The 46659-nt window shown below is 63.4% G+C and carries 43 protein-coding genes and 15 pseudogenes; 29 read left to right on the top strand and 29 right to left on the bottom strand.

Annotated features, from left to right (window positions below; translation table 11 throughout):
* Both M8523_RS29420 and M8523_RS29415 read left to right on the top strand, forming a co-directional pair.
* Window positions 1-292 (top strand): hypothetical protein (locus M8523_RS29420; protein WP_282588423.1); only part of this gene is annotated, 292 nt, incomplete at its 5' end.
* Between the two features lie 17 nt (window positions 293-309).
* Window positions 310-1038: an Ig-like domain-containing protein gene (locus tag M8523_RS29415; RefSeq protein WP_282588422.1), complete on the top strand. Its 729-nt coding sequence runs from the start codon at window positions 310-312 to the stop codon at window positions 1036-1038.
* Window positions 1039-1413: 375 nt separating this feature from the next.
* On the opposite strand, the gene M8523_RS29410 is transcribed toward M8523_RS29415, so the two are convergent.
* Window positions 1414-1584 (bottom strand): hypothetical protein, encoded by a 171-nt coding sequence (locus M8523_RS29410; protein WP_282588421.1) that lies wholly within the window; start codon window positions 1582-1584, stop codon window positions 1414-1416.
* Between the two features lie 1660 nt (window positions 1585-3244).
* Here M8523_RS29410 and M8523_RS29400 point away from each other — a divergent pair.
* Window positions 3245-3595, top strand: a pseudogene (locus M8523_RS29400) (helix-turn-helix domain-containing protein); the annotation flags it as partial.
* On the top strand, window positions 3574-3708 hold the full coding sequence (locus tag M8523_RS29395) for a hypothetical protein (RefSeq protein ID WP_282588425.1): 135 nt from the start codon (window positions 3574-3576) through the stop codon (window positions 3706-3708). The pseudogene M8523_RS29400 and the gene M8523_RS29395, both read left to right, overlap by 22 nt.
* Before the next feature lie 675 nt (window positions 3709-4383).
* Here M8523_RS29395 and M8523_RS29390 read toward each other — a convergent pair.
* The 11 genes and pseudogenes from M8523_RS29390 to M8523_RS29340 all read right to left on the bottom strand — a co-directional run bounded on the left by M8523_RS29390 (window position 4384) and on the right by M8523_RS29340 (window position 12638).
* Window positions 4384-4560 carry a hypothetical protein gene (locus M8523_RS29390; protein ID WP_282588420.1) on the bottom strand — a complete coding sequence of 59 codons (177 nt, stop codon included), beginning with the start codon at window positions 4558-4560 and terminating at the stop codon, window positions 4384-4386.
* A 248-nt stretch (window positions 4561-4808) separates the two neighbouring features.
* On the bottom strand, window positions 4809-5291 hold the full coding sequence (locus tag M8523_RS29385) for a hypothetical protein (protein ID WP_282588419.1): 483 nt from the start codon (window positions 5289-5291) through the stop codon (window positions 4809-4811).
* Window positions 5288-5524, bottom strand: a complete 237-nt coding sequence (locus tag M8523_RS29380; protein WP_282588418.1) for a hypothetical protein — start codon at window positions 5522-5524, stop codon at window positions 5288-5290. Before M8523_RS29380 ends, M8523_RS29385 begins: the two co-directional genes overlap by 4 nt.
* 340 nt (window positions 5525-5864) lie before the next feature.
* Window positions 5865-6439: pseudogene (locus tag M8523_RS29375) on the bottom strand (alpha/beta hydrolase fold domain-containing protein).
* 22 nt (window positions 6440-6461) lie between these two features.
* Entirely contained in the window at window positions 6462-6656 is a 195-nt protein-coding gene (locus M8523_RS29370; RefSeq protein WP_282588417.1) for a hypothetical protein, read from the bottom strand.
* A 120-nt stretch (window positions 6657-6776) separates the two neighbouring features.
* Window positions 6777-7517 carry an IS21-like element helper ATPase IstB gene (gene istB / locus M8523_RS29365; RefSeq protein ID WP_282588416.1) on the bottom strand — a complete coding sequence of 247 codons (741 nt, stop codon included), beginning with the start codon at window positions 7515-7517 and terminating at the stop codon, window positions 6777-6779.
* Between the two features lie 11 nt (window positions 7518-7528).
* Window positions 7529-9055: pseudogene (gene istA, locus M8523_RS29360) on the bottom strand (IS21 family transposase).
* A gap of 151 nt (window positions 9056-9206) precedes the next feature.
* Window positions 9207-9542 carry a hypothetical protein gene (locus tag M8523_RS29355; RefSeq protein WP_282588415.1) on the bottom strand — a complete coding sequence of 112 codons (336 nt, stop codon included), beginning with the start codon at window positions 9540-9542 and terminating at the stop codon, window positions 9207-9209.
* Between the two features lie 42 nt (window positions 9543-9584).
* Window positions 9585-10391: an NAD(P)H-dependent oxidoreductase gene (locus M8523_RS29350; RefSeq protein WP_282588414.1), complete on the bottom strand. Its 807-nt coding sequence runs from the start codon at window positions 10389-10391 to the stop codon at window positions 9585-9587.
* Between the two features lie 28 nt (window positions 10392-10419).
* The gene (locus tag M8523_RS29345; RefSeq protein ID WP_282588413.1) at window positions 10420-11427 is read right to left on the bottom strand and encodes a zinc-dependent alcohol dehydrogenase family protein; all 1008 of its coding nucleotides are present in this window, start codon (window positions 11425-11427) and stop codon (window positions 10420-10422) included.
* Window positions 11424-12638 (bottom strand): MFS transporter, encoded by a 1215-nt coding sequence (locus tag M8523_RS29340; RefSeq protein ID WP_282588412.1) that lies wholly within the window; start codon window positions 12636-12638, stop codon window positions 11424-11426. Before M8523_RS29340 ends, M8523_RS29345 begins: the two co-directional genes overlap by 4 nt.
* 110 nt (window positions 12639-12748) lie before the next feature.
* Here M8523_RS29340 and M8523_RS29335 point away from each other — a divergent pair, with 110 nt between their 5' ends.
* From M8523_RS29335 to M8523_RS29320, 4 genes and pseudogenes are all read left to right on the top strand, one after another.
* The gene (locus M8523_RS29335; RefSeq protein WP_282588411.1) at window positions 12749-13651 is read left to right on the top strand and encodes a LysR family transcriptional regulator; all 903 of its coding nucleotides are present in this window, start codon (window positions 12749-12751) and stop codon (window positions 13649-13651) included.
* A 159-nt stretch (window positions 13652-13810) separates the two neighbouring features.
* On the top strand, window positions 13811-14005 hold the full coding sequence (locus M8523_RS29330) for a DUF4158 domain-containing protein (protein WP_282588410.1): 195 nt from the start codon (window positions 13811-13813) through the stop codon (window positions 14003-14005).
* Window positions 13974-14456 (top strand): DUF4158 domain-containing protein, encoded by a 483-nt coding sequence (locus M8523_RS29325; RefSeq protein ID WP_282588409.1) that lies wholly within the window; start codon window positions 13974-13976, stop codon window positions 14454-14456. The genes M8523_RS29330 and M8523_RS29325 overlap by 32 nt, the downstream gene beginning before the upstream one ends.
* A pseudogene (locus M8523_RS29320) lies at window positions 14401-15413 on the top strand (Tn3 family transposase); the annotation flags it as partial. The gene M8523_RS29325 and the pseudogene M8523_RS29320, both read left to right, overlap by 56 nt.
* On the opposite strand, the gene M8523_RS29315 reads toward M8523_RS29320, so the two are convergent.
* The 4 genes and pseudogenes from M8523_RS29315 to M8523_RS29300 all read right to left on the bottom strand — a co-directional run bounded on the left by M8523_RS29315 (window position 15373) and on the right by M8523_RS29300 (window position 18189).
* Window positions 15373-15963, bottom strand: coding sequence for an AAA family ATPase (locus tag M8523_RS29315; protein WP_282588408.1), 591 nt, complete (start codon window positions 15961-15963; stop codon window positions 15373-15375). The pseudogene M8523_RS29320 and the gene M8523_RS29315 sit on opposite strands and share 41 nt — an antisense overlap.
* A gap of 587 nt (window positions 15964-16550) precedes the next feature.
* Window positions 16551-16739 (bottom strand): hypothetical protein, encoded by a 189-nt coding sequence (locus M8523_RS29310; RefSeq protein ID WP_282588407.1) that lies wholly within the window; start codon window positions 16737-16739, stop codon window positions 16551-16553.
* 399 nt (window positions 16740-17138) lie between these two features.
* Window positions 17139-17645 (bottom strand): annotated as a pseudogene (locus tag M8523_RS29305) (IS630 family transposase); the annotation flags it as partial.
* 358 nt (window positions 17646-18003) lie between these two features.
* Window positions 18004-18189, bottom strand: coding sequence for a hypothetical protein (locus M8523_RS29300; protein WP_282588406.1), 186 nt, complete (start codon window positions 18187-18189; stop codon window positions 18004-18006).
* Window positions 18190-18800: 611 nt separating this feature from the next.
* On the opposite strand from M8523_RS29300, the gene M8523_RS29295 reads away from it, so the two are divergent.
* The 8 genes and pseudogenes from M8523_RS29295 (at window position 18801) to M8523_RS29260 (ending at window position 25232) form a co-directional block, all read left to right on the top strand.
* A complete protein-coding gene (locus M8523_RS29295; RefSeq protein ID WP_282588405.1) occupies window positions 18801-19946 on the top strand; it encodes a DUF2171 domain-containing protein in 1146 nt (381 codons plus the stop codon).
* Between the two features lie 34 nt (window positions 19947-19980).
* Window positions 19981-20481 (top strand): YsnF/AvaK domain-containing protein, encoded by a 501-nt coding sequence (locus tag M8523_RS29290; protein WP_282588404.1) that lies wholly within the window; start codon window positions 19981-19983, stop codon window positions 20479-20481.
* Between the two features lie 27 nt (window positions 20482-20508).
* Window positions 20509-20922 carry a YidB family protein gene (locus M8523_RS29285; RefSeq protein ID WP_282588403.1) on the top strand — a complete coding sequence of 138 codons (414 nt, stop codon included), beginning with the start codon at window positions 20509-20511 and terminating at the stop codon, window positions 20920-20922.
* Between the two features lie 68 nt (window positions 20923-20990).
* The gene (locus tag M8523_RS29280; protein ID WP_282588402.1) at window positions 20991-21599 is read left to right on the top strand and encodes a PDZ domain-containing protein; all 609 of its coding nucleotides are present in this window, start codon (window positions 20991-20993) and stop codon (window positions 21597-21599) included.
* A 792-nt stretch (window positions 21600-22391) separates the two neighbouring features.
* Window positions 22392-22727: pseudogene (locus tag M8523_RS29275) on the top strand (transposase); the annotation flags it as partial.
* A gap of 244 nt (window positions 22728-22971) precedes the next feature.
* Complete coding sequence (locus M8523_RS29270; protein WP_282588400.1) at window positions 22972-23370, top strand: response regulator transcription factor; 399 nt, start codon at window positions 22972-22974, stop codon at window positions 23368-23370.
* Window positions 23360-24154 (top strand): nuclear transport factor 2 family protein, encoded by a 795-nt coding sequence (locus tag M8523_RS29265; protein ID WP_282588399.1) that lies wholly within the window; start codon window positions 23360-23362, stop codon window positions 24152-24154. The genes M8523_RS29270 and M8523_RS29265 overlap by 11 nt, the downstream gene beginning before the upstream one ends.
* Window positions 24155-24299: 145 nt before the next feature.
* Window positions 24300-25232 (top strand): amidohydrolase family protein, encoded by a 933-nt coding sequence (locus tag M8523_RS29260; protein ID WP_282588398.1) that lies wholly within the window; start codon window positions 24300-24302, stop codon window positions 25230-25232.
* Window positions 25233-25473: 241 nt separating this feature from the next.
* Here the strand turns inward: M8523_RS29260 and M8523_RS29255 are convergent, their stop codons facing one another.
* Window positions 25474-26376, bottom strand: coding sequence for a PhzF family protein (locus tag M8523_RS29255; RefSeq protein WP_282588397.1), 903 nt, complete (start codon window positions 26374-26376; stop codon window positions 25474-25476).
* Between the two features lie 193 nt (window positions 26377-26569).
* On the opposite strand from M8523_RS29255, the pseudogene M8523_RS29250 reads away from it, so the two are divergent.
* Window positions 26570-26650: pseudogene (locus tag M8523_RS29250) on the top strand (recombinase family protein); the annotation flags it as partial.
* A gap of 14 nt (window positions 26651-26664) precedes the next feature.
* On the opposite strand, the pseudogene M8523_RS29245 reads toward M8523_RS29250, so the two are convergent.
* Window positions 26665-27312, bottom strand: a pseudogene (locus tag M8523_RS29245) (IS630 family transposase); the annotation flags it as partial.
* A 41-nt stretch (window positions 27313-27353) separates the two neighbouring features.
* Between M8523_RS29245 and M8523_RS29240 the strand changes: the two are divergent.
* Window positions 27354-28379 (top strand): IS110 family RNA-guided transposase, encoded by a 1026-nt coding sequence (locus M8523_RS29240; protein WP_282588396.1) that lies wholly within the window; start codon window positions 27354-27356, stop codon window positions 28377-28379.
* A 240-nt stretch (window positions 28380-28619) separates the two neighbouring features.
* Here M8523_RS29240 and M8523_RS29235 read toward each other — a convergent pair.
* Window positions 28620-28970: pseudogene (locus tag M8523_RS29235) on the bottom strand (helix-turn-helix domain-containing protein); the annotation flags it as partial.
* A gap of 101 nt (window positions 28971-29071) precedes the next feature.
* On the opposite strand from M8523_RS29235, the pseudogene M8523_RS29230 reads away from it, so the two are divergent.
* Window positions 29072-29488, top strand: a pseudogene (locus tag M8523_RS29230) (recombinase family protein); the annotation flags it as partial.
* A gap of 193 nt (window positions 29489-29681) precedes the next feature.
* Here the strand turns inward: M8523_RS29230 and M8523_RS29225 are convergent.
* On the bottom strand, window positions 29682-30560 hold the full coding sequence (locus M8523_RS29225) for an NAD(P)H-binding protein (RefSeq protein ID WP_282588395.1): 879 nt from the start codon (window positions 30558-30560) through the stop codon (window positions 29682-29684).
* A gap of 35 nt (window positions 30561-30595) precedes the next feature.
* Here M8523_RS29225 and M8523_RS29220 point away from each other — a divergent pair, with 35 nt between their 5' ends.
* The gene (locus tag M8523_RS29220; RefSeq protein ID WP_282588394.1) at window positions 30596-31570 is read left to right on the top strand and encodes an AraC family transcriptional regulator; all 975 of its coding nucleotides are present in this window, start codon (window positions 30596-30598) and stop codon (window positions 31568-31570) included.
* Here the strand turns inward: M8523_RS29220 and M8523_RS29215 are convergent.
* The 3 genes from M8523_RS29215 to M8523_RS29205 form a co-directional block, all read right to left on the bottom strand.
* Entirely contained in the window at window positions 31486-32421 is a 936-nt protein-coding gene (locus tag M8523_RS29215; RefSeq protein ID WP_282588393.1) for an NmrA family NAD(P)-binding protein, read from the bottom strand. The genes M8523_RS29220 and M8523_RS29215 overlap by 85 nt on opposite strands.
* 117 nt (window positions 32422-32538) lie before the next feature.
* The gene (locus M8523_RS29210) at window positions 32539-32934 is read right to left on the bottom strand and encodes a luciferase domain-containing protein (RefSeq protein WP_282588392.1); all 396 of its coding nucleotides are present in this window, start codon (window positions 32932-32934) and stop codon (window positions 32539-32541) included.
* Between the two features lie 64 nt (window positions 32935-32998).
* A complete protein-coding gene (locus M8523_RS29205) occupies window positions 32999-33745 on the bottom strand; it encodes an SDR family oxidoreductase (protein ID WP_282588424.1) in 747 nt (248 codons plus the stop codon).
* Window positions 33746-33961: 216 nt separating this feature from the next.
* Here M8523_RS29205 and M8523_RS29200 point away from each other — a divergent pair, with 216 nt between their 5' ends.
* Window positions 33962-34753, top strand: coding sequence for an AraC family transcriptional regulator (locus M8523_RS29200; protein WP_282588391.1), 792 nt, complete (start codon window positions 33962-33964; stop codon window positions 34751-34753).
* Between the two features lie 215 nt (window positions 34754-34968).
* Here M8523_RS29200 and M8523_RS36905 read toward each other — a convergent pair.
* Together M8523_RS36905 and M8523_RS36900 are read right to left on the bottom strand one after the other, a co-directional pair.
* Window positions 34969-36141, bottom strand: a pseudogene (locus M8523_RS36905) (Tn3 family transposase); the annotation flags it as partial.
* Between the two features lie 477 nt (window positions 36142-36618).
* Window positions 36619-37098: pseudogene (locus M8523_RS36900) on the bottom strand (DUF4158 domain-containing protein); the annotation flags it as partial.
* 221 nt (window positions 37099-37319) lie between these two features.
* Between M8523_RS36900 and M8523_RS29190 the strand changes: the two are divergent.
* A complete protein-coding gene (locus tag M8523_RS29190) occupies window positions 37320-37796 on the top strand; it encodes a recombinase family protein (RefSeq protein WP_282588390.1) in 477 nt (158 codons plus the stop codon).
* 125 nt (window positions 37797-37921) lie between these two features.
* Here M8523_RS29190 and M8523_RS29185 read toward each other — a convergent pair whose 3' ends face one another.
* Window positions 37922-38659 (bottom strand): SDR family NAD(P)-dependent oxidoreductase, encoded by a 738-nt coding sequence (locus tag M8523_RS29185; RefSeq protein WP_282588389.1) that lies wholly within the window; start codon window positions 38657-38659, stop codon window positions 37922-37924.
* A 97-nt stretch (window positions 38660-38756) separates the two neighbouring features.
* On the opposite strand from M8523_RS29185, the gene M8523_RS29180 reads away from it, so the two are divergent.
* Window positions 38757-39362, top strand: coding sequence for a TetR/AcrR family transcriptional regulator (locus tag M8523_RS29180; RefSeq protein ID WP_282588388.1), 606 nt, complete (start codon window positions 38757-38759; stop codon window positions 39360-39362).
* An 835-nt stretch (window positions 39363-40197) separates the two neighbouring features.
* Here the strand turns inward: M8523_RS29180 and M8523_RS29175 are convergent.
* Window positions 40198-41550 (bottom strand): IS701 family transposase, encoded by a 1353-nt coding sequence (locus M8523_RS29175; protein WP_282588387.1) that lies wholly within the window; start codon window positions 41548-41550, stop codon window positions 40198-40200.
* Window positions 41551-41562: 12 nt separating this feature from the next.
* On the opposite strand from M8523_RS29175, the gene M8523_RS29170 reads away from it, so the two are divergent.
* The 5 genes from M8523_RS29170 to M8523_RS29150 all read left to right on the top strand — a co-directional run bounded on the left by M8523_RS29170 (window position 41563) and on the right by M8523_RS29150 (window position 44239).
* Window positions 41563-41898 carry a hypothetical protein gene (locus M8523_RS29170; protein ID WP_282588386.1) on the top strand — a complete coding sequence of 112 codons (336 nt, stop codon included), beginning with the start codon at window positions 41563-41565 and terminating at the stop codon, window positions 41896-41898.
* A gap of 90 nt (window positions 41899-41988) precedes the next feature.
* Window positions 41989-42273 (top strand): toxin-antitoxin system TumE family protein, encoded by a 285-nt coding sequence (locus M8523_RS29165; RefSeq protein WP_282588385.1) that lies wholly within the window; start codon window positions 41989-41991, stop codon window positions 42271-42273.
* A gap of 131 nt (window positions 42274-42404) precedes the next feature.
* Window positions 42405-42782 carry an HVO_A0114 family putative DNA-binding protein gene (locus M8523_RS29160; protein WP_282588384.1) on the top strand — a complete coding sequence of 126 codons (378 nt, stop codon included), beginning with the start codon at window positions 42405-42407 and terminating at the stop codon, window positions 42780-42782.
* Entirely contained in the window at window positions 42779-43075 is a 297-nt protein-coding gene (locus tag M8523_RS29155) for an XRE family transcriptional regulator (protein ID WP_282588383.1), read from the top strand. Before M8523_RS29160 ends, M8523_RS29155 begins: the two co-directional genes overlap by 4 nt.
* A 12-nt stretch (window positions 43076-43087) precedes the next feature.
* Window positions 43088-44239 (top strand): IS110 family RNA-guided transposase, encoded by a 1152-nt coding sequence (locus tag M8523_RS29150; RefSeq protein WP_282588382.1) that lies wholly within the window; start codon window positions 43088-43090, stop codon window positions 44237-44239.
* 451 nt (window positions 44240-44690) lie between these two features.
* On the opposite strand, the pseudogene M8523_RS29145 reads toward M8523_RS29150, so the two are convergent.
* Both M8523_RS29145 and istA (M8523_RS29140) read right to left on the bottom strand, forming a co-directional pair.
* Window positions 44691-44981 (bottom strand): annotated as a pseudogene (locus M8523_RS29145) (ATP-binding protein); the annotation flags it as partial.
* A pseudogene (istA, locus tag M8523_RS29140) lies at window positions 44981-46018 on the bottom strand (IS21 family transposase); the annotation flags it as partial. The pseudogenes M8523_RS29145 and istA (M8523_RS29140), both read right to left, overlap by 1 nt.
* On the opposite strand from istA (M8523_RS29140), the pseudogene M8523_RS29135 reads away from it, so the two are divergent.
* Window positions 46009-46497: pseudogene (locus M8523_RS29135) on the top strand (IS630 family transposase); the annotation flags it as partial. The pseudogenes istA (M8523_RS29140) and M8523_RS29135 sit on opposite strands and share 10 nt — an antisense overlap.
* Window positions 46498-46659: the final 162 nt, after the last annotated feature.

Raw genomic sequence — 46659 nt, 5'->3', positions numbered from 1 at the left:
TGCTCAGTTCTTCCTCGATCATCTGCTCGATGAAACCACGCACCTTTGCGCGCACATCCGTCTCGATCGGATCGAACTAACTGTCGAAAAGCGTGCCGGCGCTCGCATCGACCGACGGTTTCGTCGTAGTCTGCTCCATGGCGTAATCTCCCCCGGCGTTGACGCGCCAAGTCAGGGGTTGGACAACCTGGAGATTACGCCGCCTTCAATTTCCAACCACTCCCGCGACGGCACCACGCAACATGCTCGCTCCCGCAAACAAAGGTTTAGCGATACAGCTGGGAAAGAATGAGACTGTAGATGTAAGCAGTGAATAGCACGCTTCAGTCAGTGCTAAGTGAGTCCGCCCAATCCGCCGACGTCAGCGGCGCCTGCCCGGTGGCCGCTCTGTCCGGCGCCGGCGATCCGAACGCCACCGTACAGTTCACAGTCGACGGCCGAACGATCACCGACACCACAAAGGCCGACAAGACCGGAGCCTGGGCCTATACGCCTCGAGGTCTCGCGAATGGATCACATACCATCGTTGCAAGAGAGACGAACCAGGCTGGGAAAGCGGGTGAGGCTTCCTTGTCCTTTACGCTCGAAACGAGCGCGCCGTCAGTCACGATGACGTTGGCCGCGCAGCCTGAACCTCCATCCGCCGAGGCTGCCATTAAGGCAGATCATCTGATCCGTCTCTTTCTGGACGAGATCAATGCAATCAATCGGAGGAAGGGTGATCCTCTCAGTATCTACCGTGAATACCGGCAGCAATACGGGAAGAAAGTGTCGCTGAACATGTTCCTCACCAAGGACGGCCGGCGTCTGGGAGAGGAGCTCATGATCGTTCCTCTTCAGAAACAATGGATCCTATGCCGCTCGTCAGAAGAAAAAGTGGGTTCTGGCGAGGACATCGATCTGTCCAATTTTTTCTCCGATCCGAACAGCGCCGATGCCGATGCAAAGAAGGTCCACGAGATCGTCGGTACACTGATGAACCAAGCGAAACCGGAAATCCCGAGTATGAGGTCTAAATTCGAAGCCTTCTTCGAATGAAGGCTTTGACTTGGTGAATAATGCGTTCCCAGCCTCAGACCGAACGGCAGGGCCTTGAACCCTCAGCTGTGGACGGTCTTCAACGACAGTCTTTGTGTCGGCGGGATTTGCGATGGCCTGCTCGGCTGCGATCGCAATCGAATTGAGAATCCCCCGGATCCGGGTAGATCCCGTATTGGGGATCGTCGTCATATCCGTATTCACCGACGTAGCCGGATCCGTCGTTGCCATAGACGCCAAAGTTACCATAGCCGCGACGCCGGTTGGCGCGTTCCAAGTCCAAACCGTTACCGGACCGGACAGCACGGTCTCCGCCGAACGAGCCACTCTGCGACGGACGGCTTATGATCGAATCAGCGCCGCGGGAGGCGCCATTCACGAAGCCACCTCCTCGAAGACCTCCTTCTCTCGGTCCCGCGCCCACACCGCTTCGACCGAAGCTGGCGCCGCCATTTCCGGGAATAAAGAGTGCGCCGCCAGTTCCGCCATGGCCGCCTCCTCCAGAACCACCGCCTCCACCTCCTGCAAAGCCTCCGCCTCCTCCATGGCCACCCCCGCCAAACGCAGTTGCTGGCGAGGAAAAGTTCATCGCCGTAAAGGCCAGCGCAGCAGCAGCCGCCAAAAACCGAATGTATCCGCTGGCATTGGGAGAGTTCGACACTGAGATTTCCTTTGTCTTTTGAGGCAATCCAAAAATACGAATACGAAGGCAACTCTCGTGTTCTGGTCATGACGCCAGCTCGAATTCAGGAACTATCGCGGCGCTACATTGAATATTGGACGCGGCGAGCGGAATGTAAGCCTCAGGATCGATTTAATGGCGTAACGCGGGAGAAGTGGTACTTGGCTGGGTAGAGGAAAAGCTGGTCGACCAATTCGATGACTGCGACAGAACTGACCGGTTGTGCGCTGAGGCGAACACCATGGGATCTCGACCGATCGAGCAACTGAGTGCTTAGTGAGCTTCCCAGACAATTTTCGCCCTATCGTCCCTCACATTCCGTCTCAGGTTCTCGGCAGATATAGGTAAGGAGATCGGATCATCGGCGCCGCTTATATCGCCGGCACAACGAACCTCCGGCTGATCGCAATCTGACACTGTGTCTCATCGTGAATTCTCCGCCCGAAACCTTCAGGCAATTGCGACGGTGACGCAACTCCTCCCGACATGATCAGGCATCCAACGTGCACCCACGAAGCTACGACGCATCATGAGCAGGTAAAACGTAGACAGTGGCTATGCGAAAACGCTTGGAGCCGCGCCGGGCATCGTCACGCACAACTCGCAACAGGCCGCTCGTCTGGCGGACGTTACCGCCTTTATGCACCTGGGCGACCTCATCGAGGTCGGCAAGACTGAGCAAATCTTCGGCAGCCCGAAGGATCCACGCACCAACGCCTGCGTGAGCGCTCGCTTTGGTTGCCCGAGCTGAACCGCTCGGTGAAGACCTTGCGCGCACAGGCCGTTCGGCACCGGAATCGGCGGCCCGACAGCCAGATCGTGAGCCGTCGCTTATAGGCCGGCAGGTCGAGCAGGCGGCGGTCCATACCGACAGTGGACTGCAGACGAAGCTATCCCGTACACCGGGCAGACGCTGAATGGATCGCCACCGTGAGCATGCACGATCAAGCCGGCTGAGCGAAGCGAGCCAGGGGCTACGGCCTGCGCAGCAGGCTGGGGTGGCGAGCGGAGGGCGATCTCCTGTCGATCGATCATTGGTCCGATGGGCGCCACTTTGGCGACGATGCGTTTCGAGTTCCTGCGATGGAGCCCTCCATCGGCCACATCGCCTACACCGCTGGAGTCTATCTGGATTCATCATAATCTGCACCAAAAATGAGGCAGAACCGAACAACGACCCTACAAGATGCGAGGCTATTCATCTGTAGAAGCGGCGTTTTTCAACATGCGAGGGTGGCACACGCCGCGCGAAGAATAACCCCTCACTGATCGCAAGGTTCGCTGACATGACAATTGTTTAGCGGTGATTAGAGCCATTTCTGTCGATCAGCCCGAGCTCCTGCCGCCGATAGGCGCAGTAACTACATGAATTATCGAAATCCGGCAGGGTCCCTTGCCAACGCTGTTTCACACCCACACTCTCACAGTCTCGTTCAACCCTGGGGCGCAGGACTAGTGGATTGACGTCGACGGACGAGTCCCGTCTGGGATGCCGTTCGTTGTCGTGGCGTGCGAGTCTGGGCGATGCGCCCAGGAATTATCATTGACGTGACTGCCGCAGATCGCGCCCGACTTGAGGCTGTGGTCGCGGACCGCAACAGCCCGCAGAAGCATGTCTGGCGCGCCGCGATCGTGTTGGCAACGGCAGACGGGCACGGCACGAACGCCGTCATGCACCGGACCGGCAAGAGCAAGACCGCTGTCTGGCGCTGGCAAGAGCGTTTCGCCAGAGAGGGCGTGGATGGGCTCTTGCGTGACAAGACCCGCCCCCCGCGCGTCGCGCCGTTCGGACCCGACGTGGGTGAGCGGATCGTCGCCCTAACGCTTGCCGAGCCACCCGGCGAGACGACCCAGTGGACCGGACGGGCCATGGCGGCTATCTCGCCGAGCACAACGTCGACCCGAAACCGTTTCGCTGGAAAGCCAATCCCGACGCCATCATCGCGGCCGCTGCACGTGGGCACCAGACGTTGGATTCAATCCACTAGCAGCTACGAAAGAGAGAGGCCGCGCCTTGCGGAGCGGCCTAATTCTAGTGAGAGAACGCCCGAGAAGGGTATGCAGCGCAGTTATGCAGAGGCTCGACGAGCCTCGTGCGTTCTAACTTGAGCAATCTGCAACAGTCTTTCTTCGGATGCTTGTGGGACGGTTTCCAGGCAATAAGGGATGGGGCACCATACATGCGACGGTATATCGGGTTTGGGTGTGTGAGCGCCTTTGCCCTAGCTTTGATCCTCCAATCTGGCTGGCGGGTTGAAAAACCTGAAGATGACCAAATCCCCGTCGCTGCCTTCGGCACTCAGAAGCAGACATGCGACTCTTTCCGGGCGGATTTCTCTAAGGCGAGTGCTGAGCGTTCTAATCTACACGCTGGTCATGTAGATTCGAGTGAGTTGAAAATGCTTCGGGATCGTCGGTACGAGGGCGATAAGGTAAATCTGGCACGGTACGGCTGCCACATCTGATGGTCGTGTCGCAAATCCTAGTGAAGGTTGTAAATCGGCCGGTGATGGCCCCCAATTGCGTGGACAGCGGTTAGGCCATCGGCCGGATCAATTCTGCTAGGAGCGTGTCCCGGAGTGGCGGCACTGGATGAGGTGAGACAACCAGCATGCCGTCCATGCGCTACGATCCAGGCTTGAGGACCGCTCGACCCGCGGCCGTTATGCAGGCAACCTTGCGCGGGCATCGCGCGGGCTTACCGGGCGCGCAAGTTCCACGAAGCCAGCGGCGAGGAGCAGACAAGGCAACACGTCGTCGAAGATCGTGAGCGGGTCCTCAAACAACGACCACAGCCGTTCACCGAGCAGCGAACGCGTCGGCGAACCGCCGTCGGCCATGCGCTCAGGATCGCCGATTGGGCCTCGGTCACGATGTGTGGCTTGCCGTCCCGCTTGGTCATCTCCGATCGACCTGAGCTTGCCCGGTCTTCGCATGGCGTAGGTCGGATCGGAGCCACGGCAACGTCATCGCCAACAAGGTTAAAACGATCGCTAGCACGATGCCGAACCGCGATTGCCCGGGCTCCTCCGGTAACTCCGGGCGGGGCGGGCCAGCGGGGGGCGGCACGAAGCAAAGCATCGGAGAGTCAGCTCACGCCAGCCGGGCATCTGTCGCGCACGGGCTTGAGGGCGGCAGCGGTATGTATAGCGAGAAAGCTTGCCTCCGTGCTCGACTGTCCGTCCGTGAAGCTGAAGTCAATCCGCAGACCGGTTTCCAGGCTCGGCAGCAGGGAGCCGACGTCGAGGACGAGGTACCCGCCCGCTGACCATGTCTGCGCCAGAAGGTGCCCGACGGGCTTGCGATCGACCTGCAACGTGGCCTGGTAGCGGCGGATCTCCGACACCGATCCGGCACTCTCGTCGACGCGCCGCACCACGAAGTCGACGTGCCCCTCAGTGCAGCGGACCATCAAGGTCCAGGTCCGAACCGCGTCGTCGAGCACCGCCACGGCGTGATCCCGCTCCGCGAGCACATACCAAGGCCCGATGCCATACTCTTCCGCAGAAACGACACGCGGTGGAGCGGCCACGATCGCCAACGCCGTCATAATGGCGGCCCAGGGCTTCACGTCCTGGGTCGTGCCGTCAGATCGATGTCGAGCGCCTCGATTGCGGCGAGCACGATGCTGAGCGCCGGGTCATCGCCGAAGCTGTAACTCTGTCCCTGTGCAGCTGCGATTTCTCGCAACGCGCGGCTAACGATCAGGGCGTCGGCTGTCGCCAACGCGTCCGTCAGCAATGAGGCTTGAGCACTCGGCTCAAGAAGGCTGGATCTAGACCGATCCGGCACGTCAGTGGGCATCGACCCTGCTCGTCCCGAGTGAACTTGTACTCAATGCTGCCAGGAAAACGACGCAGTGCGCAAGTCGTTGGTGACCACTCGGACCGGGCGAAATGGCGATCGTACCCACATGAAATAAACCGTACATTACGTGGCTTCGCCTGTTTTGCCTTTGACCGAGCCGGCTGGACGCCTCATCGGGGCTCGTCCGGGCTCAGACGAGCAGAAGGCGCCCATGGTTCCGATCCTCGGAGGGCGCCTTCACGTTGTATGTCGTCACTTTATCAAATGCGCCGCTGTTCGGATGACGTCGCGAGCGGCCGATAGGTCTTGTTCGGACTATGGATAAAGCTGATCTCGTTCAGTGGCCAAGATGCTTGCCAAAGAACGTTGCGATCTCTCCAAACGCTTCCTTTGCCTCGGGAATACGATCGTCGAATTGATACTGGGCGTGGGACTCGCCCTCGAACACCTGCAACTCGGCCTCGACGCCGGCTTGCCGGAGCTTGCGGTGCACCCGGACCGTGTTGCTCAGCAGCAGGTCGCGCGTGCCGGTCGTCAGGATGGCCGGCGGGAAGTCATGCATATCGCCATAGACGGGAGAGAGAAGCGGATCCTTGAGGTCGTGGCCTTTGGCGTAAATCACCGTCGCGGCGTCGCAGAATCCGTCACGCGAGACGAGGACATTGTCCACCTTTTCGTTCGTGTAGAAGCTGTCGCCCGTCTTGGTCACGTCCGACATGGGGGTCCCGGGTGCGATCGCTCCAGGCACCGGCAAGCCGAGCTGCTTGGCCCGCAGTACCATTTCGAGCGTGAGCGCGCCGCCCGCCGAGGTCCCGAAAATGCAATATTCTTCGGCGCCGTTGTCTTCAGGACAGCCTTGTAGACCGTGATCGCGTCATCGAGAGCCGCTGGAAAGTAAGCCTCCGGCGCCATCCTGTAATCAACCGAAATCACCTTAATGGCCGAACCCGGCCATCATCAGAGCTTCGGTGATGCCCGACTCGCCAGGGAAAAGAACGTAGCATCCCCCATGGACGTGAATCAGAACCTTGTCGCTGTTTTCAGCCGGGATCGTCGTGGGCGTGATCGTGGAGACGTTGACCCCATCGATCTTCGATGGCTCGACTGACACCTGCATCCGGTCGCGCATCGCGGGAATACCTTTGAGTGCCGATTCCGACGAAGTCGCCCCTTGTTTCCGAGATGATGGCGCCCCCTGTCGGCAGGGTCCTGCTGGCCTTTCTGGTGTGAGGTCGTTTGGGGTTGAGCGTCAAGCCTGAGGTTGGGATTTTCCGCGCCGTAGGCTGTGCCCTTCGAGATCGAGCCGGTGGGCGTTGTGAAGCAAACGGTCCAAGATCGCGTCGGCGTATGTCGGATCCGCAATGACGTCGTGCCAGGCGGTTACGGGGAGTTGGCTGGTGACGATGGTGGATCGTCGTCCGTATCGCTCTTCGAGGATCTCCAGCAGATCGTGCCGGGCCTTTGCATCGAGCGGTTCGAGCCCCCAGTCGTCGAGGATCAGCAACTGAACACTGCCGAGCTTAGCCAGGACCCGTGCATGGCGTCCATCGCCGCGCGCCAGCGCCAGGCTCGAGAACAGCTTGGGCAGGCGCTGGTAGAGGACCGACCGGTCGTCCCGACAGGCTTTGTGGCCGAGCGCGCAGGCGAGCCAGCTCTTGCCCACCCCGGTTGGGCCGCAGATCACCAGGTTGTCGTGGTCCGCGATCCATTGGCCGGCGAGAAGCTTGAGGAACAGCGCGCGGTCGAGCTTGCGGTCGCTGCGGTAGTCGACGTCTTCCGGGGTTGCCTGATGGCGCAGCTTGGCAAAGCGGAGCCGGGCCCCGAGCTTGCGGGCGTGCCGCAGGCTCCATTCGCGGTCGAGCAGCAAAGCGAGCCATTCCGCGTGGCTCAAGCGCTCGGCCTCGGCATTGGCGGCGAGTTCGCCAAAGGCCTTGGCCATGCCGGCCAGCCCGAGGCTGTCGAGACGGTCGAGGGTCGGATGAGAAAGCATCGTGATCTCCTTCAGTGGTAGTAGCGGGCGCCACGGATGTTGGTGTGGTGGATCGGCTGATCCGGCGCGGCGGCGGACACGGGCGTCTGGTCGAGCCCGGTGTCGAGGATGGAGCGGACGGAGCCATAGGTTCGGGCCCCGATATCGAGGGCACGGCTGCAGGCCGCCTCGACGCGGTCGCGGCCGAAGCCTTTGACGAGGCGGAGAATGCCGAGACAGGCGCGGAAGCCCTGTTCAGGATGGGGCCGCTCGGCCAGCACCGTGTCGCAGAACACGGCTGTGCAGTTCCCGACCGCGGTTGCCTCGCGCCGGATCCGCTCGATGGTCCAGTCGGCGAAACGGCGGTGCGCCGAGGGCATGTGGTCGGCGATCGTCGTGTGGCGACCGTTGCCGCTGCCGCGCATGTGCGCCGCGATCCGCTCGCCCTTGTGGAAGAGTTCGACCGTGCGCGCCGTGATCCGCGCCTCGACCTCGTCCCGGGCGAAGCGATACGGCACCGAGTAGTAATGCCGCTCGATCTCGACATGATAATCGAGGCCGGCCCGCCGGACCCGCCACTCGGCAAAGACGTAGGGCTCGGCCGGCAGAGGTCGCAGGGCGGCTCGCTCGATCGCCTCGAAAAGCTGCCGCCGGGTCTGCCCGACATGACGAAGAACGCGCCGGTCGTTCAGATCGGCAAGCATGTCGCCGATGGCGGCATTCAGCTCGGCCAAGCTGTGGAAGGTCCGATGCCGCAACCGGCCGAGCAGCCAGCGCTCGACGATCAGCACGCAGACCTCGACCTTGGCCTTGTCGCGGGGCCGGCGCGGTCGGGTCGGCAGGACGGCGCTGTCGTAATGCGCCGCCATGGCGGCGTAGCTGTGGTTGACCTGGGGGTCGTACAGGCACGATCGGATCACCGCGACCTTGGCATTGTCCGGCACGAACAACGCCGGCGCCCCGCCGAACGTCTCGACCGCACGGACATGCGCGGCAATCCAGTCGGGCAGCGTCTCGCTCCAGCTCGCCTCGGCATAGGTCAGGCTCGAAGCGCCGAGCACGGCCGCAAACAGGTGAGCCTGTCGGATCTCGCCTGTCAGCCGGTCGACCACCACCGCCACCGTGTCCCCGGCATAGTCGACGAACAGCTTGTCGCCGGCCGCGTGGCTCTGGCGCATGGTCACCGGCAGCTTCGCGGCCCAGCCACGGTAGAGGTCGCAGAACCGACTGTAGCGGTACCCGTCTGGATGGCGAGTGATGTACTCGTCCCACAGGATCTGCAGCGTGACGTGCTTGCGCTTCAGCTCGCGATGGAGCGCCGGCCAATCGGGTTCCGGGGACCGGCGATGTCCCGTCTTCGTGCCGGCCGGGTGGTACAGCGCGGCTTCCAGGACCGCATCGCCGGCCGTCTCGTCGAGTGGCCACGTCAATCCGGCTGCCGTCGCCCGGCGCAACGTCTCGCGCACCGTCGAGGGCGCGGCGCCCACCCGCACCGCAATCGCCTTATGACCGAGCCCATGCTCGTGGTGTTAGCGCAAGATCTCGCGCACACGCCGCATCGTCACCCTCTCCGCTGGCATCCATCGCTCCTTCGGACACGCCAAAGAGAGCAAGCTAAGCCAGCGAAGACCCCACCCGGACATCACCCGATAGGGGGCGACATCATCTCGGAACGAGGGGGCGGATTAATCTCGGAACAGGGGGGCGACATCAAATCGGAATGAGGGGGCGGCATCCCTCGGAATCAGCACCTTTGAGCACGCCGGCCGCCTGTTTGTCCGCGAAGGCCCGTGCTTCCTCGCCGGTCTTCCAGAGCTTGTCCCAATCAGGATTGAGGGGCGCGGCAATGAAGGCCTGCATGCCTGGGCTGAGATCGGCTGTCGGCGCCGTCAGGCTCTTTGCAGGCACTTGCAGAGGCGGCGGCATGGCGTCGTCGGCCAAGGCGCCCGCCGCGGACGAGGCGAGAAACATAAACGAGAGGACCGTAAGGCCGGGAGGCGCCGCCTTTCCCGCTCCACGTTCTTTTGCGGGAAGATGAAGAAGCATCGTTGATGCTTCGTCGATCGACCATGCAGTCAGATTGACAAGCTATAGCTGTATCAAACCCACCCGCATCCGATCCACGTGCAAGGCGAAGCCGGATGCACCGGGATCGCCCAGCTCGGGGCGCAACTCCAGGCTGGGAACCTGGTAGTCGCCGCCGTTCTGCATCCTGTATGGAATGGGCTCGGTGGTCTCGATGCTGCGCATCCGCTCCCTGAGTTGGTCCGCCACCTGCCGGAACCCGCCTTCGTCCATCCGGTCCACGCGGTAGGCCACGAAGGGCGGCAGGACGGTGTAGCCGGGATAGTAGAGGACGCCGTGGTTGATCGGGAACAGGATGTCCTCGATCGGGCCGTTCACGCCGCGCGGGGCGTAGTGCGTCGCCCACCCGCCGACCGTGACGATCAGCATGGCGCGCTTGCCGGCCAGCGTACCTTCGCCGAAGCGGTCGCCCCAATGCGTGTCGCTCCGCTCGCCGACCCCGTAGGCGAAGCCGAAGGCGTAAACGCGATCCACCCAGCCCTTGAGGATGGCCGGCATCGAGTACCACCACAGCGGAAACTGGAGGATCAGCGTGTCGGCCCAGAGCAGCTTCTCCTGCTCGGCCTTTACGTCCTCCGTCAGCGCCCCGGCGGTGAACGCCCGACCTGACGCTCCGGCCACCCGTAGCCGCTCGTCTTCCGCCATCTCGGGGAAGTCCGCGCGGTCAACGCTCGCCTTCCATCCCTCGGCATAGAGGTCGCTGACGCGGACCTCATGCCCCCGCGCTTCCAACTCGGCCACGGCGACGTCGCGCAGCGCGCCGTTCAGGGAGTGGCGTTCCGGGTGAGCGAAGACGAGAAGAACCTTCATGGTCCGATGCTCCTGCTGGATACGTTGGTCAGAACTCGACGACGATCTCGCCGAAGTGGCCGCCGGCCTCCTGGAGCCGAAAGGCACCGGCGAGTTCGGCGAGCGGGAAGGAGTGGTCGATCACCGGATGGCCGTGGACGGCGTCGATGCCGCGGATCAGGTCCATCTGATGACGGCGGCTGCCGACGATCAGCCCCTGGAGCCGCTGCTGCCGGGCCATGAGCATGGCCGTCGGCACGGCTCCTGCCCTCCCGGTCAGGACGCGGATCAGCGCGATGTGGCCTCCTACGCGCGCGGCCTTGATCGACTGCGCCAGCGTGCCCGGGCCGCCCACCTCCACGACGTGATCCACGCCGGTCCCATCCGTGAGCTCCCGCACTCGATCGCCCCAGTCCTCGTGCCGGCGGTAGTTGATGCCGTGCGCAGCACCCATCGCGCGAAGCCGCTCCAGCTTCTCGTCGGAGGAGGAGGTCGCGATCACCGTGGCTCCCATGGCCCGGGCGATCTGCAGCGCGATGATCGACACGCCACCCGTTCCGAGCACCAGCACGCTGTCGCCGACCTTGAGGCCGCCGTTGACCACCAGGGCTCGCCAGGCGGTCACCCCGGCCGTGGTCAGGGTCGCGGCCGCGGCGTGGGTCCAGCCGGTGGGCGCGTGCGTGAACGACGTGGCCGGTGCCACCACCACCTCCCGGGCAAAGCCGTCGATCCCGTCGCCCGGCGTGGTGGCGAAGTCGGCGAGGGTGGCCTCGCCGTCCAGCCAAGTCGGGAAGAAGGTGGATACGACATGGTCGCCGGGCTTGAACGCCGCGACCTCGGAGCCGACCGCCTCGACCACCCCGGCGCCATCGGCCATGGGAATGCGGCCATCGGCGGCCGGCAGCCGTCCCGTCACCACGCCCAGGTCGTGGAAGTTCAGGGAGGTGGCATGCACCCGCACGCGGATCGCGTTCGGTCCGGGATGGCGGGGGTCGGGAAGGTCCACCAACGTCAGGCCGTTCAGCCCTTGCTGCGGATGAGCCTGGATAGCCTTCATGCGGGCGCTCCTCGGCTGCGCGTGGGCAGCCATTGCAGGACGGTCGCGATCGCCGAGACGACCAGGACGGCGCCGAGATAAGCCTGGGTCGTGCCCAGGAAGCCGGTGAGCGGAACGGCGAAGCCGGCGGCGATGGGCGGGACGCTCAGGGACAGGTAGGTGACCAGGAAGATCGCCGCGAAGAGTTCCGCACGCTCGTGCACTGGGGTGAGCGGCACGAGCGACTGGACGAGGCCGCTGAACGATGCGCCGAGCCCGGCGCCGGCGACCGCGCCCCCGACGAAGAACAGCGCCAGTGCCCCGGTGCCGATTGACGCGAGCAGGAGGCCGACCCCGGCCGTCACCGCCGCCATGCCCACGACCGCCATGCGCCCGGGCGGCAGCCCGCGCAGCATCAGCGGGGACACGGCGCCGGCGCCGCACAGTACGGCGACGGTGGCGCCGTTCAGCAATCCGCTGCTGACGCCGAAGACGGTGCGCAGCAGCAACGGCCCGAGCGCGATGACGAAGCCGCACAGCGCCCAGATGGACAGGAGCAACGGCAGCCCACGCCTGAAGGCGCCGCGCGCCGAACGGGCGACATGCACGCTCGGCACCATGGACCGCATCAGGCCGGGCACCGGGCCTGCCGTCTCGGGGATGAGCACCACGGTCGCCGCACCCAGGCAGAACAGCCCCCCGAGCAAGCCGAACGCCCAGATCTCCGCCTTGTTCGTCACCCCAAGCAGCGCTCCGGTGACGAACGCGCCCGTTGCCAAACCCGCGAGCGGCGAGATGCTGGTCAGCAAGCTGCCGAGCGCCTTGCGTGACGGCGGTGCCGCCTCGATCACCGCGGCCGACAGCGCGCCGTTGACCATGCCCATGGACAGGCCCTGAACGATGCGGGCGGCGAGCAGTCCGCCGATGCCGTCCGCCGTCAGGAACAGCGCCATGGACGCGACCTGGATCGCCAGCGCCGCGACGATCACCGGCTTGCGTCCCAGATGGTCCGACAACGATCCGGCCACGAGCAACGTCACGAGAAGCACCAGGGAGTAGATGCTGAACGCGACCGTCAGCATGCCCGGGGAGAAGCCCCAGCGCCCTTGGAACACCACGAACAAGGGCGAGGGCACGCTGGCCGACACGAAGAACAGGAACAGGATGGCCGCGAGCAGCGGGAAGGGGATCGACGAAGGGCGATGCGGTTCGAGGGATAGGGCCTCTGGCACTCTGCTATCCGCGTTGTTGATAGAGGCTCCGGGAACTCGAGCCTGTTCGGCATATTGCCTGGCACGTTGCGGGGTTGAAATCGAACCTTCTGCCTGTTGTTATCGAAGTCATGGATACCAAGAACCTCGATTTGGGCCTGCTGGCTACGCTCGAAGCCCTCCTGACGGAAGGGAACGTCACGCGTGCCGCCCAGCGCCTGAACCTGAGCCAGCCTGCCTTGTCGGCCCGGTTGGCGCGGCTTCGCGACGCATTCGGTGATCCCCTCCTCATTCCGGCACAGCGCGGGATGGTCCTAACCCAGCGCGCAGTCGAGCTTCAGCAGCCGTTGCATGAGGCGCTGGAGGGTGTGCGCAGGGTTGTTGCAGATGGAACGCCGTTCGACCCGGCAACCATGCAGGCCACCCTGGTGATCGCCGCGAGCGACTACGTGCAATATGCACTGCTCACCCGCTTCTCGGTCGCACTCAGGACCGAGGCGCCCATGGTCCGCACCGCCTGGCGGGCCCTCGACGTGCTGGCGCTTGCCACGCAGTTGGAGCGCGGCGAGGTTGACCTGGCCTTGGCATCTCCGGACCATGCACCGGCGGCCATGCGCCAGCGTCAGCTCTATCGTGAGGGTTACGCAGTGATCGCTCGGCAGGAACACCCGGCCGTGCAGGGCCGTCTCAGCCTAGACGTGTTCTGCGCTTTGGAGCACGTTGTCGTGTCTCCCCAGGGCGGCGGGTTCTCAGGGCCTGCCGATGCGGCACTGGAGGCCGTCGGCCGCCGCCGCACCGTCGCCCTGTCCACGTCGGGCTTCCTGATCCTGCCGGAGGTCGTATCGCGGTCCGACATGATTGCTCTGATTCCACGGCGGATCGCCGATGGTTGGTCGGATCGGGTGCAGGTGCTGGACCCGCCACTCACCATCCCTGGCTTTACCATCGCGAGTGTCTGGCATGACCGGACCACCAGCCATTCGGCACAACGCTGGCTGCGTGACCGGCTGACGACATTGGCCGCTGAAGGGTAGTTACTGACTGGGCTGCAGGGCTGCGCACGGCGTTTCCCGAAACACCATCGTTTGCAGGAAACCCTGATAAACAGCCTGGCTCCGACATTCCATTGACGGTTCTGTTCGGCTGACGGACAGGCATCGTAGCGTCCCGCCCTTTGTTGAAGGGGAGCTGGGATGGCGCGACGCAGGCTGCTGGGCGACGAGCAATGGACGGCGCTGTTCGCCCTGCCCGCGGGCGAGCGCGACGTGGTGCGCCACTGCACGCTGACTCCCGACGACCTGACGCTGGTCGCGGCCCAGCGCAGCGCGTCCAACCGCTCGGCTATACCCTGCTCCTTTGCGCCCTGCGCCATCCGGGCCGCGCCCTAGAACCCGGCGAGAGGCCGCTCGCCCCATGGTCGCCTTCGTCGCGCACCAACTCGGCATCGACACGGCCGTGCTCGGCACCGGCTCCGACCGTCCCCAGACCCAGCGCGAGCAGCTGGCCGAGCTGATGCGTCACGGCGCCTTCCGGGGCTTCGGCCGCGCTGAGGCCCGCGACCTCGTTGCCTGGCTCACGCCCGTGACGCAGGCCAACCGAAAGCCAGGCCAGCTCGCCATTCGGCTGGTCGAGGAACTACGCCGCCGGCGCATCCTGCTGCCCACGCCCAGGGTGCTGGAGCTGGTGATCCACCACGCTCGCATCCGGGTCGAGCGGGCCCTGCACCGGGCCATGATCGACGGCATCGACCCGATACAGCTGGCCGCACTGGACGCCTTGCTTGCTGTTCCGGCTGATCGAGGCCCACCGGGCGCTGCCGCTGGCCAGGGTTTGGGGTGATGGCACCACGTCCAGCTCGGACGGCCAGTTCTTCCGCGCGGGCGGCCGCGGCGAGGCGCTGGGCGACGTCAACGCCCGGCACGGCAACGAGCCCGGAGTCGCGTTCTACACCCACGTTTCCGACCAGTTCGGGCCCTTCCACACCAAGGTCATCGCGGCGACCGCCTCCGAGGCGCCGCACGTGCTGGACGGGCTGCTCCAGCACGGCACCGGGCTGCGCATCATCGAGCACTACACCGACACCGGGGGTGCCACCGACCAGGTGTTCGGCCTGCTGGCCCTGCTCGGCTTCCGCTTTGCGCCCAGACTGCGCGACCTCAAGGACCGCAGGCTCTACACCTTCCGCGTCCAAGCCGTGCCGGACGTGCTGGCCAGCATGGTCGGCGGCAACGTCGATGCCGACCACGTGCGGGCGCACTGGGACGAGGCACTGCGTCTGGCGGTGTCGGTTGGCGCCGGCCACGCGTCCGCGTCGGGCATGCTGCGCCGGCTGGCCGCCTACCCGCGGCAGAATGGGCTGGCCGTGGCCCTGCGGGAGATCGGCCGCGTGGAACGGAGCCTGTTCACGCTCGACTGGTTGCGCAGCGGCGAGCTGCGCCGGCGGGCCAACGCCGGGCTGAACAAGGGCGAGGCCCACAACGCGCTGGCGCGGGCGGTGTTCTTCCACCGCCTGGGCGAGCTGCGCGACCGCTCGTTCGAGAACCAAGCCTTCCGCGCCTCGGGGCTGAACCTGCTGGTCGCGGCTATCATCCTGTGGAACACGCGCTACCTGCAGGCCGCCTTCGATGCGCTCGCCGCCGGGGCGTCGCGGTCCCGCCCGACTTGATGCGCCACGTTGCCCCGCTCGGATGGGAGCACATCAGTCTCACCGGCGACTACGTTTGGGCCGCTGACGCCCAGCCCGGGCCCGGCCTGCTCAGCCCGTTGCGCGAGCGGCCGTCGCAGCTGGCGGCGTGAGTTCTACATCCGTTCGCACGAACCGGACGCCCAGAGCACTTTCGTGTCCTGACCCCTTGTTGGTGAGCAGGTTCTGGCCCTGGTCCCATTGGAACAGGCGGCTGTGGATGGTCTTGCTGTCGATCCCGGCTCCTTCCTTCAGGCCGTCGGCGGCGATGCCGGACAGGGCCGCGCCTTTGATCGTATAGCCGGCCTTTTCCCAAGACTCGCGGGCGGCATCGAGCATGGTGCTCTTGTCGGTGCCGGCATAACCGATGACGGCCGCCAAGCGCGGTGCCGCCAGGACGTGCCGCGAGGCCTCATCCTGATCCAGCGACAGCTTCTTACCGGCCCATTGCGGGGCGACATCGCGATGCTTGCCCTTCTGGCCGTGCAGAAGGCGGGCATGGCGTTCCATGCGCTGCTCGAGCGTTTGGTGCTGCCGGCTGGTGAACCGCTCCTGCCCCTTCTTGTCCTTGCCGAGCCGCACCAGGTCGGGCGACTGTTCGGCCTTCTCCAGAACGGCCCTGAACGTCGCGTCATCCTTCGTATGCGCCCCGATCAGCCGCACCAGCTGGTTGCGGGTGAACGTCGATCCGCTTCTGCATCTACGTTCTGGCGTGCTTCGGGGTCGCCTATCTCGGCCGCGACCAGCTGGCTGATTGGTCGGAAGCCGTAGGGCTGCCGGTTGATCCATTCTATACGCCCTTTCTGCCTGGGCTTGCCGTCTTGCTCGTGATCTGCAGCGCCGAAGGACGTCGGTTTCGTCGACAGCAGGGATTGCCGCCGAACCGAACCCTCTGGCAGAGTCGTTCGGCCGCTGGCTTGACCGGCCGCGCCCCGGCCATCTGGCGTTCGTCCTTGCCGCGGTCATTTTTCTGGCGGCCGGCTATGGCGTTCTGAGGATCACGGCCGGGTGGTTGTGGACGCCGCCCCTCAACATCTCGGACAAAAACACGAAGATGATTGTCGTTGTCTCGTGCGTGCTGACGGTCGGGGTGATCGAAGTGGGGCTGAAGCGGCTATGGGCGGCTTGGAGGCGCCGGGCGGACGCACGGTGACAGCAAGCGTGCCGGCGAAAGCCGGTACGCTCACGGTTGTGAAAGATTCGGACGGCCGATCCTCCTGACGGCCGTCCGGTCGGCAAGAGGGGGGCGCTTACGCGCCCGCCTCCTCGGCCGGTACGGCCTCTTCCTTCGGCTTCCGCTTCCGGAGCTGGATGTTGCCCGGGGTGTTCGGCAGTAGATCGAGCCTGAGGCTGAACCCTTCGCCGTCGCTGTGTGCCCCTGCGGCCCCGATGGGGGTCCAGTAGGGGTTTTCCCGGTCCGGCACGAAATACACGGTCATGTCGGGGCGCTTTTTCGATGCAGTGTCAGTCGTTGGTCGTTTCCTTTTGTTGTTGGGCCGGCTTGATCGCCTGCCATGACATCGACTCGGGACCGGGCGGCCGGGACGGGTTCAAGTTCAATGCGGGGGAGGGGTAGCTCCCGGGGTTTCCGGCTTCGGAAATTTTTGGGGACAGCCCCATAGGCATCGGCCCGCAGGGGGTTGGCTTGAACCGGCACGGTTGTCCGGCCAAAATGTCAAATGGCCGGTGATGTCTAAGCTGGCCCGGCACCACCCTTTGAAACGGCCTCTGACTGTGAAGCTACCCAAAGACTTTCCGCTGGAAGCCACCATTTTTCCGCAAATAACCTCATCACAGGACCGCGGTCTCAAAAATACCAGATGTAATACCAACGGGCATCACGTTTGACCGATCTGAGCCCATTCTCGCATGCCGATTGAGGTGATTGTGTTTGGCTGCTCGATGAGCTTGTTCCAGGCATCGCAGGCGGCGTCGATAATGGCGTCGTAGGTTTCGAACACACGGTTTGAGAGCCAGTTGGCTCGCAGGTACTGCCAGATGTTTTCGACGGGGTTGAGCTCGGGCGAGCGTGACGGCAGGAAGATGAGCGTCAGGTTCTTTGGCATGACGAGGTCGTCTGTCGTGTGCCACCCGGCCCGGTCGAGGAGCAGGACCGCATGCGCGCCCCTGGCCACGGTGCGGGCAATCTCGTCGAGGTGGAGTTGCATCGCTTCGGTGTTGGCGTGCGGCATGGCGAGCGCCGCCCCGGTGCCGCGCGCGGGGCAGATGGCTCCGAACAGATAGGCGCTCTCGTAGCGCTGATCGGCTGGCTGGCGCGGTCGCGACCCTGTCTTCGCCCACTGTCGCACGATTCCGTTCTTCTGACCGATGCGAGCCTCGTCCTTACATGAGGCTTGGGTTGTCAACGACGATTTTGCATGCGGACCTCTGTTGGCGGTGATGGGATCGGCGACGCTGTTGGGCAAGTTAGGTCCGGGGCGGTCCTGCATCGCAACAACGGCTGCGTCACCTTACATGCGGTCGGGCCATCGGCTTGGTCCCGAACCATAATGCCTCATGCACGAGGCGTTACCCCAGCGAGACGCGACCAACCTGAAACGCGGCAACGCGCCCGCAAGGAGTTCTTCACGTCGCGGGCTCGGGATGCGGCTGTCGCAGGGGCGGCAGGGTTGTTTGGCTTGTTGGCGCTGACGGTTGCGCCATTGCGAAAAGGATCACGACGCGTGTAGACGCGCCGAGCGATCAGGCTTCAGCGCGTAGACTTTTCAGGAAGACCCGCGCGACATCCCGCACCGCCTCGTCGTCGCGCGGCACATCGTCGGCTTTGTCCCAAAGATGGGCCAGACTGGCTTCAAGCTCATCCAGCAATTCAGGGTGCCGATGTGCCAGGAACCGCAGGGTTCCAATCAGAAGATGTTCGATTGCCATTTCGCGCCGGCGCGCATCCGCAATCTGATCGACAGGAGACGGTTCGTGTTGTGTGATACGGCGTTCAACACGTCAGCGTCGGCGAAGTTCAGCTCCGACGAGCCCGTGGGTGGAAAAATCGGGCCAATGCAGCGTCACGCTCGCAGTGCCATGCCTTACCTTCCTAGAGCAAATTCATAGAGGTCGTTGCTGGCGAGATGTGAGAACGCTTCGGTTCTGGTTCCGACGCTCCATTTCCAAAGCTCGGCGCTCATATATCGATGATCGAAAACATGGGAACCGAAACGCCTCAATCTCGTTTTAGAGCTGCAAAGACCTCCTGGGAGGACTTGCTTGGAGTTTACTCGCCCAAGCAGGAAGCAGTCCGGCTCCGACATGGAGTGATCGTGGTGTTGCAAGGTTTCTCGCTCGTCTGGTTACCAGCGACGAGGAGCTGCAACCTATAGCTGCTGCTCGATATGTCCACCGTTCGATCGAAAGAACATATCTAGTTTTGTCGTCATTCAGGAATTAACCCGGCAGAGCCGAACTGCAAACGTCGGCTGGTGGTCAGCGCACAATTTACGCAATCAAATTCCTCTCCCAGATCTTCAAGTAACCCGGACATGATCATGGCAAAGCAAACACTTACGGCCTTCTACGACTCTCGCGAGTACGCCAACAACGCGGCCCTCCAGCTCAAACAGGCGGGCGTCTCGGACACTGATGTGAAGATCTCACCCGCAACATCCGGGACTGGCGATTACGTCGATCCGGCCGGAACCGAAGGCAAGGGCTTTTGGGCCTCAGTGGAAGAGATGTTCGGCGGTTCCGATGATCACTCGACCTATATGGAAGGCCTTCGCCGCGGCGGCATTATGCTTGTCGCCCACGTCGATGACACCAAGGTGGATGAGGCAATTCAAATCCTGGAACAGCACGGATCGGTCGATCTGAGCGAGCGCGAGACCACGTGGCGCAGCGAGGGTTGGACGGGTGGAACCACGGTTACGGGGGGCGGTGTTGCCGATACTGGCGCAGGACCGTTGAGATCTGTGACCACCGCCACGGAGACTAAGTCTGTGCCCGTCGCCGCCATGTCGAGCGCGACCACTCTTGCATCAACCGCGGCTCCCGGCTCTACGGCGCGTACCGGGACCGACGACGTTCTGCAGGTCGTCGAGGAATCCCTGAACGTCGGCAAGCGCGCCGTGAACCGGGGTAAGGTCCGCGTCCACAGCTACGTTGTCGAGACGCCGGTCAGCGAGAGCGTCAGCTTGCGTGACGAAACCGTCAGCATCGACCGTCGCCCTGTCGACCGTGCCGTCGGTGTTGCCGACCTCGGTGTCGACGCCTTCAAGGAGCGCACGATCGAAATGGAGGAGATCGACGAGGAGGCCGTCGTGGCCAAGACAACCCGGGTCGTCGAGGAAATCGGCATCCGTAAGGACGCCTCGGACCGGACACAGGTCGTCACCGATACCGTCCGCAGCACCAAGGTCGACATCGAGGATGGCCGCAAGGTTGGCACCCGGACCGGCCTGATCAGTGGTTTCACGACCGAGATCGTCGATGACATGGAAGTGGTTGGTTCCGATGGTCAGCACGTCGGCGTTGTCGACCACCTCGATGGTGCGAACATCAAGCTGAAGAAGATGGATCCGGCCTCAGGCGGCAGCCACCACCTGATCCCGTCCAGCTGGGTCGCGTCGATCGACAGCAAGGTGACACTGAAGACCTCGGCGGCTGATGCCAAAAGCCGCTGGACGGCCGCCTGACCATATAGGTCTCCTGCAAGAGGACATCGAACTCATGTCGACCCTCAAACAGCCCCCTGACGAGGAGCTCGACACGAGTCTCGCCACCTCATCGTTCGAGGCTGCTGTCACGACGGAGCCGTCGGCGACCTTGCAGCTTCTGGAAGAGACGCTTGAGGTCTCAAAGAAGGCCACCGTGGTCGGCACCGTTAGGGTGTCGACCACGACTGAGACCTTCGACGACATGGCCGAGGTCTCGCTCGACCGCAACGTCATCGACGTGAGCCGAGTACCTGTCGGACAGATCGTCGATGTTGCACCCACGGTCCGAACCGAGGGCGACACGACGATCGTGCCCGTGATCGAGGAGCGCTTCATCGTCGTGAAGCAGCTCTACCTAAAGGAAGAGCTGCACATTCGGCAGCGCGTCGAGACCGAGGTTACTCGTACGCCGGTCTCGCTCAGACGGCAGACTGCTGTCGTGGAGCGTGTCGACGCGGAGGGCCGCCCGATCATCGACGATCTGTCGCGCAAACCAGAAGCTAGCAAAGCCTGACGTCAGGCACTTCGAGAGGAGAACACCATGGGTATTCTTGAATCCGTCATCGGCAGCGTTCTTGGCGGGAATGCGGGGAGCACCTCCTCGCCAATGGGCAGCATCTTGTCGAGCATCCTGGGCGGCAGCCAACAGGGAAGCGTGAGCAACACAGGCACCGGCGGCATGGGTGGCGGCGGGCTGGGTGGTCTGCTTCAACAGTTTCAGAGCGCCGGATTGGGCCACGTGGCCCAATCATGGGTCGGGAATGGTGCGAACCAGTCGGTCACCCCGGATCAGCTCCAGAACGTCTTCGGCCAGGATCGTGTGAACGACATGGCCGGTCAAGCTGGAATGCCTCCGGGAGACTTCCTGTCTCAGTTGAGCCAACATCTGCCGAATGCCGTGAATGGCATGACGCCGAACGGCCAAGTGCCGGACGAAGGCTCAATGTCGGTATGACGTCGCTACGCCCAGAGTAGTCGAGGCGAGAGGCTTCCTCCCACGTCCCACGAACCTTAGGTGACACCATGGTCAACCGCACGATCGCGGCGTTTGTCGCGCTGTCGTTTCTCAGTCTGCAGTGCTTGCCTGGTCCGGCACTCGCCGACAATCAGATGGGCTATCAGATGTTGACAGCCGATCAGGCCAACGCCCTTCCGCGCAACGGCGGCAAGCTCGGCTTGGACGTCGGCCGCGCCCAGCAGATCACCAGCGGTGGTATGACCTTCGATCTGCTCCGGGTGAAGGGCGTGACCGCCAGTTCGCCCGGTGCCAAGGCAGGCTTCAACGTGGGCGATCAGATCATCGCTGTCGACGGGCGGGTGTTCCCGAGCGTCGCGGCCTTTGCGGCCTACATCGGGTCGATGCAGCCGGAGCGACAGATCTCCGTCGATTACATGCCGTCGAACGGCGGGCCTCAGGAGGCCCAGCGTGTGAACGTGACCCTTGGCGGCGTCCGCCCATCGACGCCACCGCAGCAGCAGCAAGAGGAGCCTGCGTCCAAGGGCTTATCCACGGGGACCAAGATTGCCATCGGCGTCGGGGCAGCCGCCCTGTTCGGATGCTATAAAATGGGATGCTTTTCGCATCGAACTAAGACGGGCGTCGTTCCGCAGGCTGACGGCACGCGGCAGTAGCGGTTCGGGAAGAGATGCACTTCTGATCCAGCGGCCTTAGCTGCCGGGTATCTTCGTCGTGCCCAAAGAGATGCCATTTCAGTGCTTTCCGCCTGTGATCATGCGTCCCTCCAAACATGAGAAACAGTGGCAATGAGACTCCAATCCAGAGCCTTCGTGGCTCCGGGAAGCTCTTGAGACCTGCGTGAGGGTTGCCATGAGGACGCAGAGGCCACCGGATCAAAGTCAAAAGCGGCATGAGTATAACCGGAATATCAGCCACTTCGATCACCGATGGCATTGTGGACCCCGCGCCCATCCACACCAATCAACTCGGGCAGGAGTCCTCGTCAAGGGAGTGATCGCCGACCGCAACACGTGACATCGAACGCGCTCACCGCGCTGCTCCATCGTCAAACGAACGCCGAAGGCATCGACCTCACCGGGATCGTCGATGTGGATAAGCGGCATAGGGGTCGCTCCGGATTGCCTCGCAGGATAGCATTGGCGACGCGGTCCCATCCCAAGTATCTTTCGGAGCTGCGAACGGGTTTCTAAGACTAGCACGGCATGGAACCTACTCTCGACCCGGGCATTTGCGGGGCATGGCGAACGATCCAACCGACAGCGTTTCGATGCTGATTACCGAGCCCCGAACCGTTCCGTGGCTCAGCGTCGTGTTCGGCTTCGGACCAATGCTGCCCTTTGTCATGGAACCTATATATGAGCTGACCCAACTCTGACGATGGGCTAGGTTTTCTCCACCAGGGGAGAGCAGCCGTGATCAAGAATTTCGACAGCCTGTTCGACCTGATGAACGCCTTCCCTGACGATCAGGCCTGTGTCGATCACCTCCGGGCGATCCGCTGGAAAGATGGCGAGTTCTGCCCCTACTGCAACGGCTCCAAGATCTACACCTTCTCTGATCGGAAGACCTTTAAATGCGGCGACTGCCGCCAGCGCTTCTCGATCAAGGTCGGAACGATCTTCGAGGATACAAAGCTTCCGCTCCGCAAGTGGTTCATGGCCATTTGGCTGATCACCAATCACCCGAAGGGCATCGCCTCCACCACGCTCGCCAAGGATCTTAAAATCACGCAAAAGAGCGCGTGGTTTGTCCTTCACCGTCTCCGTCACGCCGCTGCTACCCCAGCGCAAGATGTTATGTAGCCGTAGCTGGGCAGGATCTCATCTGACCTGGGAGACTTTCAATCAGATCAAGGCCCGAACACCGTTACTGCGACCCAAACTGCTCCTGCCCTATCGGGCGCTGCAGAGCCTCGTGGTGCTGTGAACCAACTGCCGAAGAGCGTGGTGCGGTAAATCCGCATGCCACGTTCTGTGGGAACCGGAGGTGGGCGACCGCCTCCGGTGACCCGGTGGGCGCTCAGCAATGAGCGTCCCTACCGCGATCGTTTTGACCGTATCCATCCTCGTTTTCGTCGTCGAAGACCAAGAACACATTCAGCACCTCTTGCAAGAAGGTCTCACGGATGGTGGCTTTTCCGTCAGCATGGCCAGCACCGGTGAAGAGGCGATCGCCATGCTCGATGCAGAAGGTGCGAGCTTTAGCGCGTTGATCACGGACATCAACCTACCAGGTCAGTTGACAGGGTGGGACGTGGCCAAGCACGCCCGCGAACTCAGTGAAACGCTCCCCGTGATCTACATGACGGGTGCAAGTGCTCACGAGTGGGCCTCGAAGGGTGTACCCAATAGTCAGCTGATGCCCAAGCCCTTTGCCGTAGCACCGGCGTTCCACTCAAATACGAGGAGTATTAGTGTTTCTTAAGGTCAAACCATCAAACCTAGGCCTTGACTATTTTGATTCGTCCCGTCGCCGCTTGTTGACTTGGGTGTCGCTGCTCGGTTCGGGACTGATGTCCAACTTGGCATTAGCGGCTCCGATCAACACCTCACCCGGCACCGGCGATGACGGAACCAAGCCAACAGGCGGCGCCCGTGACGACATCCGGACAAAGCAGCAAGACGCAACCGACTCAATCGCTGTCACCGACGTCATCATGCGCGAGCGCTTGGCCCGGGAGACCCACAACTGGGCCGACGACGCAGCCTGCTTTCATCCGGATGCAGTCGTCGAAGTCTCTTGGTTCAAGGGAAGTGGCGCTGAATTCGTCGAAGCGGGGAAAAACAACCCTGATACGGAAACCGTGCACTTCGATTCGATGAGCCCCGCCGTTGTTTGGCTCAAGGACGACCGCGCAATCGCCGACACAGCCTGTGCAGTCCACACCTTCTCGCTACTGGAAGGGATCGAAGTCAGCACGACGAGCTACACGCGCCTGTTGTGGCGAGTTCAGCGATCACAGGGGCAGTGGCTCATCCGTGGCCTTCGCGGCATCTACATTCGCGATACGCTGATCCCGCGCGATCCGAACAAGGTCCCAAAATTGGACGAAGAGAAGCTTCGGGGGTTTCGCCCCTCCTACCGATATCTCAGCTACATCCTTACAGCTGGAGGAAGCCCCGCTCACAACGACCTTCCAGGCGTGGACCGGCCCGAAATAGTCGCCGCGTTGAGAGCCGGGGAGCGCGCATGGCTGCAACAGGGCTGACCGCTCACCATCAGCGCGCAACAACAGCATCCCCTTCTGGAGCCGACGGATGAAGATTATCACTGTCGAGGAACATATTATCGATCCCGTCATCGAGAGAGCGGCACACGCGGCTCTGGCGGCGGAAGCTTGATACCTGGCCGAATTGGGCGCCAGCATCGATGACAAGCCGCCGGCTTCGGCAGACCGCCCCTACGTGATACCCGTTCGCGAAATCATGCCGAAGGCCACTGACGTAGGCGCCGGGCGGATCGCCGACATGGACGAGCACGGGATCGACATGCAGGTCCTGTCGTGCAGTAACCCACTCCAGCTCGCTCCTGCCAACCAAGCCGTAGACCTGGCGCGGGCCGCAAACGACAGGCTGGCAGAGGCGGCGCGTGCCCATCCCACCCGGTTCGCCGGCTTCGCGGCGCTTCCCTGGCAGGACCCGCAGGAAGCGGCCAAGGAGTTGGAGCGGGCCGTCAAGGACCTGTACCTCAAGGGCACGCTGCTCATCGGGCGGCCAGGCAAGACCTTCCTGGATGATCCGCGCTACGAGCCGGTGCTGGCCAAGCTGAACGAGTTGCGGGTGCCGCTCTACGTCCATCCAGGCGTTCCCTTGCCGCAAGTGCAACAGCCCTATTATGGCGGATTCGGCGGCGAGGTGACGGTGCGCCTGTCCGGAGCCGGCTGGGGCTGGCATTCCGAGGCAGGAATCCAGGTCATCCGCCTGATCCTTTCCGGGACGTTCGACAGGTTCCCCGACTTGCGGGTCATCAGCGGCCACTGGGGGGAAATGGTCCCCTTGTATCTCCAGCGCTTGGACGACATCATGTCGCGCAACGTTACCGGCCTCTCCCGGACCATCACGGACACTTACACGTCACAGATTTACGTCACACCGAGCGGCATGTTGTATATGCCTCAGTTCGAGTTCATTCATAAAGTGATGGGTGCAGACCGCATCCTTTATTCGGTCGATTACCCCTACCTGACCAACACCGGAGCAAGGGGCTTCCTGGAGCGATTGCCTATTAGCCAGACGGACAAGGAAAAAATCGCTCATGGCAACGCCGAAACTTTGTTAGATCTGTGAAACTCGTTTAGGTAGACTCCAAAGATTGTTGTTCGCGGCAGCCATATTCAGGTCGGGGCAATGCTCGTCCGATTGCACTAGGCGGTCAAGGCGAGCCAAAAGCAAGCGCGGTGACAGATTGCTCACACGCGAGCGATAGCGGCAAACGAAGGCTACGTAACAAAGACAGTTGAAGCTGTCTGGTACAGCATATGTATAGCCATGATGGACTTAACCGACCGAGCCGGGGTGGTGAGCGGACTTAGCCCAGGTCGAATACACCGCTGAACATGGCCGCGCATCGCCCGCCGACATGCGCTCGTATCGCATTGTTCTCTGCGGCGCTGCGCGTCAACAGCGTGCTCGGTCGTCCCATATCTTCTCCCTGGCGCACGTGGAGCCGCACCTCCGCGCCAAGTAGGTCCGCGAGGAGCGCCGTGACTGCCGCGGTCGCACTGCCTGTCGCGGGGTCCTCCACCAGGCGCCAGGTGAACATGCGCGAGTGCAGATCGCAGCCGTGTTCCACCCCTTCGTCCACGGCATCGCGCACATAGGCGTAGACCGCGCGGGCGCCGTCGAGCGGGAACATGGCGTCATAGGCGCCTCGGTCGGGCCGCGCCCGCCGCAGCACCTCGCGGGAGCCAAGCTCAAGAACCAGAAAGGGGAGGCCAACCGAGACCACCTGGGGTACGTGCGCGTCCGTTCGCACATCGGCCTCTGCCAGGCTCAGGCATGCGGCAGCCAGCTCCGAACTGACCTCCGCGTGCCGCACCAGGGGCTGCGGCGAAAGAAGCTCGGCGCCGGCTATACTGCTGTTCTCGTACATAAGATCGACCGTCACGAGCCCCGCCCCTTCCTCGAAAGCGAAGCGTTCCGGCGGCGCACAGCCCGTCATGACCCGCTCCCGCGCGAGCAGGAATGCCGTGCCGATATTGGGGTGTCCGGCGAAGGGCACCTCGCGATCGGGGGTGAAAATCCGCACATGCGCGGTGTGCCTAGGGTCGGCGGGAGGGAGAACAAAAGTGCTCTCGACATAGTTGAACTCGGCAGCGATCGCCTGCATCTGCGCCGTCGTCAGCCCCTCGGCATCGAGCACGACAGCGACGGGGTTGCCGCCCAGCGGTTCAGCTGTGAACACGTCCGCGGTCGCGTAGCGGCGCTGCATCAGATCCTCAGTCCACAGGTGACGAACGAGTTTGTGCCTTACGTGATCCGGTTCCGCAATGGGTCGCAAGGCAGCGCGCCCAGTTCTCCTGGGGTATGCGTTAACTGGCGTAGCAAAGAGGCCACTCCACTATCGTCGTTTGACCATCTAAAATGGATCATTGATAGTGAAGTACCCTAATTGTATTTTGATCATGTTCGTTCGCGCCTACCTCCGAGCCTCAACCGAAGACCAGGACGCCTCACGCGCCCGGGCGCAGCTGGTCGCCTTCGCTAGAGCCATTTCCGCTCAGTTTGGATCATAGGCATCATAGCCTGCTGCGGCGAGGTAGTTGCGGCATTCGGTTGCCGTGAAGCGGGTGAAGGCCTGCCGGATGGCGTCCCATAGGTCGGGAACGGTACGAGCGGCGGCCGTGCGCAGCAGCGCTTTCAGCTTCGCGAACAGTTGCTCGATCGGATTGAAATCCGGACTATAGACGGGAAGGTAGAGGAGGCGCGCACCTGCCGCCTCGATGGCCTGCCGCACGCCCGAGACCTTGTGGACGCTGAGGTTGTCGAGGATCACGGTGTCGCCGTGCTTCAGGATCGGCACGAGCGTGCCGGTGACGTAGGCCAGGAAGCGTGGGCCGTTGGTAGCGCCGTCCACAAGATCGACCGCACAGGGGCCACTCGTGCGCAACGCGGCCGTGACGGTGGTGGTCTTGTAATGGCCGTGCGGCACGGCAATGTGGCAGCGCTTACCCTTTGGCGCCCTTCCATAGCGCCGTTCCATGTTGGTGGCGGCTGCCGTCTCATCGATGAAGACAAGCCGGTCGGGATCGAAGTCGAGTTGGTCCTCGAACCAGGCCTCCCGCGCTTCCATTACGTCGGGACGGCTCTGCTCGCTGTTTGAACAGCCCCTTTTATGGATGGCCCGCCCCTCCCGCTGCAGCAGCTGATAGCATGCTGAAGCAACCTGGGTGAGGACGGAGCAGAACCATGCAGCTTTCCATCATCGGCATCGATCTCGGCAAGACGTCGTGCAGCCTCGTCGGCGTGGACGCGGCCGGCAAGGTCCTGGTGCGCCGACGTATGCGCCGCGATACCATCGTCGCCTTCTGCTCCAAGTATCCAGGCAGCATCGTCGCCATGGAGGCCTGCTGTGGCGCCCACCACATCGGCCGGGCTCTGGCCGCCAAGGGACACGTGATCCGCCTCATGTCGCCCGAATACGTGCGGCCCTACGTCAAGGCACAGAAGAACGACGACCGGGATGCCGAAGCCATCGCGGAAGCCGCGAGCCGGCCCACCATGCGCTTTGTCACCGTGAAATCGGAGGAGCAGCTCGACATGCAGACGCTGCACCGCGTGCGTGACAGGCTGGTCGGCGACCGGACGTCGCTGATGAACCAAATACGCAGCCTGCTGCTCGAGCGAGGCCACATCGTAGCGCAGGGGCGCGCCAGGCTGGCCGTCGCCCTAGCCGGGCTGCTCGACGGGAAGGAACGTATCCTGGCCACTCGGATCCACGAGCTGATCGTCGACATGCGCCGCCAATGGGTCGCGCTCGACGAGCGCATCAAGACCTTCGACGCGGAGTTCGCCGACGCCGCCAAGGCGCAGGACGGGGCGAAGCGCCTCCTGTCCATCCCCGGCATCGGCGCGTTAAACGCCACAGCCCTGGTGGCAGCCGTTAGCGACGCGAGCACCTTCGCCCGAGGACGGGACCTCGCGGCCTGGCTCGGCCTCGTGCCGCGACAGGTGACGACGGGAGGACGGCCGAAGCTGCTCGGCATCACCAAGCGCGGAAGCAAGTACCTCCGCAAGATGCTGATCCAGGGCGCGCGGTCCGCGCTGCCGACGTTGAAGGCGGGGGACACGCCGGTGGGGGCGTGGCTACGCGGGCTGCTCTCGCGGGCGCATCTCAACACGGCCGTGGTGGCCCTGGCCGCCAAGATGGCCCGTACCGTGTGGGCAGTGCTGCGCCACGGGGATGTTTACAAGGCTGCGCCCGTGGCGGCCTGAACCGGATCGGCTGACGCGAGGCGAGCGTCGGCCCTCGATGTCTGTGGGTGGCGACAAGGAGATGGCCTGACTGTCAACCGGCGTCCTGGAAACCTCCGCGGAAAATGGCACTCGATGCCGTCCCTTTTATCGGGACCAGGACGCGCGGCTCTCCATCTTGGCCAACGGCTCGCCGGAAGGCCGGATACGTTTGTGCAGACAGATCAAGCTGGACCCGAGAAACCACTTGCCGACGGGGCGGGCCATACGTTTCCGGGTGATGCCATGGCGCGCGAAGAAACGGTGCAGCCCGCTCGTGCTGATCACCACCCCACGCTCCCGCAAGCTGTCGCGCAACTCACGCAGGTAGGCCTGCGGACGCGCTTCGGAGGCCGCGATGATCAGGGCCGCGTGCACCTCGATATGATGTGAATTCCGGTCGCCTCCCATCGGCTTGGCCGTCACATCACCCTGCTGCCGAAAGCGGGCATACCAGCCGATCGCCGTTGCCTCGCCGACCCCGAAGCGCTGCGCCGCCTGACGGCACGAACTGCCCGCCTCAATGGCGACGATGACGCGCTTGCGCAGATCAGGCGACAAAGCTGCGGGCATAGTGGCGTTCCCTCTTCAAACACCACCGGCTTGAATCAGAAACATTCGCGAGCCGCTACCTCGTTGCACCACGAGTCAACGTGTCAGGAAACGGCTCTAAAGAGCGGGGCCTGTTGATCGCCGCCTTCTATGCTGAGAATGAGAGCGGCGCGAAGCTGGCCCAGCCCGAGCTGTTCCGCCTCCTCTCTGACAGCCATGCCGGCGATCTCCGGCTGATCGAGCAAGTTGACCGGCTGTCCCGCTTGACTGCCGAGGACTGGCAGAAGCCGCGTACCATGATTGATCAGCCCCAGGTGCGCGTCGTGGCGCTCGACCTGCCGACATCCTGGATGCTGGCCACGCCGAGCGACGAATTCACCGGCCGCGTGTTCCGGGCCATCAACGGCATGATGCTCGACGTACTGGCTGCCGTGGCGCGCAAGGACTACGATGATGGCCGTCGCCGTCAGGCGCAAGGGACGGCACGAGCAAAGGCAGCGGGCCTTTACAAAGGCCGGAAAGAGGACGCCGCCCGCAACATTCGCTGCGCAGATCGGGATGGCGACGTTGAGCTATGCCACACACGCATGGCTGGCCGATCCGACGTTGACCTTGGCCGCAAACCTTGCGAACGCGTAGGCAGCTCTACGACGGCTATTGGACCAGTATTCGGGTCGCCTTTCCCGATATTCGATCCCAATCTGGAAGGCTCGGTCGGGTTTTTTATGGATGTCAGCCGGCGAGAGCCGGCTGCAACACCTCCTCGACCCACTGACGGAAGCTGGTCGCGCCGATGATTGGGGTGGCTCGCGATGCCACGTTGTCCATGCCTTCCTCTTTGGCCCGGAGCATATCGACAAAGCCCTGTGCGAACGCATCCGTCAGCCCACGCGCCATTGCGGTTTCCTTGTACGCCTCGTAGGTCTGATGCTTGTAGCGGACCTCGCGGCCGGTCACTTCCGACACGATAGCCGCCAGATCCGCATAGGAAAGCTCCTCAGGGCCGAGAACCGGCACGTCCTCCTGCCCCGACCAGCTACGATCAATCAGCAGCCCGGCAGCGGCAGCACCACTATCGCGGGCGGCGGTATGCGGTAGCTTTTTGTCGGGCGCGATTGGGCCAGGGATCCTACCCTCCCGAATGGCGCCGACCATCCGCAGGGCATTGTCCATAAAGGCCGGCAGCGCGATCCCGCGCACCGCAGCACCGGTGGTCCGCAGCAGATCGACCATGTGGATCGAGCCGGTCGCGTTGCCGGCGCGCTCCTGCCAAGGGGTATCCCGGCCGAGAGTGGTGACGGCGACGATGTAGGGCACGCCGTGTCGACGCATCGCCTCAGTGCCCGGTCGCGCGAAGTCCACGGTCGCAGCGGCAGGCGTCGGCGCCGGCGAAGGCGGGCATACCCAGAAAACGGCGTCCGCTCCCCGGAAAGCCTGATCGACTACGGCGGCATCGCCGTGCGAGCCTTCCACCACCTCGACCCGACCGCGTACGTCTTGCGGCAGCTTAGACGGATCGCGCACGATCAGGCGCAGCGCCTCGCCGGCGTCGAGGAGATGGCGGACGACATGGCGGCCTATATTGCCGGTTGGGGTGGTGACGACGATCATGGACAAGGCTCCGGTTATTGATCCCGGAGATAGTCGTGCGCAGTCATACGCTCTATCTCAGATCGTCCTTCATTCCTTCGCAATCGTCCGGAACCGCCATGGACCCGCTGTCCGAAATCCTCGCCGTCCTGAAGCCCAAAAGTTACCTCACTGCCGGCGTCGATGCCGGGGGCGATTGGGCTATCCGGTTCGGTAGTCGGCCCGGCACAATCAAATGCCATGCGGTGACGGCTGGCGGCTGCTGGCTAGCGGTGGACGGCATGGAGACGCCGGTCCGCCTAACGGCTGGGGATTGCATCATCCTGCCGAGCGGCCGATCCTTTACGCTTGCCAGCGACCTAGCTATGACCCCGGCTCAGGCGCAGGACGTGCTCGCCTATGCCCGGCCGGGTGGCATGATCCTCCACAATGGCGGCGGCGACTTCGCATTTCTCGGCACCCGGTTCGAAGTGGACAGCGGCAAAGCGGGAGCCTTGTTGGGAACGCTTCCGCCCCTGATCCACCTCCACGAGGCCGAAGATCGCAATGCGCTGCGCTGGTGCATCACGCAGATGATGACGGAAATGCAGGCCGGCAGGCCGGGCGGTACGCTCGCCGCCCGCCATCTGGCGCACCTGATGCTGCTCCAAGCCTTTAGGCTTCATCTGTCGCGGCAGGCAGGCGACCGTGTGGGCCTGCTCTACGCCTTGGCGGACCCGCAGCTCGGCAGGGCGATCGAGGCGCTGCACTCCGACCCGGCGCACCGCTGGACGCTGGCTGAATTGGCAAGCCGGGCAGGGTTATCGCGGTCTATCTTCGCGCAGCGGTTTCGGGAGCGTGTCGGCGAAACCCCAATTGGCTACCTTGCGCAATGGCGCATGATGCTGGCGCGGGACAGGCTTATGGCTGGCCGGGAACCGCTTGGCACGATCGCCACCGCACTCGGCTATGTGTCAGAGACTGCCTTCAATACGGCCTTCCGCCGCAAGACTGGCTGTTCGCCACGGCGATACGCCCGCCAGGGGCGTTGAGTGCTGCCAAAGGCTACCTTGCACGCCGTGCTTGTCGATTTCAGGACCGCGAGTTCACTACGGGCTTCAGTCCGGCCTCCGCCCACTGGCGAAACGTGGTCGGCGCGGTGTTTGCGGACGTTCGTTCCGCCGCATTGTCCATGCCTTCGTTCTTTGCTCGCATCATGTCGACGTAGCCGCTTGCGAACTCGTCGCTCATGCCTTGCTGCATCAATTGCGCCTTGAAGCCGTCGAAACGGGACTTGGTGGTAGCGCACCTCGCGGCTAAGGACGTCTGAGAGGATGGCGGCGATGTCGTTGAACGAAAGATCCTGCGGTCCGACCAGCGGCACGTCCTCCTGGCCCGTCCACGAGCGACCCTGCAGAAGCCGAGCCGAGGCCGATCCCATGTCGCGCGTGGCGGTGTGAGGGAGCTTTCTGTCCGGATCGAGCGGCCCGAACATCTGGCCCTGCTTGATCGCATCGACCTGCTGAAGCGCGTTCTCCATGAAACCAGGCATCGCGAGGCCGCGCACCGCGGCGCCGGTGTCTCTGATGAGGTCGACCATACGTATCGACGCGGTGACCAGCCCCGCGCGATCTTCCCATTCGGTGCCACGTCCGAGGGCGGTGACCACGACGACACGTGGAATGCTCATGCGGCGGATCGCTTCAGCCGCGGGACGGGTGAAATTGATGTAGGTATCGTCCTGCGTCTCGGATAGTGTGGGCGGCGCGACCCAGAACACGGCCTCAGCATTCTTGAAGGCGCGATCCACCACCATGGCGTCCCCGTGGGAGCCCTCAACGATTTCTGCCCGGGCCCGGATCGCTTGCGGGAGCTTGCCGGCATCGCGAACAATGACGCGCACCGCTTCGTTAGCATCGAGTGGTGGCCAATGTTGCCGGTCGGTGTCGTGACGACGATCATATGAAGTCTCCTTTGTAGGCCAGGCCGATCCGGCGACGTGGATCAGCCCGGTAAGCCGTCAATGAGCGGCTGGCCGCAGCCGGTCGTAGTTCCGGCGGAAGAGCGAAACCGCGACGTCAGGCCCCAGGCGGTTGACGCTAGCCATCGTCCAACCTCTCGCCCACGGAAACGGCTTTCCGAGCCCCTCGGCCGCCATCTCCGCCCCGAGCTCTAGCGTCGTGGCGAGATGAATGGTGCCGTCGAGATGGATGTGGCCGAGTTCGTCCGGCCCGACATAAAAGTCGATCCCGTCGACGCGGGTCTGGTCGTTAAGATGCCAGTGCGTCGTAGCCTTGACTTCCGGCCATGCGGCAATGGCGTCGGCGACCACCTGCGCCGGTCCGCCGAGGATCGGCGGCGGCGCGAACGGCCCCTTGGCTTCGCGTGGCAGGGTGGAGCGCGCTTGATCGGTCATCATCGTGTCCTTGCTGTTGAGGCCGGCGGCAGCCGCCTAGCCAAAGTCTTGGTGTCTCAACGTGTCACCATCGGTAGCGACCCATCTTGTCGGCATAGCCGTCGTTGAAGAAGCCGCCGGTCGGACCCAGCGGGTCTAGCGTCGCCAGTTCCACGGCAATCGCCGCGGCCTCCTCCACAGTGCGCGTGCCGGTATGGCCATTAAGGTCGGTGGCGGTATAGCCGGGATCGGCGGCGTTGACCTTGATCCCGTCGGCGAGCAGCGCCTTGGCGAGTTTGACGGTGAGCATGTTGAGCGCCGCCTTCGACGCGGAGTAGCCTGCAGCGCCCACGTTCCAAATTAGGCTCGTCATGTCGGCCGTGTCGGAGATCGAGCCTAGGCCGCTGCTCATCATCACGATGCGCGGCGCAGCCGACTTGCGCAGGAGCGGCAGCAACGCCTGCGTCACCCGGAGTGGCCCCAGCGTGTTGACCTCGAACATCGCGCGAACGTCATCGATAGGTTCCTCGATCACTTTTGGCGGTGGGCTGCCGACACTGATCCCGGCATTGTTGACGAGCACGTCCAACACGCGGGCCTCTTCCTCAAGGCGCGCCACGGCTGCCATCACGCTGCTTCCATCGGCGACGTCGAGCGTGATCGAGCGGGCGTCGACGCCGCCTGCGCGCAGACCGGCTGCGGCCTTCTCCCCGCGATCGGCGTCACGGCATCCGAGCCAGACGGCGAAGCCCCGCTCACCGAGTTGGCGTGCGATGGCCAGGCCAATGCCCTTGTTCGCGCCGGTTACGAGTGCGTTGTTCTTGTCTGACATAGGGGTCACCTCCAGGTTCCTCATGTCGTGACTTGGAGCGAGATTCACATTCCCGATGCTGCCATAGACTTGCCTGATCCTACCAATTGTACCATCTTTGGCACGGTTGAGGCAGAGCGAAGCGCAATGGAAGTCGAAGCGGTAGTGTCAGAACAGGCGGCTCTCGCTGCTGAGCACGCGACCTCGCCACCGGCACCATCCACCGTTCCAGGCCTAATGATCCGTTGCAGTGCCGAGCCGACGCCGCCGATCCCTGCGCTCTTCGAGCCCGTCTTCTACATTGTGCTGCAAGGATCGAAGCGTCTGACCTTCGCCGGACGGACGCACGACTTCGGCGCTGGAACCTGTGCTGTCGCCACTGTCGGTTTGCCCTTCATCAGCCAGGTAATCGAGGCCTCGCCTTCCAAACCTTATGTCGGCGCGGAGCTGAGGCTTGATCCTGGCGTCGTGGCCGAGCTGCTGATCACCTTGCCAGATGCTTCCGAGCGGGATGCCCCGAGCTTCGCTACGGCTCCTGCGGACCCAATGGTTCTGGAGCCGTTCGGTCGTATGCTGCGACTGCTGGCGACGCCTGCCGACGCCGCCGTACTCGCGGCACCCTTTGCGCGTGAATTATGCTACCGGCTGCTTCAGGGGCCGCTCGGCAACACGCTGCGACAGGTGGGCCGGCGCGGCTCACGCTTTGCACAGGTCCGTGCAGCAGCGGACCGGATCGGGCGTTACGCCGACAAGCCGCTCAACGTGAAACGTCTCGCTGCCGACGTCGGCATGAGCCCAACGTCACTCCACCGGCATTTCAAGGCCGTCACCGGTTACAGCCCACTCGCGTACCAGCGCTACCTACGTCTACTGGAGGCACGTCGGATACTCCACGCTGGGGATGCGCTCGTGACCACTACCGCATTCACCGTGGGTTACGCGAGCCCGTCCCAGTTCAGCCGCGAGTACAAGCGTATGTTCGGCGAACCGCCGGTGAGGGACATGAGGCGTCAAGACCGCGCCGCCTGAGCGTCGATCTCTCAAGAACGCAGGTTCTGCGGTTCCCGGCCGGATCTTCACTCGGCCAACCAGCCATCGCTATGTCGACATGTTTGGGTCGAACATACCGAACAGTGGCAGGATCGCAAAACTGGACGGTCAGCTCGGCCGGCGCTTTTGAGACCATTGCATTGAATGCCCCGTAAACGACGCTAGCCAAGAACATTCCACGAATGCAGCCGAGGTCACGCCGCAAGTTGCTGGCGATACAGCTTGAGCGGTCGACGTCCGCCACCGGACCGAGCAGCGCGATCCCACAGGAAATCGCCCGAGAATGCGATGTGACTCCATCCTACGGGCGAGATATGGGCCAGCAAGTCATCGGGCACCGGTTCGCCGATTGCACGGAGGTGGGCGGCCGCGTCGGCGATGTAGGTCGAGTTCCAATAGACGATCGCGGCGATGACGAGGTTGAGCCCCGACGCCCGAATTTGTTGCGCTTCGTGGGTCCGATCGGCAATGCGGCCCTGCTTGAACGTGCAGATCGCGCCGGTGAGGGCGTGACGTTGCTCGCTCTTTTCCAGCCCCGCCTGGCAGCGCTGACGAAGGGCCGAACTTTCGAACCAGTCGAGCATGAACATGGTCCGCTCGACGCGGCCGATTTCCTGGAGTGCGAGGTCTAGCTGGTTCTGCCGTTCGTAGGCGGCGAGCTTGCGCAGCGTGGCCGAGGCAGGACGGTGCCGGCCTTGAGCGAGGCGACGAGCCGGACGACCTCGTTCCAATCGTCGCGGATCACGTCGACCTTCACCCGCTTCCCCATGATCGATTTGAGCGACGGGTAGTGAGACACCGGTTTGAAGCTCGCGAGACGCCGATCGGGAAAGTCGCGCAGGCGCGGGAAGAACCGATAGCCGAGCAGCAGGTAACTATCGAACCGCCGGTAGCTGGCCGAGCGTTCGAACCAGACGTCGCCGGAGCGGAGCTTGTTGCGCAGGTGCGCCATGGTCGCCGTTTCCCACAACCGCCGGTCGATCTTGCCTCCAGCGCTGACCAGGGTGCGCCACTCCTTGCGGAACGGCATGGGAGCATTCTCCGGGACATCGCGACGCCCGAGCGGTTGAGGTCACGCAGCGTTTCGATCGCCGCCAGCGTTGCGCCGGAGCCGCGTGCTGCCTTGAAGTCGATCGCCTTGAGAAGCGCGGGTGCGAACTTGCGTAGTGTCACCCAGCGGTCGGCGGCGCGGACCAACGGATCTTCCCCGGCGAGTTTGGCGATGGCGGCGACCTCGGCCGGGCGCGCAGCAGCTTGTCCCAGCCTACCGCCTCATCAACGGCAGCGAAGGCGTCGAGGCCGTCCCCCTGCGCCGCACCGAGTGCATCGATGGTGCGATGGAAGAGCACCATCAAGCGACCGACGTCACGGGTCATCGCCGCGAACACACGCTTCTTCGGATTGCCGCCACGGGTGAAGTTGCCGCCGATCATGCGATCGGCCATGTCGAGCGCGGCGTCGATCAGCCGTGCTTCAAGATCGATCAGCACGGCGGCCAAAGTCGTACGGCGGCGGGCGCTGGTATAGGTTCCCAGTAACTGCGCCGACGACACTCGGCCTTCGCGCACAAGCTGGCGGAAGCGATCGGGGTGGACGCAACCGGCGGCGTCGGCCGCGATACCGATGCCGCGCACAAACTGAAGGCGTTCAATCAAGCCGCGAACATTGTCTGCCTTGGGTGCCGTCGCGATCTCGCGCATCCAGGCGAGCGGGGTAACGCCGTTCGCCCCGACCACTAGGAACGCGTCGAGTCCGGCAAGCCGCTCGGCCGATAAGCTGTCAAGCAGGGCGGCATAGGTCCGCATCCGCGCCTGTGCACGTCCCGCAATCCCCGCCCGCTCGAGACGACCGGGCGTTGGCAATAAGATACGCTTTGCCCGCAGCGCGTCGATGATACCTGTCGCGATCGGCACGCCACGGTCGGTCGGCCAAGCGGCCACAGCAGCGGCCTCGATCATGGAGAGGAAGTCGGTTTCGGCAGACGGTCGCACGTTCAGGGTAGCCATCAGTCCGCGTGCATGACCGCTGACGGTTTGGTTGCGCGTGCCATAGTCGGCGAGAGCCGCCGTGGGCACGCCGATCTGCGCCGCCATGAAGGCGACCAGGTGCGCCGGTATATCTCTACTGGCGGAAGCGAAGCCGGGGTGACGGAGCATGGCGAGCTGCACCGCCGTGCCGAGGCGATTGGCATCGCCGCGCCTCGCCCGAATCGTGTCGAGATCGGCGCGCGACAGGGTGTAGAGCTTGACCAGCGCGGCGTGATCTTCCGGCACGCCGAACAGCGCGCGGCGCCCGTCGTCGGTCAACAGGTCGCGCCGCCCCATCCTGATCTCCGCACTCTTCCAGAGAACGCCCTTGTCGATCATGGACACGAGCAGGTAAAGGGACGGGTTCGCGGTCGGTGCGGAGGGCGTTGTCCGGCGTCCCGCGAACGTCCGGCTGGGAGACGGCGTTTGAGCGGCATCTTGGGCTATGCGCGGGTCAGCATCGGCGACCAGGACGTCGCCGGGCAGACCATGCGCCTTGAGCAGGCTGGGCGATCAAAGTGTTCACCGACGTCCGCTCGGGCAAGTCGATGGACCGACCTGGGCTAACCGACCTACTCGGCTATGCCCGTTCGGGCGACACGCTTGCGGTCGTGCGTCTTGATCGGCTCGGCCGCTCACTTGGCGAGCTGCTGAACATCGTGACCGCTCTGAAGGAGCGCGGAATCGCGCTACTCAGTCTCGAGGAGAAAATTGACACCTCGTCGGCCGCCGGCGAGCTGGTCTTTCACGTGTTTGGCGCCATCGCGCACTTCGAGCGACGGCTGATCGCCGAACGCACCAAGGACGGCATCGCCGCGGCGCGCGCGAAGGGCAAACTACCTGGACGACGTCCGCTCGATCCCGACAAAGCGAGCGCCGCCCTCAAGCTCGTCGAAGCCGGGGAATCACCCACCGATGCGGCACGACAGCTCGGATTAGGGCGCGCTACGGTCTATCGCGAGATGGCATTCGCCGGTGCGCGGCGATCTGGGTGATGTCTGCTCGGGTGGATTTGCAACAGTCCGGCTTGGACAATTGCGACAGCCGGAGGTCCGTTGACTCTAAAGCGAAGGGATCGCCGACAAAGGTGCTGATCCCTTCGCTTTCTCGCGCGGCGACTTCAGATTGCCGAGGTGCCGCCGTCGACGGCCAGTTCAACCCCGTTCACATAGCTGGAGTCATTCGAAGCAAGGAACAACGCCACCGTTGCGATCTCCTCGGGGCAGCCCATCTTGCCGCGTGGGATCAGAGACTCGAACTGGCGCTTCTTCGCCTCGTCGAACATCTGGTCCTGGATCGGCGTCGCGATCTGCCCCGGGCTCAGGATGTTCACCCTGATCTGCCGGTCCTTCAGCTCGTTGAGCCACGCGCGGGCAAAAGCACGCAGCGCGGCTTTGCTGCCGGCATAAACACTGTAGTCGGGCCAGCCCTTCACCGACGCGATCGATCCGGTCATGATGATCGAACCTCCGTCATTGAACAGAGGCAACGCCTTCTGCACCGTGAACAGCGTGCCGCGCGTGTTCAGATTGAATAGCGCGTCGAAGTTCTTCTCGGTGATGTCGCCGATCTTCTGCGCCTCACCGCCGGCCCCGGCGCTTGCGAACAGCACGTCGATGCTGCCCTTCTCGCGCTTTACCGTCTTGAATAGGCGGTCTAGGTCATCCAGATTAGCGGAGTCGGCTTGTACGCCGGTCACGTTCCGACCGATCGACGCAACGGCCTCGTCCAGCGCGTCCTGCCGCCGGCCCGTGATGAAGACGTGAGCGCCTTCTTCAACGAACAACTTGGCGGTGGAGAGCGCCATACCGCTCGATCCGCCCGTAATCACGGCAACCTTGCCATCAAGCTTTCCCATAATCGTTCCTTCTGTTTGGTTCGCAACGGCTGCGCTCGGCTGGTAGCCGGTCTCACCCTATCAGTAGAGTTGAAAAGCGTAGCGCTGATCCGTATATATGGAGCACCGCTCCGATTTGCAAGAGATGCCAATGCGCGCTGATGCCCGGAAGAATTATGAACATCTGCTCGCGGTCGCGCGTGCCGTCATTACCGAGCACGGTGCCGACGCATCGCTGCGCGATATCGCCCGCAAGGCCGAAGTAGGATTGGCTACGCTATACCGGCACTTCCCTACCAGGGACGCTTTGCTGGAGGCGTTGCTCCACGCCACACTCGCTGAACTGACGCAAAAAGCAGGCGAACTAGAATCGTCGAGCGCGCCTGATGAAGCGCTCGTGTCGTGGTCTCGAGAGGGGGTGGCCTTCGTAAAGAGCTTCAGCGGCGTGGTCGATCTGATGGCGGCCGCCATCGCGGACCCGGAGTCCGCTCTCCATACTTCGTGCGTAAGCCTCCGTTCGGCAGGCACGCGATTACTGCTCCGTGCCCAAGCCGAGGGGATGGCGCGAGCCGACATCGACGGGACCGACCTGTTCGCTCTGATCGGTGCGGTCGGGTGGATCGGCGATCAACCTTCGTTCGCTCGGCGTGCCGCTCATCTCTTCGACATCGTCGCCAGCGCGATCCTGACAAATCCGTCGAGCAACGGCATCAGGGAGCGATAACAAAGCGCTGCGCCGTGCCGTCCGAATCAATGGTCCCACGCGCTGCCAGCCGTCTCAGCAGCATCGAGTTGCGTCTGCTTACAGCCGCAGGCGCATCAGCCGTGCGCTTGAATGACCGACTTTGAGCGACAGCAGTCATTGTCGCGCCGACGTCCGCTAGCGTTGTTTACGGGACATTCAATGCCTTGGCCTCATAAGGCCCCGGAAACCTCATAATACGCCCCGGAAACCTACATCGAATCGGGTCATTTTTCCCCCGGAAACCTCATCCGAGTCCCCGAAAACCTCATATTTAAAGTTGTAAGCTATTGATTAATTGATTTTTCCGGCCTCTGATCTTAGAATCTAGAACTACTTAGAAGTGAAAATCGAAGCTGAGGCTCCTCCGGATCACGCTCAAGTCGCGAGAGAAACGGAGCCAGAAGTTCATACAGGTAACGATCGCTGACGCAGGAACGGACGACCTCCAGCCGACTTAAAAAATCAAGGGCCGCAAAGCGGCCAGAAAGAGGGCGCTGACGCGCCCATGCAGAATCGGCTTCGCCGATAGCTCTTTCACCCTCAGGCCATCAGCGTAGCACAACGCCCGGACCGTCAACGTCTGCGCCGTGCTTCGCTATCGCTCCGCCCCCTACGGGGTGACTGGGCCGGCCTTATGCGCTGCGCCAATTGGCGATCGGGACGAAGGAATGATCCAAGTCCCGCCTCCGGCGGGGGACCGAACAAAGGAATATGCCGACGAGGGCAGGGAGGCGGCACCAGTGTGAAAGGGCCAGCGAGGAAGAAGTTTAGTGTTGTGATTAAATACAACACCTTAAGCTTGACTTTGGCCATTTCAGGCTGGGTAGCAAGCGGCATTGATGAGCCTGTCGCGGAGGATTTTCGGTATTTCGACTGTGTCCCGGTCGAGCCGGGATATTGAGAAAGTCTCGTTGATCCAGAGTTGACGCCTGACGGCTGCGATGGCGTCGGAGAAGGTGATGCCGGATTTGGCGTACCAGGCGGCGCGCCTAGGGATGACGAGGCCGCAGGCTGATAGTTGGTTGGTCCACAGGGTCACGAGGGAGAACAGGGCGAGTAGGCAAGGCGTGGTTCTTGCTACAGCCAGATCCGACCATTGGCGCTGCGTTTCGACGCCGAGATGGCGCCGTACCTCGGCGAAAGTCACCTCCACCGACCAGCGGCGCACGAAGAAGCGCAGGACGTCAACGGGTTCGGTGGCCTCGTCCGTACAGAGGAAGGCCTGCGGTTCGAACGCGCCGACGACATCGCGGACCAGCACCCATCGGACCGCCACCTGTTTTCCCGGATGATACCAAAGTGCTGTGCCCGAGGCGATGTCGAGTTGGCGCTCGCCCTGGCCGTACCAGTTCGTGACCTTGACCCGCTGCCAAGCCGTTCCTGGGTTGGCCAAGCGCTGGACCAGCGTCGGCTGGCGGGCGCCGGACACGCGTGGGCGCCCTTTTGTTCCGGGCCGGCGCGGCGGGGGCGGAGCGAACAGGCGCGCATCAAGCCGCAGGCGGGTGATCACGGTGAGGTGGCGGCAGACCGCCGCGAGCAACTCGATGGCGGCGTAGCTCGAATCGGCAACCGCCACGACCTGCCGGCCCGGCAGCCATCGCGCAACCAAAAGCAGCAACTGACGGCCCCAATCGGTTAGAGGCTTATGGCGGCGCCCCCGCTCTTGAGCGTAGCGCTGCGACGGTGCCAGCACAGTTAGGAACGGGAGCCCCCACACCCGTCCTGCAAACGGCACGGGGGCGAGCAGCATCAGGCTAATCCAGCGCAGACCAGACGCCTTGACGAAGTGACCGTGGCTGGAACGCACGGGATCGCGGTAGATGCCGCGGGCCTTGATCTTCGGCCCCCACCGACGCTCGATCGTCTCGTCGATGCCGACCACCACCGGTTCGCTCGGCACAAAAGCCGCAATCATCAGCGCGAGAAGGCGGCGGGCGACCGCCAGGCCTGACCAACGGCTGCGGCTCAGCACGCGATGATAATTGGTGAAGGTGGCCGCCCCACGCAGGCCGACGCTGCTCAGCGCCGAAGCGACGGTGCGCCGGCCAGGGGCGAGGACCGCACCCGCGACGAGGACCAGCAGATTGGCAAAGGTCGGGCGCGTGAACGCGGCGGCAAAAGGGGCCATCCAGGTGGCGAGGACATCGGGGACGGCTTGTTTTGCCATGATGGGTTCGCGATGGTGATGGACACCACCGCTGAATCCCGAATACACGCAAAAGGATTCAATATGCCGGCCAGCGATCCCCTGCGCGAGCGCATCGAGGCGTTCAACAGACAGCGCGGCCGGGGCGTCCTCGTTCGCAAAGCAGGACGCGGTTATTCACTCTCAAGCGAACACACCGGCGCGCCGCTCGCCCGCCTCAAACCCACCGGCGAGGCCGATACGGTTCAGGTGTTCTGGTGGAACGGCCAGCGCTGGGGCCCATCAGGCCCGTTCGGCGTCGCCACCATGCCGCTCGACAAAGCCCTCGAATACGTCGCCTCCGAACCAATATTCTGGATCAACGCCTGACCAGAAATGGCCAAAGTCAAGCTAAGCCTCTTCGCCGGAAAGCTTAAAACAGAGGTTGAAAAAAAACCTTTCCTGTCATGATAAGGCTGCATGGATCAAGGCCAGGAACATACGCTCGAATTTTTGCTGGCCTTCGACGGGCGGCGTCACTGGTACGAGCAGGGCTATTCCACCCGCTTCGAAATCAGACGGGTGCCGCCCGCGCCTAGCCGGCCGCACGGCCTGGTCTATTCCCTGACCCTGCATGGACCGGATGGGGAGCGGATCATGGGTTTCGACAACGCCCATGCCGTCGCGCGGCCCGGCCGCAACGCCAAACGGCCGACGGAAGCGGATCACTGGCACCGCACCGGAACCGATCCGGGACGGCCCTGACGGCCCTACCGCTTCGCCGACGCCGCCACGCTGATCGGCGACTTCTTCGCCGAGGTCGAGCGGGTCCTGACCGAACGCCGCGTGCCGATCAACGTCCTGCGAGAGACCGACAACACCGAAAGGGAACAGCCATGAGCGAACACCGGATCATCAGCCATAACGCCTTGCGCGACGAGATGATGGCCGTCGCGCGCGGCGAGACGCCCGCACCCGGCGATGCCGGCGGCCAGAGCTTCGAGTCCGTCGAGGCCCTGATGCGGCTCCTCACCCCCGAAAACCGCAAGCTGCTGGCACTCATCCGCGACCGCAAACCCCGCTCGATCGCCGAGCTAGCGAGCATGTCCGGCCGCGCCGCGCCCAATCTGACCCGCACCCTGGCAAAGCTCGTCGCCGTCGGCTTCGTCCGCATGGAAGACCAGGCCAAGCGCAAAGTGCCGACCGTCGTCGTCAGCCGGCTGCGCGTCGATATCGACCCGTTCTCCCAGAACGACAGGCTGGAAATCGCATGAAGCCTGAAACGACCGCCGACGATGCCGGTGACCTTGTGCGCGGCAGCGGCAATGTGTTCCGCGATCTGAGCCTGCCGGCCGCCGATCTTGAGCAGCTCCGGGCGACGCTCGCGGCGCATGTCATCAAGGTCCTTAATGCACGATGCCTGAGCGTCCGCGACGCGGAAAAAATGACCGGCACCCCCTATGCCGACTTCTCGCGCATCCGCAACGTGAAGCTGAAAGATCCCATGATGATCGTTGGACGGCGGCTCGGGAACATCCCAGAGTTGGTTCGGTACCAACTGGTTTGAAGGGATCTTCCTGTGTCAGCAGCCCCTGTCTCGCCTGCCGCTATCCGCGTTGACCTCGGCGCAATTTTTGTTTCGCTGGAATTGTCGAAATCGACATGGCTGCTGACATCTTTGTCGCCGGGCAGCGAAAAGATGTCTCGGCACACGGTGTCGGGCGGCGATCTGCCGGCATTGCTGACGTGTCTGGAAGGGCTTCGTGACAAAGCGCAGGCCCGCGAGGCTGTGCGCTACCCGGTGATCGTTATCCAGGAAGCGGGGCTCGATGGCTTCTGGATCCATCGCGCGCTTGCCTCGGAAATCGGCGTCACCAGCCATGTCGTCGATGCAGCGTCCATTGCCGTATCGCGACGGCACAGGCGGGCAAAGACAGACAGGATCGATGGTGAGACGCTGGTCCGCACGCTTATGGCGTGGATCCGTGGCGAGCCACGGGTCTGCTCGATGTTGCGCATACCGACGGTCGAGGAAGAGGATCGTCGTCGGATCGGGCGCGAGCGCACCGCTCTGGTCAAGGAACGTACGCTGCATACTAACCGGATCAAAGGTTTGCTTTTTAGCGTCGGAGTCCGGGGATATGAGCCGAACCGAAGGGATCGGCGCAGATGTCTCGAAGAACTCCGGACTGGGAGCGGTCAGCCGTTGCCTGTTCACCTCAAGGCGATGCTCGTTCGTGAACTCGACAGGCTGGAGTTGCTGATCGAGCAGATCAAGCGTGTCGAGGCCGAGCGAGACAGTTTGCCGGCTACGACGGCATCGTCGGCACCGCAGGCCATGCTTGCTACGATCAAGGGGATCGGCCCGGAGTTCGCCAGTGTTCTCGCCGGTGAGGGGCTGTTCCGGCACTTCGACAATCGGCGCCAGATCGCAGCCTATGCTGGGCTTGCGCCATCGCCGTGGTGCAGCGGCTCGATTGACCGCGAGCAGGGCGTTGCCAAAGCCGGTAATCCTCGGTTGCGCACAGCGATGGTACAGGCCGCGTGGCTGTGGTTGCGCTTCCAGCCGAACTCGGCCCTGACACGCTGGTTTCAGGAGCGCGTCAGTCGTGCCTGCGGTCGTGGCAAGAAGATCGCCATCGTCGCGCTGGCCCGCAAGCTGCTCGTCGCCTTCTGGAAGTTTGCGACGGGGGGTGTCGTGATTGAGGGGGCTATCGTGGCAAAAGCCTGATCGACCCAGCCGAAATATTCCTATCCCGGAGCCTGATCGGCTCCGACGGATCCAGGCATGCGGACCGAGGTAGACCATGGCTTCAACAGCCGGTTTAAAAGAATGGTGCCGCTCTCCTGAGCCCCGCCCCGAATGAGGGATTGTGGTGCAGCCGTTTCGAACGGCGACCGGATGTGAGGTTGTACAGGCAAGCGCACGCTGCCGGTACTCGTGACAGGGCTCAGTTGGATCCAACTGGAAGACAAAACATGCAGGGAGAACCGCAAAGTGCCCTCTTGACCCCGGGGATCATCATGTGAGGGTTTACCGTCGACAAGTTGATGACCATCCTCGGCAAGCTCGACCAGGACGTACACGTAACTGTGGACGTACAGCCACGGGCAGGTTCCAGCATGGCTGCGCAGGCGAGGCTGCTATGAGCTGGCATTATCGCGTTCTCAGGCATCCAGAGGTGGGCCAGGAACTCGCCTCCGGCCAGATCACGCACGAGCATCTCGTTGATTGGCGTGCCGGTGAAGCTGAAGTCTTCGACGTCCTTGGCGAGCGGCAGCTTGGCGATGGTGATCTGGTACTTGATGGAGCGCGCCTGCTTCTCGGCGATCTCGGCCTGCAGGAGATCGCCGACGATGCGCTGCGGCTCGTGCTGGCGCTTCACCGCCGTGGTGATGATCTCGTCGAAGGCGGCCTTCATGCCATAGAGCTTCAGGTCCACCATCGTGGCCAAGATCTCGGAACGCTCCATCACACGGCTCTCCTCAGGCTGTCATAGCGGGCGCAGTCGGCCACGGGCTCATGCTGGAGCCGAAGCGCGTCAGGGGTCATGATCGTGATCGGGACGACGGTCTCACGGCGCCGCGCTAGGATGTTGAGGATGACGACGGCCGAGTGGACGTTCTCCAGCAGAGCTTCATTGCAGGCAGCCTCGACTGCGGGCAGCCCGTCACTCAGCACGGTGGTCAGGATGGCGACCATCTGCCGATCGCCATCATCGGCGCCGGTGAGCTTGCGCCGAACCCGTTCAAGGCCCGAAGGCAGAACCCAGTCCTTGAACGGGGCGCCGTTCCGCAACGCGCCAGGTTTACGCGCCAGGACAGGGACGTAGTGCCAGGGGTCAAACACGGCTTTGTCACGCCCGAACGAGCGGCAATGCTCACCGACGATCCGGCCATCCTGGCGCAGCTCGATCCGCTCGGCATAAGCCCGGACTTCGACCGGTCGCCCGACGTCGCTCGCCTGGACCGAGTACTTGTTGTTGTCGAAGCGGACCAGGCACGTCTTCGACACGGAGGCCGGAACGGCATGGAAACCGTCGAACCTTCCGCCGTACGGCACCAGGCTCCGCCGTTCCGCCTCGAACACCTGCTAGACCGTTCGGTCTTTGAACTCAGGGTGAGGGTGCGCCTTGGCATAGGCGAGGCATTGGTCGAGCAGCCATCCATTCAGCTCGTCGTAGCTCGTCACACGCAGCCGCGGCGTGAAGAAGCGCTCCCGCACGACGCCTACCTGGTTCTCGACCTGGCCTTTCTCCCAGCCTGACGCCGGCGTGCAGGCGACGGGATCGACGAGATAGTGCCCGCACATCTGCACGAAGCGACGATTGTAGGCCCGCTCCTTGCCGACGAAGATGGTCTCCACCGCAGTCTTCATGTTGTCGTAGATGCCGCGTCGGCAGGCCCCCTTGAAGAACGCGAACGCCCGGTCGTGGGCGTCGAACACCATCTCCTGGCTCTCCCGGGGGTAAGCGCGCACGAACAGCATGCGGCTGTGGCAGAGCCGGACAGAAGAACAAGATCACGCGGCAATGGGCTCGCCGGGGAACGCGGCCGTCGGCGCCGCAGGATCAGCGCACCATGTGGGCCTACATCTTCGGAGCGATCTGCCCAAAGAAGGGCAAGGGCGCCGGCCTCGTCCTGCCCTACTGCGACACGGGCGCGATGAACCGGCACCTGCCCGAAATCTCCACCACCGTCGATCCGGGCGCTCACGCGATCCTCATCCTCGATTAAGCCGGGTGGCACGCGACCCCCAAGCTCACCGTGCCCGACAACATCACGCTGCTCTTCCTGCCCCCGCGAGCGCCCGAGCTCAATCCGCAGGAAAACGTCTGGCAGTTCATGCGCGACAACTGGCTGTCGAACCGCATCTTCGCCGACTACGACGACATTGTCGGCCACTGCTGCGAGGCCTGGAACAAGCTCATCGACCAGCCCTGGATCATCATGTCTATCGGATTGCGGGACTGGGCTCATGCGTTCTGATCAGCGCACGTTGGTATTAGCCGGCCCTATTCACGGACGCGCTTGGATTTCGGCCAGTTTGGCGGCCTGATGCTTGCGGTCGAGCGTCATCGTGCAGCGTGAGGAGCTGTTCAGGATGGCGGCGATGTCGGTGCGGCGCTGGAGGACGTGATGGGTTCGAGC

It is taken from the genome of Lichenifustis flavocetrariae (assembly GCF_026130545.1).
Taxonomy (GTDB): Bacteria; Pseudomonadota; Alphaproteobacteria; order Rhizobiales; family Beijerinckiaceae; genus Lichenihabitans; species Lichenihabitans flavocetrariae.
Note: the sequence above shows the minus strand (reverse complement) of the source record. Positions and strands in the feature narration are given on the sequence as shown.

Excerpts from the sequence above, each read along its gene's own strand:
- M8523_RS29410 (WP_282588421.1), bottom strand. The coding sequence starts at position 1,584 with ATGGAGGAGGCGGAGGCTTTGCAGGAGGTGGAGGCGGTGGTTCTGGAG.
- M8523_RS29390 (WP_282588420.1), bottom strand. The coding sequence starts at position 4,560 with ATGGCCGACGGCGGTTCGCCGACGCGTTCGCTGCTCGGTGAACGGCTG.
- M8523_RS29380 (WP_282588418.1), bottom strand. The coding sequence starts at position 5,524 with ATGCCCACTGACGTGCCGGATCGGTCTAGATCCAGCCTTCTTGAGCCG.
- M8523_RS29370 (WP_282588417.1), bottom strand. The coding sequence starts at position 6,656 with ATGCGCGACCGGATGCAGGTGTCAGTCGAGCCATCGAAGATCGATGGG.
- istB (WP_282588416.1), bottom strand. The coding sequence starts at position 7,517 with ATGCTTTCTCATCCGACCCTCGACCGTCTCGACAGCCTCGGGCTGGCC.
- M8523_RS29355 (WP_282588415.1), bottom strand. The coding sequence starts at position 9,542 with ATGCTTCTTCATCTTCCCGCAAAAGAACGTGGAGCGGGAAAGGCGGCG.
- M8523_RS29350 (WP_282588414.1), bottom strand. The coding sequence starts at position 10,391 with ATGAAGGTTCTTCTCGTCTTCGCTCACCCGGAACGCCACTCCCTGAAC.
- M8523_RS29345 (WP_282588413.1), bottom strand. The coding sequence starts at position 11,427 with ATGAAGGCTATCCAGGCTCATCCGCAGCAAGGGCTGAACGGCCTGACG.
- M8523_RS29335 (WP_282588411.1), top strand. The coding sequence starts at position 12,749 with ATGGATACCAAGAACCTCGATTTGGGCCTGCTGGCTACGCTCGAAGCC.
- M8523_RS29330 (WP_282588410.1), top strand. The coding sequence starts at position 13,811 with ATGGCGCGACGCAGGCTGCTGGGCGACGAGCAATGGACGGCGCTGTTC.
- M8523_RS29310 (WP_282588407.1), bottom strand. The coding sequence starts at position 16,739 with ATGACCGTGTATTTCGTGCCGGACCGGGAAAACCCCTACTGGACCCCC.
- M8523_RS29300 (WP_282588406.1), bottom strand. The coding sequence starts at position 18,189 with ATGGCAATCGAACATCTTCTGATTGGAACCCTGCGGTTCCTGGCACAT.
- M8523_RS29295 (WP_282588405.1), top strand. The coding sequence starts at position 18,801 with ATGGCAAAGCAAACACTTACGGCCTTCTACGACTCTCGCGAGTACGCC.
- M8523_RS29290 (WP_282588404.1), top strand. The coding sequence starts at position 19,981 with ATGTCGACCCTCAAACAGCCCCCTGACGAGGAGCTCGACACGAGTCTC.
- M8523_RS29285 (WP_282588403.1), top strand. The coding sequence starts at position 20,509 with ATGGGTATTCTTGAATCCGTCATCGGCAGCGTTCTTGGCGGGAATGCG.
- M8523_RS29280 (WP_282588402.1), top strand. The coding sequence starts at position 20,991 with ATGGTCAACCGCACGATCGCGGCGTTTGTCGCGCTGTCGTTTCTCAGT.
- M8523_RS29270 (WP_282588400.1), top strand. The coding sequence starts at position 22,972 with ATGAGCGTCCCTACCGCGATCGTTTTGACCGTATCCATCCTCGTTTTC.
- M8523_RS29255 (WP_282588397.1), bottom strand. The coding sequence starts at position 26,376 with ATGCAGCGCCGCTACGCGACCGCGGACGTGTTCACAGCTGAACCGCTG.
- M8523_RS29240 (WP_282588396.1), top strand. The coding sequence starts at position 27,354 with ATGCAGCTTTCCATCATCGGCATCGATCTCGGCAAGACGTCGTGCAGC.
- M8523_RS29225 (WP_282588395.1), bottom strand. The coding sequence starts at position 30,560 with ATGATCGTCGTCACCACCCCAACCGGCAATATAGGCCGCCATGTCGTC.
- M8523_RS29210 (WP_282588392.1), bottom strand. The coding sequence starts at position 32,934 with ATGACCGATCAAGCGCGCTCCACCCTGCCACGCGAAGCCAAGGGGCCG.
- M8523_RS29205 (WP_282588424.1), bottom strand. The coding sequence starts at position 33,745 with ATGTCAGACAAGAACAACGCACTCGTAACCGGCGCGAACAAGGGCATT.
- M8523_RS29200 (WP_282588391.1), top strand. The coding sequence starts at position 33,962 with ATGATCCGTTGCAGTGCCGAGCCGACGCCGCCGATCCCTGCGCTCTTC.
- M8523_RS29185 (WP_282588389.1), bottom strand. The coding sequence starts at position 38,659 with ATGGGAAAGCTTGATGGCAAGGTTGCCGTGATTACGGGCGGATCGAGC.
- M8523_RS29180 (WP_282588388.1), top strand. The coding sequence starts at position 38,757 with ATGGAGCACCGCTCCGATTTGCAAGAGATGCCAATGCGCGCTGATGCC.
- M8523_RS29175 (WP_282588387.1), bottom strand. The coding sequence starts at position 41,550 with ATGGCAAAACAAGCCGTCCCCGATGTCCTCGCCACCTGGATGGCCCCT.
- M8523_RS29170 (WP_282588386.1), top strand. The coding sequence starts at position 41,563 with ATGGTGATGGACACCACCGCTGAATCCCGAATACACGCAAAAGGATTC.
- M8523_RS29165 (WP_282588385.1), top strand. The coding sequence starts at position 41,989 with ATGGATCAAGGCCAGGAACATACGCTCGAATTTTTGCTGGCCTTCGAC.
- M8523_RS29160 (WP_282588384.1), top strand. The coding sequence starts at position 42,405 with ATGAGCGAACACCGGATCATCAGCCATAACGCCTTGCGCGACGAGATG.
- M8523_RS29155 (WP_282588383.1), top strand. The coding sequence starts at position 42,779 with ATGAAGCCTGAAACGACCGCCGACGATGCCGGTGACCTTGTGCGCGGC.